The sequence below is a fragment of the Lysobacter sp. KACC 24251 genome (genome assembly GCF_057747755.1).
This window is the reverse complement of the sequence record NZ_CM173222.1, coordinates 3,036,464-3,092,582: the sequence shown is the minus strand read 5'-3', so window position 1 is coordinate 3,092,582 and position 56,119 is coordinate 3,036,464. Positions and strand designations below refer to the sequence as shown.

At 70.6% G+C, this 56,119-nt stretch carries 50 protein-coding genes and 1 tRNA gene (2 of these 51 cut by a window edge); 26 read left to right on the top strand and 25 right to left on the bottom strand.

Annotated features, from left to right (window positions below; translation table 11 throughout):
* Positions 1–8 carry the beginning of a hypothetical protein gene (locus AC3ARF_RS14290; protein WP_498929006.1) on the bottom strand. 919 nt of this gene lie to the left of the window's left edge, so 8 of the gene's 927 nt are visible here — the first part of the coding sequence; its start codon is at positions 6–8; the stop codon falls past the left edge of the window.
* A gap of 243 nt (positions 9–251) precedes the next feature.
* Here AC3ARF_RS14290 and AC3ARF_RS14285 point away from each other — a divergent pair, with 243 nt between their 5' ends.
* The gene (locus AC3ARF_RS14285) at positions 252–1,529 is read left to right on the top strand and encodes an acetyl-CoA C-acetyltransferase (protein ID WP_498929004.1); all 1,278 of its coding nucleotides are present in this window, start codon (positions 252–254) and stop codon (positions 1,527–1,529) included.
* A gap of 249 nt (positions 1,530–1,778) precedes the next feature.
* Here AC3ARF_RS14285 and AC3ARF_RS14280 read toward each other — a convergent pair whose 3' ends face one another.
* Genes AC3ARF_RS14280 through AC3ARF_RS14270 form a run of 3 tightly spaced genes read right to left on the bottom strand, consistent with a single transcriptional unit; the run spans position 1,779 to position 4,829 of the window.
* A complete protein-coding gene (locus AC3ARF_RS14280) occupies positions 1,779–3,032 on the bottom strand; it encodes a heme biosynthesis protein HemY (protein WP_498929003.1) in 1,254 nt (417 codons plus the stop codon).
* Positions 3,033–3,043: 11 nt separating this feature from the next.
* Positions 3,044–4,045 (bottom strand): uroporphyrinogen-III C-methyltransferase, encoded by a 1,002-nt coding sequence (locus tag AC3ARF_RS14275; RefSeq protein WP_498931901.1) that lies wholly within the window; start codon positions 4,043–4,045, stop codon positions 3,044–3,046.
* A 10-nt stretch (positions 4,046–4,055) separates the two neighbouring features.
* Positions 4,056–4,829: a uroporphyrinogen-III synthase gene (locus tag AC3ARF_RS14270; RefSeq protein WP_498929001.1), complete on the bottom strand. Its 774-nt coding sequence runs from the start codon at positions 4,827–4,829 to the stop codon at positions 4,056–4,058.
* Between the two features lie 65 nt (positions 4,830–4,894).
* Here AC3ARF_RS14270 and AC3ARF_RS14265 point away from each other — a divergent pair, with 65 nt between their 5' ends.
* The 5 genes from AC3ARF_RS14265 (at position 4,895) to AC3ARF_RS14245 (ending at position 8,093) form a co-directional block, all read left to right on the top strand.
* Positions 4,895–5,353 carry a YiiD C-terminal domain-containing protein gene (locus AC3ARF_RS14265; RefSeq protein WP_498929000.1) on the top strand — a complete coding sequence of 153 codons (459 nt, stop codon included), beginning with the start codon at positions 4,895–4,897 and terminating at the stop codon, positions 5,351–5,353.
* A gap of 65 nt (positions 5,354–5,418) precedes the next feature.
* Positions 5,419–5,835 (top strand): hypothetical protein, encoded by a 417-nt coding sequence (locus AC3ARF_RS14260; RefSeq protein ID WP_498928998.1) that lies wholly within the window; start codon positions 5,419–5,421, stop codon positions 5,833–5,835.
* Positions 5,836–5,899: 64 nt separating this feature from the next.
* Positions 5,900–6,337 (top strand): rhodanese-like domain-containing protein, encoded by a 438-nt coding sequence (locus AC3ARF_RS14255; RefSeq protein ID WP_498928996.1) that lies wholly within the window; start codon positions 5,900–5,902, stop codon positions 6,335–6,337.
* Between the two features lie 193 nt (positions 6,338–6,530).
* Positions 6,531–7,055, top strand: coding sequence for a protein-export chaperone SecB (gene secB / locus AC3ARF_RS14250; protein WP_498928994.1), 525 nt, complete (start codon positions 6,531–6,533; stop codon positions 7,053–7,055).
* A 12-nt stretch (positions 7,056–7,067) separates the two neighbouring features.
* Entirely contained in the window at positions 7,068–8,093 is a 1,026-nt protein-coding gene (locus AC3ARF_RS14245) for an NAD(P)H-dependent glycerol-3-phosphate dehydrogenase (protein WP_498928992.1), read from the top strand.
* A gap of 157 nt (positions 8,094–8,250) precedes the next feature.
* On the opposite strand, the gene AC3ARF_RS14240 is transcribed toward AC3ARF_RS14245, so the two are convergent.
* From AC3ARF_RS14240 to AC3ARF_RS14185, 12 genes are all read right to left on the bottom strand, one after another.
* Positions 8,251–8,829: an outer membrane beta-barrel protein gene (locus AC3ARF_RS14240; RefSeq protein WP_498928990.1), complete on the bottom strand. Its 579-nt coding sequence runs from the start codon at positions 8,827–8,829 to the stop codon at positions 8,251–8,253.
* A 189-nt stretch (positions 8,830–9,018) separates the two neighbouring features.
* The gene (locus AC3ARF_RS14235) at positions 9,019–9,573 is read right to left on the bottom strand and encodes an OmpO family porin (RefSeq protein WP_498928989.1); all 555 of its coding nucleotides are present in this window, start codon (positions 9,571–9,573) and stop codon (positions 9,019–9,021) included.
* 152 nt (positions 9,574–9,725) lie between these two features.
* Positions 9,726–11,039, bottom strand: coding sequence for a sensor histidine kinase (locus AC3ARF_RS14230; protein WP_498928987.1), 1,314 nt, complete (start codon positions 11,037–11,039; stop codon positions 9,726–9,728).
* A gap of 10 nt (positions 11,040–11,049) precedes the next feature.
* On the bottom strand, positions 11,050–12,426 hold the full coding sequence (locus tag AC3ARF_RS14225) for a sigma-54-dependent transcriptional regulator (protein WP_498928985.1): 1,377 nt from the start codon (positions 12,424–12,426) through the stop codon (positions 11,050–11,052).
* 72 nt (positions 12,427–12,498) lie between these two features.
* Positions 12,499–13,392: a DUF1349 domain-containing protein gene (locus AC3ARF_RS14220; protein ID WP_498928983.1), complete on the bottom strand. Its 894-nt coding sequence runs from the start codon at positions 13,390–13,392 to the stop codon at positions 12,499–12,501.
* A gap of 11 nt (positions 13,393–13,403) precedes the next feature.
* On the bottom strand, positions 13,404–14,627 hold the full coding sequence (locus AC3ARF_RS14215; protein ID WP_498928981.1) for an ABC transporter permease: 1,224 nt from the start codon (positions 14,625–14,627) through the stop codon (positions 13,404–13,406).
* Positions 14,628–14,644: 17 nt separating this feature from the next.
* Complete coding sequence (locus AC3ARF_RS14210) at positions 14,645–15,955, bottom strand: ABC transporter permease (protein WP_498928979.1); 1,311 nt, start codon at positions 15,953–15,955, stop codon at positions 14,645–14,647.
* A 9-nt stretch (positions 15,956–15,964) separates the two neighbouring features.
* Positions 15,965–16,705 carry an ABC transporter ATP-binding protein gene (locus AC3ARF_RS14205; RefSeq protein ID WP_498928977.1) on the bottom strand — a complete coding sequence of 247 codons (741 nt, stop codon included), beginning with the start codon at positions 16,703–16,705 and terminating at the stop codon, positions 15,965–15,967.
* A 22-nt stretch (positions 16,706–16,727) separates the two neighbouring features.
* Positions 16,728–16,940: a hypothetical protein gene (locus AC3ARF_RS14200; protein ID WP_498928975.1), complete on the bottom strand. Its 213-nt coding sequence runs from the start codon at positions 16,938–16,940 to the stop codon at positions 16,728–16,730.
* 1 nt (position 16,941) lies between these two features.
* On the bottom strand, positions 16,942–18,234 hold the full coding sequence (locus tag AC3ARF_RS14195) for an efflux RND transporter periplasmic adaptor subunit (protein WP_498928973.1): 1,293 nt from the start codon (positions 18,232–18,234) through the stop codon (positions 16,942–16,944).
* A 182-nt stretch (positions 18,235–18,416) separates the two neighbouring features.
* On the bottom strand, positions 18,417–18,896 hold the full coding sequence (locus AC3ARF_RS14190; RefSeq protein ID WP_498928971.1) for a tRNA (cytidine(34)-2'-O)-methyltransferase: 480 nt from the start codon (positions 18,894–18,896) through the stop codon (positions 18,417–18,419).
* A gap of 11 nt (positions 18,897–18,907) precedes the next feature.
* A complete protein-coding gene (locus AC3ARF_RS14185) occupies positions 18,908–19,615 on the bottom strand; it encodes an SDR family oxidoreductase (RefSeq protein WP_498928969.1) in 708 nt (235 codons plus the stop codon).
* 269 nt (positions 19,616–19,884) lie between these two features.
* On the opposite strand from AC3ARF_RS14185, the gene AC3ARF_RS14180 reads away from it, so the two are divergent.
* From AC3ARF_RS14180 to AC3ARF_RS14170, 3 genes are all read left to right on the top strand, one after another.
* Positions 19,885–22,767 (top strand): M16 family metallopeptidase, encoded by a 2,883-nt coding sequence (locus tag AC3ARF_RS14180; protein WP_498928967.1) that lies wholly within the window; start codon positions 19,885–19,887, stop codon positions 22,765–22,767.
* 100 nt (positions 22,768–22,867) lie between these two features.
* Positions 22,868–23,191 carry a DUF4156 domain-containing protein gene (locus tag AC3ARF_RS14175; RefSeq protein ID WP_498928965.1) on the top strand — a complete coding sequence of 108 codons (324 nt, stop codon included), beginning with the start codon at positions 22,868–22,870 and terminating at the stop codon, positions 23,189–23,191.
* A gap of 167 nt (positions 23,192–23,358) precedes the next feature.
* The gene (locus AC3ARF_RS14170) at positions 23,359–24,375 is read left to right on the top strand and encodes a 3-oxoacyl-ACP synthase III (protein ID WP_498928963.1); all 1,017 of its coding nucleotides are present in this window, start codon (positions 23,359–23,361) and stop codon (positions 24,373–24,375) included.
* Between the two features lie 112 nt (positions 24,376–24,487).
* Here AC3ARF_RS14170 and AC3ARF_RS14165 read toward each other — a convergent pair whose 3' ends face one another.
* A complete protein-coding gene (locus tag AC3ARF_RS14165; protein WP_498928961.1) occupies positions 24,488–25,423 on the bottom strand; it encodes a hypothetical protein in 936 nt (311 codons plus the stop codon).
* A gap of 175 nt (positions 25,424–25,598) precedes the next feature.
* On the opposite strand from AC3ARF_RS14165, the gene AC3ARF_RS14160 reads away from it, so the two are divergent.
* The 7 genes from AC3ARF_RS14160 (at position 25,599) to AC3ARF_RS14130 (ending at position 35,726) form a co-directional block, all read left to right on the top strand.
* Positions 25,599–26,540, top strand: coding sequence for a M15 family metallopeptidase (locus AC3ARF_RS14160; protein WP_498928959.1), 942 nt, complete (start codon positions 25,599–25,601; stop codon positions 26,538–26,540).
* A 153-nt stretch (positions 26,541–26,693) separates the two neighbouring features.
* The gene (locus tag AC3ARF_RS14155; RefSeq protein WP_498928957.1) at positions 26,694–27,221 is read left to right on the top strand and encodes a PAAR domain-containing protein; all 528 of its coding nucleotides are present in this window, start codon (positions 26,694–26,696) and stop codon (positions 27,219–27,221) included.
* Positions 27,218–27,919: a peptidoglycan recognition protein family protein gene (locus tag AC3ARF_RS14150; RefSeq protein WP_498928955.1), complete on the top strand. Its 702-nt coding sequence runs from the start codon at positions 27,218–27,220 to the stop codon at positions 27,917–27,919. Before AC3ARF_RS14155 ends, AC3ARF_RS14150 begins: the two co-directional genes overlap by 4 nt.
* An 824-nt stretch (positions 27,920–28,743) precedes the next feature.
* On the top strand, positions 28,744–30,000 hold the full coding sequence (locus AC3ARF_RS14145) for a hypothetical protein (protein WP_498928953.1): 1,257 nt from the start codon (positions 28,744–28,746) through the stop codon (positions 29,998–30,000).
* A gap of 25 nt (positions 30,001–30,025) precedes the next feature.
* Complete coding sequence (gene tssM, locus AC3ARF_RS14140; protein ID WP_498928951.1) at positions 30,026–33,883, top strand: type VI secretion system membrane subunit TssM; 3,858 nt, start codon at positions 30,026–30,028, stop codon at positions 33,881–33,883.
* Complete coding sequence (gene tagF / locus AC3ARF_RS14135) at positions 33,883–34,869, top strand: type VI secretion system-associated protein TagF (protein WP_498928949.1); 987 nt, start codon at positions 33,883–33,885, stop codon at positions 34,867–34,869. Before tssM ends, tagF begins: the two co-directional genes overlap by 1 nt.
* A gap of 2 nt (positions 34,870–34,871) precedes the next feature.
* Positions 34,872–35,726 carry an OmpA family protein gene (locus AC3ARF_RS14130; protein WP_498928947.1) on the top strand — a complete coding sequence of 285 codons (855 nt, stop codon included), beginning with the start codon at positions 34,872–34,874 and terminating at the stop codon, positions 35,724–35,726.
* Positions 35,727–35,762: 36 nt separating this feature from the next.
* On the opposite strand, the gene tssA is transcribed toward AC3ARF_RS14130, so the two are convergent.
* On the bottom strand, positions 35,763–36,827 hold the full coding sequence (gene tssA / locus AC3ARF_RS14125) for a type VI secretion system protein TssA (RefSeq protein WP_498928945.1): 1,065 nt from the start codon (positions 36,825–36,827) through the stop codon (positions 35,763–35,765).
* Between the two features lie 115 nt (positions 36,828–36,942).
* Positions 36,943–37,019, bottom strand: a tRNA-Arg gene (locus AC3ARF_RS14120).
* 162 nt (positions 37,020–37,181) lie between these two features.
* Here AC3ARF_RS14120 and ubiA point away from each other — a divergent pair.
* A complete protein-coding gene (ubiA, locus tag AC3ARF_RS14115) occupies positions 37,182–38,087 on the top strand; it encodes a 4-hydroxybenzoate octaprenyltransferase (protein WP_498928943.1) in 906 nt (301 codons plus the stop codon).
* Between the two features lie 2 nt (positions 38,088–38,089).
* Here the strand turns inward: ubiA and AC3ARF_RS14110 are convergent, their stop codons facing one another.
* A complete protein-coding gene (locus AC3ARF_RS14110; RefSeq protein WP_498931899.1) occupies positions 38,090–38,803 on the bottom strand; it encodes a ComF family protein in 714 nt (237 codons plus the stop codon).
* Positions 38,804–38,948: 145 nt separating this feature from the next.
* On the opposite strand from AC3ARF_RS14110, the gene bioB reads away from it, so the two are divergent.
* The 5 genes from bioB (at position 38,949) to AC3ARF_RS14085 (ending at position 44,183) form a co-directional block, all read left to right on the top strand.
* Positions 38,949–40,037: a biotin synthase BioB gene (bioB, locus tag AC3ARF_RS14105; protein ID WP_498928941.1), complete on the top strand. Its 1,089-nt coding sequence runs from the start codon at positions 38,949–38,951 to the stop codon at positions 40,035–40,037.
* A 3-nt stretch (positions 40,038–40,040) separates the two neighbouring features.
* Entirely contained in the window at positions 40,041–41,240 is a 1,200-nt protein-coding gene (gene bioF, locus AC3ARF_RS14100) for an 8-amino-7-oxononanoate synthase (RefSeq protein WP_498928940.1), read from the top strand.
* A gap of 139 nt (positions 41,241–41,379) precedes the next feature.
* Positions 41,380–42,177 carry a pimeloyl-ACP methyl ester esterase BioH gene (gene bioH / locus AC3ARF_RS14095; RefSeq protein ID WP_498931897.1) on the top strand — a complete coding sequence of 266 codons (798 nt, stop codon included), beginning with the start codon at positions 41,380–41,382 and terminating at the stop codon, positions 42,175–42,177.
* An 84-nt stretch (positions 42,178–42,261) separates the two neighbouring features.
* Positions 42,262–43,182 (top strand): malonyl-ACP O-methyltransferase BioC, encoded by a 921-nt coding sequence (gene bioC, locus AC3ARF_RS14090; protein WP_498928939.1) that lies wholly within the window; start codon positions 42,262–42,264, stop codon positions 43,180–43,182.
* Positions 43,179–44,183, top strand: coding sequence for a multidrug resistance efflux transporter family protein (locus AC3ARF_RS14085; RefSeq protein WP_498928937.1), 1,005 nt, complete (start codon positions 43,179–43,181; stop codon positions 44,181–44,183). Before bioC ends, AC3ARF_RS14085 begins: the two co-directional genes overlap by 4 nt.
* A gap of 21 nt (positions 44,184–44,204) precedes the next feature.
* Here the strand turns inward: AC3ARF_RS14085 and AC3ARF_RS14080 are convergent, their stop codons facing one another.
* The 4 genes from AC3ARF_RS14080 to AC3ARF_RS14065 all read right to left on the bottom strand — a co-directional run bounded on the left by AC3ARF_RS14080 (position 44,205) and on the right by AC3ARF_RS14065 (position 47,835).
* Positions 44,205–45,701 carry an ArnT family glycosyltransferase gene (locus AC3ARF_RS14080; protein WP_498928936.1) on the bottom strand — a complete coding sequence of 499 codons (1,497 nt, stop codon included), beginning with the start codon at positions 45,699–45,701 and terminating at the stop codon, positions 44,205–44,207.
* A gap of 75 nt (positions 45,702–45,776) precedes the next feature.
* Entirely contained in the window at positions 45,777–46,316 is a 540-nt protein-coding gene (locus AC3ARF_RS14075) for a cytochrome b (protein ID WP_498928934.1), read from the bottom strand.
* Positions 46,317–46,423: 107 nt separating this feature from the next.
* Positions 46,424–46,849: a ketosteroid isomerase-related protein gene (locus AC3ARF_RS14070; RefSeq protein ID WP_498928932.1), complete on the bottom strand. Its 426-nt coding sequence runs from the start codon at positions 46,847–46,849 to the stop codon at positions 46,424–46,426.
* Positions 46,846–47,835: a pyridoxal-phosphate dependent enzyme gene (locus AC3ARF_RS14065; RefSeq protein WP_498928930.1), complete on the bottom strand. Its 990-nt coding sequence runs from the start codon at positions 47,833–47,835 to the stop codon at positions 46,846–46,848. Before AC3ARF_RS14065 ends, AC3ARF_RS14070 begins: the two co-directional genes overlap by 4 nt.
* A gap of 156 nt (positions 47,836–47,991) precedes the next feature.
* Here AC3ARF_RS14065 and AC3ARF_RS14060 point away from each other — a divergent pair, with 156 nt between their 5' ends.
* The 4 genes from AC3ARF_RS14060 to AC3ARF_RS14045 all read left to right on the top strand — a co-directional run bounded on the left by AC3ARF_RS14060 (position 47,992) and on the right by AC3ARF_RS14045 (position 53,101).
* On the top strand, positions 47,992–48,507 hold the full coding sequence (locus AC3ARF_RS14060; RefSeq protein ID WP_498928928.1) for a hypothetical protein: 516 nt from the start codon (positions 47,992–47,994) through the stop codon (positions 48,505–48,507).
* Positions 48,508–48,976: 469 nt separating this feature from the next.
* Positions 48,977–50,887 (top strand): tRNA uridine-5-carboxymethylaminomethyl(34) synthesis enzyme MnmG, encoded by a 1,911-nt coding sequence (gene mnmG / locus AC3ARF_RS14055; RefSeq protein WP_498928926.1) that lies wholly within the window; start codon positions 48,977–48,979, stop codon positions 50,885–50,887.
* A 91-nt stretch (positions 50,888–50,978) separates the two neighbouring features.
* The gene (locus tag AC3ARF_RS14050; protein WP_498928924.1) at positions 50,979–52,409 is read left to right on the top strand and encodes a sialidase family protein; all 1,431 of its coding nucleotides are present in this window, start codon (positions 50,979–50,981) and stop codon (positions 52,407–52,409) included.
* An 80-nt stretch (positions 52,410–52,489) separates the two neighbouring features.
* Positions 52,490–53,101: a response regulator gene (locus tag AC3ARF_RS14045; RefSeq protein ID WP_498928922.1), complete on the top strand. Its 612-nt coding sequence runs from the start codon at positions 52,490–52,492 to the stop codon at positions 53,099–53,101.
* A 4-nt stretch (positions 53,102–53,105) separates the two neighbouring features.
* Here AC3ARF_RS14045 and AC3ARF_RS14040 read toward each other — a convergent pair whose 3' ends face one another.
* A protein-coding gene (locus AC3ARF_RS14040) for a translocation/assembly module TamB domain-containing protein (RefSeq protein WP_498931895.1) crosses the window boundary here: on the bottom strand, positions 53,106–56,119 show its 3' portion. 775 nt of this gene lie beyond the right edge of the window; 3,014 of the gene's 3,789 nt are visible here — the last part of the coding sequence; the start codon falls outside the window, past its right edge — the gene reads right to left on this strand; the stop codon is at positions 53,106–53,108.

Sequence of the window (56,119 nt, the reverse complement as noted above, 5' to 3'; positions counted from 1 at the left end):
ACGGACATGGGCTTCCTGCGGGACAATACGGGGGCGTTTGGAAAGGCGCCGAGGCGGCGCTACACTGCGGTCATTATGCCCGTCCGGCCCGGCCGCCCTGTTGCGACCGTGCTCGCGGCGTCCGTTCCGAAGGCCTCCCGCCATCGCCCTGCGCCTGCCAACCCGGCCGCGGACGATCACGGACAAGGCACGGGCGCGGGCCCGTGCCGGGCCTTCGACCCCACCGCTTCACCCGCCCGAGGAATTGCCCGATGCGTCCAGTCCGTCCCGTCGCCGTGTTGGGTGGCGTCCGCATTCCCTTCTGCCGCCAGAACACCGCCTACGCGGATGTCGGCAACCTCGGCATGTCGGTGCGCACGCTCGGGGCCCTGGTCGAGAAGTTCGGCCTGCACGGCCAGCAGCTGGGCGAAGTGGCGATGGGCGCGGTGATCAAGCACAGCAGCGACTGGAACCTCGGCCGCGAGGCCGCGCTCTCGTCCGGCCTGTCGCCGCTGACCCCCGGCATCACCCTGCAGCGCGCCTGCGGCACCTCGCTGGACACCATCGTCCACATCGCCAACAAAATTGCCGTCGGCCAGATCGAGGCGGGCATCGGCGGCGGTTCGGACACCACTTCCGACGTGCCGATCGTCTACGGCCAGGCCCTGCGCCGCCGCCTGCTCGCCGCCGCCGCGGCCAAGACGCCGAAGGACAAGCTGGCCACGTTCAAGGGCTTCAAGCTGGCCGACCTCAAGCCCGACTTCCCCGGCGTGGCCGAGCCGCGCACCGGCAAGTCGATGGGCGAGCACTGCGAGGACATGGCCAAGGAATGGAACATTGCCCGCGACTCGCAGGACGAGTGGGCGCTGTCTTCGCACCAGAAGCTGGCGGCGGCCTACGAGCGCGGCTTCTTCAATGATCTGGTGGTGAGCTTCCGCGGCGTGTCGCGCGACAACATCCTGCGCGCCGACAGCACGCTGGAGAAGCTCGCCTCGCTGAAGCCGGCGTTCGACAAGACCTCCGGTCGCGGCACGTTGACTGCGGCCAACTCCACGCCGCTGACCGACGGCGCTGCCGCGTGCCTGCTGGCCAGCGACGAGTGGGCCGCCGCGCGCGGGCATGAAGTGCTGTGCCACCTGCGCGACGCGCACGTGGCCGCCGTCGACTTCGTGCATGGCGAAGGCCTGCTGATGGCGCCGACCGTGGCCGTGGCCGAGATGCTGGCGCGCAACAACCTCACCCTGCAGGACTTCGACTTCTACGAGATCCACGAGGCGTTCGCCGCGCAGGTGCTGTGCACGCTGCGCGCGTGGGAGAGCGAGGAGTACTGCCGCACGCGCCTGGGCCTGCCCGCCGCGATGGGCCGCATCGACCCGGCCAAGATCAATCCGAACGGTTCGTCGCTGGCGGCGGGCCATCCGTTCGCCGCCACCGGTGCGCGCATCGTGGCCGCGGCGGCAAAGGAGTTGAAGCAGCGCGGCGGTGGCCGCTGCCTGATCTCGATCTGCACCGCCGGCGGCATGGGCGTGGTGGCGATCCTGGAACGCTGATGTGGCGTGGGGCGGGAGCGCGATGCCCCCGCAAGTCGCGGCCCGTTATCCGCTTTGTTGCGGGGGCATCGCGCTCCCGCTCCAGACGTTGGCCGGAGTTTTGGGGTGACGCGGCTGAGAGGCAGCTCTTGCTTCCTTACCTAGAAGATCGTGGCGGCGTGTCCCGGCAGGGCACATGGGCGTCGCAACCAAGCGGATAACGGGCCGCGACTTGCGGCGCCCATGTGTCCTGCCGGGACACGCCCCCGGTCACGCCCCCCGCAACCGCGGCACGCCGTGCTCATCGCGCTCCTCCACCGCCGCCTCATCGCCGATCCGCTGGCGCAGGTCACGACCGGGTAGCTCGGCAACCGTTTCGCCCCGTGCGGCCGCCAACGCATTGGCGTAGGCGATGCGCGCGCGCACGTCGTCGCGCGCCTGGGTGAAGCCATGGCCCAGTTCTTCCCAGGCCTCGGCGCCAGCGCCCTGGGCAATGGCGCGGTGCAGGGCGTCTTCCGCGCGGGGCCATTGCCCCAGCGAACGTTGCAGGCGGGCCACCGCCAGCAGCACGCCGGGGCTGGCCGGATGCGCCTGCAGCCAATGCTCGGCGTTGGCCAGGCGGTGCTCCACCCGCCCGATCGGCAGGCGGCCGTAAAGCGATGCCAACGACTCATCCCACTGCGCGTCCAGGGCCTGTTCGATGGCCTTGGCGGCGGCCTCGTCCCAGCGCAGCGCGGCGGCGCGCGTGGCGTAGGCCGTCACCGCGGCGGGCTCGCTGCGCAGCGCCGGCGGCAGCGCGTCCCAGCGGTCGGCCAGCACGTTGGCGTCAGCCGCTTCGCGCAGGCCGTGGGTGGCCCAGTCGGCTTCGCGCCGGGCCAGTTCAGCCGGCGGCAGCGCCTGTTGCTGGCGCAGCGCGCCCAGCAAGCCGTAGGCCTCGCCGGCGCGACCCACGCTGGCCAGCGCTTGCGCGCGCAGGGCCAGTCCGCGCGGCGGCAGCGGTTGCGCCTTCGGCGCGTCCAGTGCGGCCAGTGCATCGGCGGGGCGTGCGTCCGCCAGCGCCAGCTCGGCGGCCAGCACCGCGGCGCTGGTCGGGTGGCCGGCCGCGAGCGCGTCCAGGTGGGCAGCCATCGCGGGCGCGTCGGCACGGGCGTGCGCCGAGCGGGCGGCGGCGGCGAGCGCCAGCACGGCCTGGTCGGGGTCCTCGGCGGCATGCGCGAGCGCCTTTTCCGCACGGCTCCAGTGGCCCTGCAAGACGCCATCCACGCCTTCGGCCAGACGCTGGCGCAGCAGCCGCTCGCGGCGGCGGCGCACGGCCGCGAACGGCAGGCTCGCCAGGGTCCATAGCAACCACAACCCGGCGATGACCGCCGCGGCGATCAGCAGCGCCACCGCCAGCGTGGTGCTGTAGTCGGTGCCGCGGTAGCGCACCAGCACGTAGCCCGGGTCCTGCACCAGCACCTGGGCCACCAGTGCGCCGGCCAGCGCCAGCACGATCCAGAACAGCAGGTTGCGGAACAGGGCCATCGGTCCTCCGGTCAGGGTGCGGCACGCAACTGCCGCAATTGCTGGAGTGTGCTGCCCAGGGTCGGAAGCGAGAGTGAAAGCGGCAGCGCGGCCAGTGCCTGCAGGCGCTGGCGCTGCTGCCGCAGGGTCGGCGAATCGGGCCACAGCCGGGTCAGCCACAGATCGGCGCGGCCGAGGGCGGCGCGGAAGCCGTCCACGTCGCGGCGCTCCGCCGCGGCACGGGCCAGCGACAACTCGATCTGCAGGCCCAGTTCCGCCTGGCGGCGGTCCCCGGCCTGCAGCGCGATGGCACGGTCGCTCGGCTGCACCTGCACCAGTCCACCGAACGCGCGGCGCCACCACGGCGCGTTGGCCTTCACCGCATCGGCTGAGGTCGGCGGCGGCTGCATCCGCAGTTGCTGGGCGAAGGCATCGAGGCGGGCGAGGGCCACGGCGCGCGGCTCGGTGCCCAGCGCATCCAGCGCGGCCCGCTCCTGCACCAGCACCTGGCGCAGGCTGAGGTAGGCGGGATCGTCCACGCCTTCCAGCACACCGCTGGCCAGGGCGTACGCGCGCCGCGCGCCATCCAGGTCGCCGGCGATCAACAACCGTTGCTCGCCCAGCATCAGCAGCAGCTCGGTCTCGTCCAGGCGCAGCGCCTGCGCACCATGGCGGTCGGGGTCGGCGAGGCGGGCGAGACTGCCTTCCAGCAGGGCGGCGCGCTGGCCGATGCCCAGCAGCTCATCGCGTAGCACGCGGTTGGTGGCATCGGCCTGCTGCAACCGCTGCAACTGCGCGCGCTGGTCGCGGCGCAGCGCGTCGACGCGGCCGGTCAGCGCTTCCAGCTGCTCGCTGGTTCCGGCGGCGACCGCGTGGTCGTGCGCCGACTGCGCCTGCCACCACGTCCAGCCGCGCCAGCCCAGCAACGCGGCCAATGCCAGCAGCACGCCCCACAGCCAGGCGTGGGAGCGGCGTGCAGAGGGGGCGACGGGGGGCGAAGGCGTGGACACGGCGGCGGGGTCGCGCGGAGGCATTCCGGTCATGCTACCGGATGCCCAGCCCCTGCCCCGCGGCGGCGACCAGTTGGGCCGCGCTGGGGCCGGCGGCCCGCCGCACGTCGGTGAAACCGTGGCCGTGGGCGAGGGCCACCAGCCGGTCGCTGGCGGCCACCACCGGGCAGGCCCGCAGCCGCGCGAGGGCATCGGCCGGCCAGGTGGCGAGCAGGTGCGCCAGCGCCTCGCCGCTGCTCAGCGCGACCACCGCCGGCGCCTCCAGCGCCCGCAGCGCGGCCAGCGCGCGGGCATTCGGCGGCAGCGGCACCCGGTCGTAGACGTCGGCGCGCAGCACCGTGGCCCCCCGGGCTTCCAGCGCCGGCGCCAGCTCGCCGCGGCCGCCGGGCGCGGTGACCAGGGCGATCCGGTCGCCCGCCACCGCGGCAAGCTCCGGCAGGTCGAGCAGGCCTTCGGTGTCCATGCGCGCGGGGACGGTCACTTCGGCCACCCCGGCCCGCCGCAATGCCGCGGCGGTGCCCGCGCCGACGGCGAACCACCGTTGGCGGGCCAGTGCGCGCAGCGGCTGCAGCCTCGCGGCTGCCCGCGCCGCCGCAGGGCTGGTGACAATCACCTTGGGCAGCGCCAGCGCCTCGCGCAGGCGCCGGCGCGAGGCCTCGTCCTCCCGCGGTTGCAGCGCCCACGGCGACAGCGCGATGCAACCGCCTCCGAGGCGGCGCGCCGCCCTACGCATTTGGTCGTGCTGTCCGCGGGGCCGCAGCGAGATCACGTACCATCGCGGCGGCTGGCGGGGTGTGCGTGCATGCATCCGGTCAGCTTGGCACAGCCGCGGCGCCCGCCGCACCCCACGCCTCCCCCGAGCGTCCTCTCCCAATGTCCAAAGCCGAACTGCTGCACCAGTTGCAACACCATTACCAATCCATGCCGCCGGTGGCGGCGATGAACCTCACCATTGGCGGCTACGACGGCGCCCGCCTGCGACTGCATGCCGCATTGGCCGACCACGTCAACGACAAGGGTTGCGCCTTCGGCGGCAGCCTGGCCTCGATGATGACGCTGGCCTCCTGGGGCCTTGTGTCGCTGAAACTGCACGAAGCCGGCCTCGACGCCGATGTGTACGTGGCCGACAGCCAACTGCGCTACCTGGCGCCGCTGTTCGCCGACCTCGACGTCACCGCGGAATTCGGCCCCGAGGCCGACCTCGACACATTCCTGTCCACCCTGCGCGAGCGCGGCCGCGCCCGCACCCAGCTGGTGGCGCGCGTGCTGACCCCCGAAGGCGTGGTCGCCACCGACTTCACCGCGCGATACGTGGCCATCGCCCGGACCTGAGCCCGCGCGACCGGCTACCATCCGGGCTGACGCGGGCCTGGCCCGCCCTGGCAGAAGGAATGAGGATGCGCCTGTTTCGGCTCGCGATGGTGTGGTGTGTGTTGGTCGTGGCCGGCTGCGCCTCGGTCAACCAGCAGGGCGACAAGCTCGACCGCCAGCAGTACGCCTGGTCCGGCGCGATCCGCTGGGGCGAGGTCGAAGGCGCGACGAACCTGATCGACCCCAAGCTGCGCGAAGCCAAGCCGGTCAGCGACGTGGAGCTGGAGCGCTGGAAGCACATCCAGGTGTCGGCCTACCGCGACATCGGCTCCGACCGCGACCTGGAGGCCGGCACCGCCGCGCGCGACATCGAGATCGGCGTGATCAACCGCCACACCATGGCCGAGCGCACGGTGCGCTACCGCGAGACCTGGCGCTGGGACGCCGAGGCCGGAGTATGGTGGCTGACCAGCGGCCTGCCGGATCTGTGGGCGGGGCAGTAAGGCTTTTTGCGCCCGCGGCGGGGGTAGGCGACAATCGCCGGCCCTGCCTGACCGTACTGATGCCGTGACCATCGAAGAACTGCTGGCCTTTGCCGGCCGCCACCCCTACCTGTCGATGGGCCTTGCCGGCCTGACGGTCGCGCTCATCTACACCGAAGTCGCCGGCCTGTTCCGCGGCTACAAGACGCTGCGCCCGGCCGAGCTGACCGCCCTGATCAACCGCGACGAGGCGCTGGTCATCGACCTCTCGCCCATCGGCGACTTCGAAAAGGGCCACATCGCCGGCAGCAAGTCGGTGCAGATGAGCCAGTTCGACCCGGAAAGCAAGCTGCTGGCCAACGCCAAGTCGCATCCGGTGGTGGTGGTGTGCCGCACCGGCGTGACCGCCGCGGGCGCCGCCAGCCGGCTGAAGAAGGCCGGCTTCGAGCAGGTTTACCTGCTGGACGGCGGGATCGCCGCGTGGCGCCAGGCCGACCTGCCGCTGGTCAAGGGCCGCGCCTGAGCCCAACGCCCAGGGCGCAGGTGGGACCTCACGCCTGACGCGGCGGCACGTGCCGGAAGCGCGTGCCGCACGTCGTGAATGTCATGCAGCGGACCTTGCGCCGCCACCATTCGCCCCCAGACTGAACCCCGAGGCCGCGCCGGAAGCGCGTGCCATAATCGAACCCTTACGCTTACAAGCTGGAGTTGCTCCGATGTCCGACGAAACCCTGAACGGCGCCGCCGCCGCTGACGAAACCGCCACCGGTCCGGCGTTCACGGTCGAGAAGATCTACGTGAAGGATGTTTCCTTCGAGGTTCCCGGCGCTCCGGCCGTGTTCAACGAGCAGACCCAACCGCAGCTGCAGATGAACCTGCAGCAGAGCGTGCAACGCCTCAACGACAACGCCTTCGAAGTGGTGCTCGGCGTGACCCTGACCTGCAACGCCGGCGACAAGCCGATGTACCTGGCCGAAGTGAAGCAGGCCGGCGTGTTCGGCCTGGCCGGCTTCGATCCGCAGACCCTGGACGCCATGCTCGGCGTGCATTGCCCGAACGTGCTGTACCCGTACGCCCGCGAGACGATCAGCAGCCTGATCCAGGCCGGCGGCTTCCCGCCGTTCTTCCTGCAGCCGATCAACTTCGAAGCGCTGTATGCCGAAGGCCTGCGCCAGCGTGCGTCGCAGCAGCAGGCCGGTGACAACGGTCTGGCCGACGCCGAGACCGCCGGCAACGCCTGATCCGGCGGCGCGATGGAAGCGAAAGCTCCCAGCGTCGCGGTTCTGGGCGCCGGCTCCTGGGGTACGGCGCTCGCGGCCCTGATTGCCCGGCACGGTCATCCGACCGTGCTGTGGGGCCGTGATGCGGCCACCATCGAGGCGATCGGCGGCCGCCACGAGAACCCGCGCTACCTGCCGGGCATCGCCCTGCCCGACAGCCTGCGCGCCACCACGGACTTGGCCACCGCGCTGCACGGCGCGGACCTGGTGCTGGTGGTGGTGCCCTCGCATGCCTTTGCCGAAACCCTGCGCGCGTTGGCCCCGTACCGCCCGGCGCACGCCGGCGTGGCCTGGGCGACCAAGGGCTTCGAGCCGGGCAGTGGCCGCTTCCTGCACGAGGTCGCCGGCGAAGTGCTGGGCGACGGCGTGCCGCTGGCGGTGGTCACTGGTCCGTCCTTCGCCAAGGAAGTGGCGCAGGGGCTGCCCACCGCGTTGACCGTGCATTCGGATGACGCGGACTTCGCCCAGCAGGTGGCCGACGTCCTGCACGGGCCGTCGTTCCGGGCCTACACCGGCGATGACATGCTCGGCGCCGAGCTGGGCGGGGCGATGAAGAACGTGCTGGCGGTGGCCACCGGCGTGGCCGATGGCATGCAGCTGGGCCTCAACGCCCGCGCCGGCCTGATCACCCGCGGCCTCAACGAGATGCTGCGCCTCAATCAGGCCATCGGCGGCAAGGCGGAGACCCTGATGGGCCTGGCCGGCTTGGGCGACCTGGTGCTGACCTGCACCGGCGACCTGTCGCGCAACCGTCGGTTGGGCCTGGCCCTCGGTCGGGGGCAGAGCATCGCGGATGCCGTGCGCGAGATCGGCCAGGTGGTCGAGTCGGTGCAGACCGCCGACGAGGTGATGCGCCAGGCCGACAGGCACGGCATCGAACTGCCCATCTCCAGCGGCGTGCGCGACGTGCTGCATGGGGTCACGACCCCCGTGGCGGGCCTGCAGAAGCTGCTGGCGCGCGAGCAGAAGCCCGAGTACCCGGACAGCCTGTTCGAGTAAGGGGCCGCGCGGCGCAAGTCGCCCGGCCCAGGTGATCGGTGACGCGCTGCGGCCGTACGGCGGGCCCCGCCGAGCGCGGAGGTCCCTCTCCCCTGCCGTGTTCCGGCCCAAAAAGAAACCCGGCCTGAGCCGGGTTTCCTTCTTCCAAGCCGTGTTCTTAGAAGCTGGCGCGGACGCCGACCAGGTACTTGGTCACGTCGTCACCGGCCTCGAGCTCGCCCACCACGCCCCAGGTCTGGGTCAACTTGAACTGGGCGCCGGCGGTGAACGAGAAGTCACCGTCGAACTCGCCGCCATCGGTGTAGCTGGCCTTGACCAGGCCTTCGAAGTTGTCGGCCAGCAGGCCGCGGAAACCGCCGCTCAGGCGCGCGCCGTTGGAATCCTCCGAGAAGCCCTGGGTGCTGACTTCCTGGGCGATGTAGCCCAGTTCACCGATGAAGTCGGCGCGGGGGCTCAGGGCATGGCGGAAACCCACGCCCAGCTGCAGTTCGTCGAAATCGATGTCGGCGCCAAACTCGTCGTTGGTGACCGAACCGTATCCACCGAACAGGTAAACGTTCTCGGCGACGGCGGCGGATCCACGCAGCTGGAAGCCGTCGAAATCAATGTCGGTACCCTCGACGTCGACATCCACGTTGGCGTAGCCGAGTTCGACGTAGTTGTAGCTGAGCTCGCCGGCGGTGGCGGCGAACGGGGCGGCGGCCAGCAGGGCGGCCAGGACCAGGGACTTCTTCATTGTTGTTTATTCCATCAAAGTGAAAGAATGCATCCGTGCCGCGGAGCGGCGGAGCACTGTAACAAAATTTTCACATTTGATTGCGTAATGGTACGCAAAAGAAGAAGCCCGGCCGGAGCCGGGCTTCGAATCGCGACGTTTCGGGGGAGAGAGAGATCGCGATTGGTGCAGCGTTTCGTGGGGCGCGGCTTAGAAGCTGACGCGCGGACCGACGAAGTACTGGGTGTCGCCGTCGATGAACTTCACGTCGCCCGACACGCCCCAGCTCTGGTTGAACTTCACCTGGCCACCAAGGCGGCCGTAGAACTCGCCGTCGTACTCGTCGCCGTCCTCGTAACCGGCCAGGGCATAGCCTTCGAAGTTGGGGGCGAGTGCCGAGCGCACGCCGGCTTCAACACTGTAGCCGTCGAAGTCCAGACCCTGGCCTGCGTCGTACTTCTCGTACGCCACGCGGGTCAGCAGGTCGGTGTTGGCGGTGATGTCTCGGTTGTAGCCCAAGCCGACGCGGTAGTGGTCGACGTCGATGTTGGTGTTCTCGATCTCTTGCTTGTCGAACTCACCGAACAGGTGGAAGTTCGGGGCGATGGCGCCCGAGCCCTTCAGGGCCCAGCCGTCAGCGTCGCCGGCGTCGGTGTTGGTCGCGGTGTAGCCACCTTCGACGTAGGTGTAGGACACGCCATCGGCGGCCGAAGCGGCGAACGGCAGGGCGGCAAGCAGGGTCAGGGCAAGCAGGGTACGCTTCATAAAGGTCTAAGCCTCATTATTGTTAGGGGCCGGTCGGGGGACGCCCGTCGGGGGAATCGGACGGACCGGTTGAGGGCCAGTATCCGCAGTCAGTTTCAATGCCCCCTGAATTGTTAACCTTTCAGTTCAGGAACTATCCAGACTCCGCATGGTCACGCCGGCACGGTCAGGCTGACGCAAAGACCGCCGCCGTCACGGTTGAGCAGGGCGATGCGTCCGCCGTGCGCTTCGGCGATCTCGCGGGCCAGGGCCAGGCCCAGCCCGGTGCCATTGCGCTTGGTGGAATAGAACGGCAGCAGCGCGTTGGAAAGCACGGCTTCGTTCATGCCTTGGCCGCGGTCGAGCACGTCGATGCGCCAGTCCTCGGGCAGTCGACGGATCGCCACCTGTACCTCGCCGGCGGGCGAACCGGACTCGTGCGCATTCTTGATCAGGTTGAGCAGCGCCTGTTCGAACTGCGCCGCGTCCACGCGCACGCTGCCCGCCGGCACCGGACCATCCACCGCGAACACCACCTGGTCGCGCAGCTGGGCGACGAAGCGTGGCCAGTCCACGGGCTCGGTGCGCGGCGCCGGCAGCTTGGCGAAACGCGCATAGCCACGGATGAAGCCTTCCAGATGGCGCGCGCGCTCCTCGATCGTGGCCAGCGCCGCGGGAACGCGCTCCGGTTGACCGCGGCGCAGCAGCTCGGCGCCCGAGTGCGCCAGCGAGGCGATCGGCGCCAGCGAGTTGTTCAGCTCGTGGCTGATCACCCGGATCACCTTCTTCCAGGTGTGCACTTCCTGGCGGCGCAGCTCGGCGGTGAGCTGGCGCAGCAGCACCAACTCGTGCTCGCGGCCGTTGAGGCGGAAGCGGCGGCGCGAGAGGTGGTAGATGTCCTCGTCGTCTTCGTCGCCGATGCTGAACATGCCGTCGCCGCCACGCTCGAAGGCGTCGCGCATGGCCGGTGGCGCCGCGGCCAGCAACACGTCGAAACCATGGCCTTCCAGCCGCCGGCCTTCCCCCAGGAGCTTGCGTGCCGCGAGGTTGGCGACCACGACGTGCCGGGCCGGGTCGAGCAGCAGCATCGCCACCGGTGTGTTCTGCACGATGGTGTCCAGCAGCAGTTCGCGTTGCACCAGGGCCAGGCGCTGTTCGCGCAACGCATCGCCAAGTGCGTTGTGGCTGGCGACGAGGTCGCCCAGTTCGCCGCCGCCGGCCCAGGACAGGCTGAAACCGTAGTCGCCGTCGCGGTAGCTGCCGACGGTGCCGGCCAGCGCGCGGAACAGCGAGCGCATCGGCGCGAACGCGCGGCGCACGTGGTAGGCCAGCAGCGGCGCCAGCGCCAGCACGGCCAACGCGGCGGCGAGCAGCGGCGAGGCGATCCAACGCGCCAACCACGTTGCCAGCGCCACCGCGGCGGCCATGTAGCCCAGTGCGATCCCGCTGAAGACCAGGCTCAGGGGCAGGCGTTGGCGCAGGCGCATGCGGCGGTCCTCAGGCGCGCGGTGCGTCGTCGCGGCGCAGGCCCAACCGCTCCAGCCGCCGGTACAGCGCCTGCCGCGACAGGCCCAGGTCCTGCGCGGCCTGCGCGAGCACGCCGCCGTGGCGCTGCAACGCGGCCTCGATCGCGGCGCGGTCGGGTTCCTCGACGTTGCCGTGGCCATTGCCGGCGGCGATCGGGGTGGAGAAGGCGGCGATGGTGGGCAGGCCCAGGTCACCGGCACCGATCACCGCGCTGGACGCGAGCAGTGCCGCACGCTGGATGGTGTTGCGCAGTTCGCGTACGTTGCCCGGCCAGCGGTGGGCGAGCAGTGCGCGCTCGGCGGTCGCATCCAGGCGTTTGCCGTCGGGCAGGAAATGCCGCGCCAGCGGCAGGATGTCATCGGGGCGTTCGGCCAGGGATGGCAGGGCCAGTTCGATGGCGTTGAGCCGGTAGTACAGGTCCTCGCGGAACTGGCCCGCGCGGATCAGCGCCGGCAGGTCGGCGTTGGTGGCGCTGACCACGCGCACCTTGACCTGGCGCTCGCGGTTGCCGCCGAGGCGCTCGAAGCGCCCGGTCTCGAGCACGCGCAGCAGCTTCACCTGTCCGGCCGGCGGCAGGGTGCCGACCTCGTCGAGGAACAGCGTGCCGCCGTCCGCCGCCTCGAACTTGCCTTCGCGCGCTCGCTGCGCGCCGGTGTAGGCGCCGGCTTCCGCGCCGAACAGTTCGGCTTCGATCAGCTCGGCCGGCAACGCGCCGCAGTTGAGCGCGACGAACGGCCCCGCCTTCATCGCCGAGTTGGCATGCACGATCTCGGCAATCTTCTCCTTGCCCGCGCCGTTGGGCCCGGTGACCAGCACCGGCAGTTCGGAGCGCGCCACCTGGCAGGCCAGCGCGAGCACGCGCTCGGTGGCGGCATCGGCGAACACGTAGCCGCGCAGGTCGTGATCGCGCTCAAGCGCGGTGCGCCGGCGCTGATCGCCGTCGCGGCGGCGCGCCAGCTCGCGCCGCGCCTGCGACAGCTCCAGCAGGTTGTTGACCGTGGCCAGCAGCTTGCGGTCGTCCCACGGCTTGGCAAGGTAATCGGCGGCACCGGCCCTGACCAGGTCCACCGCGCTTTCCAGATGGGTCCACGCGGTGAGCAGGATCACGGGCAGGTCCGGATGGCGTGCGCGGATCTGCTCGAACAGCGCCACGCCCTCCTCCCCCGAGGTGGTGTCGGCCTGGAAGTTCATGTCCTGCACCACCAGGTCGACCGGCTCGCGCCCCAGCCGCGCGAGTCCGTCTTCTGGCGAAGCGGCCACCCGCGTGTCGATGTCGTGCAGCGAGAACAGTGTCTCCAGCGCTGTAGCGACAGCCGGGTTGTCGTCAATGACGAGGATCGTGGGCATGCGCTTTTATACCTGCTTGGCCGCTGGAGCTGCAGTAGGGGCCCACCGCGCGCGGTTGGTCGGTGCGTGCGGTCACGGCCGGATCAACGCCAACAACGCCTGATCAGTCACTGCATGGTCGCTCAACGTGCGCGGATCGACGCCGGTGGGACGCGGCAGCGGCCGGTACCGCAGCCAGTCGACCCGCGCGACCAGGTCCGGTTTGCCATCGCGCATCACCGTGGTGTTGAAGCGCTGCGGATCGTTCTGCAGTGGACCGGCACTGTCCCAGTCGGTGTATGCCACCAGGCCGACCTGCACCGTGCGTGGCAGGTCCATGCGGTAAAAGCGTTCGTGGACGCGCCAGGGCTCATCGCCTTGCCGCACCAGCAACACGAACGTCGGACCGATGCGGGCAATGCCCAGTTCCGCCCAGCCGGCACGCGCCGGGCGCAGCTTCAGGTTGGAACGCGAGTTGACCGTGGTCTTGGACTCGAACACCGGCGTGTCGACGCGGTCGGCGACGCCGGTGGTGATGAACAGCCAGTTCTCCGCGCGCGGCTCCCAGGACTGAGGCGTGACCGTACGCGGTTCGCGCACCATCAGCCCGGCCAGCGACCACGCGGACGTCGGCACTTCACCATTCACCCCGTTGGCGGCGATGCGCGTGGTCACCAGGAAATCACCGCTGACTTCGCGATGCAGGAACGGGGCGTGGAACTCGGCGTACCAGCCGCTGGTCCACGGGACCAACTCGAGCACGCCGTCCTTCACCTCGGCCCGCCTGAGGTGATCCGGCCAGCCGTGGGCGGCTTCGAAACTGGTCCAGTGTCGCAGCGAGGCGGACGTGTCGAACTCGTCGGCGAAGGTCGCCGTGGCCACCGGTGCGCGTGCGGGCGTGGGCGCAGCCGCGGCCAAGGCAGCCCCAAGCGTCGACAGTGTCGCCAGCAGCGCGACGGTAGAACGGCGGCGGGTGTGATCGAGCATGTCGGGCCTCCTCACGCCGTCCGCGTCGCCACCGCCGGCGGCACCGCCGCCGCGCGCAACGCCGGGCCCAGTACCGACAGCTGCCCCAGACCCCACAGCACCACCGCACCCGCGGGCAGGTACAGCAGCGGCAGCCGCGGCAACTCGTAATGCTGCATCAACAGCTGGTTGAGGCCGAAGGCGCCGAGCATGCCCAGCGCAATGCCAATCGTGGCCAGCAGGAAGTTCTCGGTCTGGAAGTAGCGCAGCACCTGCGAGCGGGTGGCGCCCAGGGCGCGGCGCACGCCGATCTGCTTGGTGCGCTGCTGCACCCAGAAGCTGGCCAGGCCGACGATGCCCAGCGCGGTCACCACCAGCAGCAGCACGCACACCGCCACCAGCAGCCACGCCATCGAACGGTCCTGGCGGTAGTACTTGGCGATCACATCGGTGAACGGGTCCTGGCGCAGGATGATGCGACGCGCGCTGTTGCGCTCCAGCGCCGCCACCGCCGCGGCCTGCACTTCCGCGCGGCGCCCGGGCTCGGTGCGCAGCGCGAAGCGGCCGAAGCTCACGTTGCGCACCGGCAGGATGATCGAGAAACCGCTCTCGGCCGCACCGCCGTTGTCATTGGGTCGGATCAGCGTCTCCACCACGCCGACCACGCGGTGCGGGATGTCGTCGCGGTTCCAGCTGTACACCAGCTTGCCGACGGCGCTTTCGCCAGGAAACAGCTTCTGCGCGACGGCGCGGCTCACGATCACCGAGGGCAGCGTGAGCTTGGAATCCGGCGCACTCAGCGCCTCCCAGTCGACGTACTCCTCGGCGGCGAAGTCGCGACCTTCGACCAGGGTCAGGCCCAGGGTGTCGATCAGGTTTTCGCCCAGGTAGACGGCGGTGTTGAGGTTGGGCATCGGCTGCGCCGGCTTGAGGCTCACCGAGCTGTTCCACGACGAGTTGTCGAACGGCACGTGGTTGAGCGCGGTCGCGGCCTTCACCCCTGGCAGGCCGCGCAGCGCGGCGACGTCGCGCTGCGCGAGCTCGCCCGCCTTTTCATCATCGCCGATGCCGGCGAGGTTGATGCGCACCAGTTCGCTGTCGGCCATGCCGGTGGGGCGGTCCATGCGCTGCAGGCGGGTGCTGATCAGGAACACCGCGTTGCAGATGATCGCGCACGACAGCGCGACTTCCAGCACGATCAGCGCCGCCGCGGTCTTGTGGCGGCGCAGGGTGGAGAGGATGGGGCGGATGTCCATGGTGGTCCTCGACAGGGTCACTGGCTCTTGAGCTGGATGGCGGGCGCGACCTGGCAGGCGCGCCAGGCGGGCAGGAGTCCGGCGAGCAGGCTGGCCAGCAGCGCGAGCGCGAAGGTGGCCAGCAGCATCGTGCCGTCCATCCGCGCCAGCGCTGCGTAGTCGGCCGGTTGCTGCCGCACGGCCCACAGGCCGACCCACGCGAGGCCAAGGCCGAGCAAGCCGCCGGCCATGCCGACGGTGCCGGCTTCCACCAGGCATTGGGCAAAGATCGCGCGGCGGGTGGCGCCCAATGCGCGGCGCACGCCGATCTGCGAGGCGCGGCCGAGGAACTTGGCCAGCAGCAGCCCCACGGTGTTGAGCAGGCACACCGCCAGGAAGCCGAGCGCGAGCCAAAGCTGCAGGCGCACGTCACCGGGCACTGCATCCTGGTCGTCCAGCCACTCCATCACGCTGTGCAGGCGTACGTTGCGCGGGCGCTCGAAGCGGCCGGCGGCGCGCTGCTGGTCGGCGTAGTTGCCCAGGTACTGGCGGTAGGCATCAACCTTCTCCCGCGTGCCAAGTTCCACCCAGTACTGCAGCCAGGCGCACGGCGCGTTGATGCCCTGCGCGCCCTCCGGGTCGCTGCCGGTGTCGCCCCAGCAGTTCATGTTGCCTTGGGTGGGGAACTTCAACGCGCGCGACGTCCAGAACGGCACGAACACCTGCTCCACTTCGCTGAAGAGGTCGTTGGTCACGTCGTAGAAGCGCGGCGTCGGCCGCCACTCGTCCAGCACGCCGATGATGCGCAGTCGCTGGTTGCCGGCAAGCAGGGTCTGGCCCACGCTGTTGGCGCCGCCGAACAGCTTGTCGTTCAGCGCGCGGGAAATCACCGCGACCTGCGCGCGCGACTCGTCATCGGCGCTGCTCCAGCCGCTGCCGTGGCGGAACGGCACGTCGAACATCGGGAAGAAGTCCGCGGTGGTGTAACGCGAATCCACGCGGAACGGCTCGATCCGCCCGTCCGGCGCCTCGATCGCCAGCGTGCCACCCGTCATCAGCGCCTGGCGGTCGCCCCGCTTGTCGCGCAGCAGCGCCTCGGCGTCGAAGCGGGTCATCTGCGCTTCCGGCTCGTCGCCCGGGGTGAAGCCGTTCATCGAACGCGGATCCAGCCGCGGGTAGAACAGCGTGCCGCTCTTGCTCGGGATCGGATCACCCGACAGCACATGGAACACGGTCAGCGTGGTCATGCTGGCGCCGATGCCCAGCGCGATCGCCAGCACCATCAGCGCGGTCAGCACCTTGTTGCGGCGGAAGCTGCGCAGGGCGAGTTCAAGGTAGTAGCCGAACATGGGGCCTCCTCAACCGATCGGGTCTGTGGCGCGGGCTTCGGCCTCGGCCGCCAGTTGCCGCGCGCGCACCAGGCTCGGCTCCACCGACACGTCGGTGGCCATGCCATCGACGATGTGCACGTTGCGCTGCGCGCGCGCGGCGAGTTCGGGGTCGTGCGTCACCATCACGATGGTGGTGCCGGCGGCGTTGATCTCTTCCAGCAGCTCCATCACCCCGCGCGCCATCTGCGAGTCCAGGTTGCCGGTGGGTTCGTCGGCTAGCAGCAGGCGCGGTTGGCCGGCCAGCGCGCGGGCGATCGCCGCGCGCTGCTGCTGCCCGCCGGAAAGCTCGGCCGGGTAGTGCTTCATCCGCGAGCCCAGACCGACCTGCGCCAACGCGTGTTCGATGCGCTGGCGACGGTCGGCGGCGGGTAGGCCGCGGTAGCGCAGCGGCACGTCGACGTTGTCGAACAGGTTGAGGTCGGGGATCAGGTTGAAGCCCTGGAAGATGAAGCCGATCTTGCGGTTGCGCAGGCGCGAGCGCGCATCGTCCGACAGGCCGCTCACGTCCTCGCCGTCGAGCTGGTAGCGGCCGCCGGTGAAGTCCTCCAGCAGGCCGGCGATGTTGAGGAAGGTAGTCTTGCCGGAGCCGGAGGGGCCGGTGACCGCGACGAACTCGCCTTCGCGCACGTGCAGGTCGAGCGAGCGCAGCGCGTGCGTCTCCACCAGTTCGGTGCGGAAAACCTTGGTGACACCTTGCATGTGCAACATGGACGAGCTCCTGGGGGCAGGTTCAGCGGTAAACGTGGAAGTGGGCGGGCAACGGGGCGTTGCGCACGTAGCCTTGGCGCAGCGCGCGGCGTGGGGTGGCCGCGGTGTTGGCGGCGCGGGCGTCGGCGCGGGGCGCGTCGAAATCCAGCAGTTCGAACAGGCGCAGCGGGACGGCAGCGGCCAGTTCCTGCGCCGACCAGTGCAGCGATGCGGGGAAGGGGGACGAAGCGTTCATGTCACTCTCCTGAGACGCGGATGCGTTCGGCGTCGCCGAACAGGTCGGTGCCGGCCACCACGATGTGATCACCGGCACGGGCGCCATCGACGATCTCGACGGCGTTGAGGCTGCTGGCGCCGGTGCGCACGGCGCGCTTGACCGCGCTGCCACCGTCCATGACGAAGGCGCTGTGGCCGCCGCCCTGCTCCAGGAACGGACCGCGGTCGACCATCAGCACGTTGCGGCGGGTGTCGAGCACGATGCGGGCGCCCAGCCGCTGGTTCTGGCGCAGGCCCGGCGGGGTCTTGCCGGTGAAGCGCAGTCGCCCGGTGACTTCGCCGTTGACCACTTCCGGCGACACCGCCGAGACCGCCGCCGCGTAGCTGCCGCCCGGACCGCTGAGCTGCGCCGGCATGCCGATGGCCAGGTCGCGTGCGAAGCTCTCGGGAACCTGGATCTCGACCTCGAACACGGTCAGGTCGACCACGCTCAGCACCGGCGCGTTGAGCGCCACGTTGCTGCGCTGTGCGACCAGCACCTGGCCCACCTGGCCGTCGAACGGCGCGCGCAGGGTCAGCGCATCGACCTGGCGTTGCACCTCGGCCACCACCGCGCGCTGGCGGTTGGCCAGCAGGTGCTTGTTGCGCGTGTCCAACCCGGCGCCCTGGCCCTGCAGTGCCAGGTCCTGGCGCGCGTGGGCCAGGCCGATCTCGGCCTTCTTCAGTTCATCGCGCGCGCGCAGCACCTCCACCTGCGGCACCGCGCCGCCGTCGAAGCCGCGCTGGTTGCGCTCCAGCGCGCGCTCGGCGGCCTGGCGGTCGACCATGGCCTGGTCGAAGAGCTTGCGCGCGGTCGAGCGGGAAATGGCGGCGTCCAGGGCGGCGCGGCTAGCCTCGGCCTCCAGGCTGGCCAGCGTGGCCTGCTCCTGTGCCAGCTGGCTGCGCAGCTCGGGGCTGTCGATCTCCGCCAGCGCCTGGCCGCGCTTCACCGCGTCGCCGGCGACCACGTGCAGGGTGACCGTGCCGCCCGCAATGGCGTACAGGGTGGGGTTGTTGGCGGCGATCACCCGGCCATCGGCGGCGATGTCGCGGACCAGGTCGCCGCGACGCACCTCGGCGATGCGCAGGCGGCTGGCGTCGACCGAGCGCGCACCGGCGCTCCAGCCCTGCGCCAGCCAGACGGTGGCCAGCAGCAACGCGCCGCCACCGGTGGCGAGCAGCAGGTTGCGGCGGCGGCGCGACCGGTTGGCCAGCGCGGTCGCCGCGGTGGCGCCAATGGTCTGGTCCTGCGCGGAGGTGTCACGGATGCTCATGGGGTCCTGTGTGTTGGGGCCGGATCGGTGGCCCGCGTTCACAGGAGTCAAAGCAATCTCCGTGCCAACTCTTAACTATTTGTTTTGTTTTATATTGTCGCGGAGTTCAGAGTGTCCGCCCGCCCGCGGACACGTCCGCCGGACGCCCGCCATTGCGCTCCACGTGTCCGCGGCGCGAAGGCTCACGCGCCGCCGGCGAAGCCCTGCTGCCGCCATGCCTCGAACACCACCACCGCGACCGCGTTGGACAGGTTGAGGCTGCGGTTGTCCGGCCGCATCGGCAGCCGGATGCGTTGCCCACTGGGCACCTGTGCCAGCACGTCCTCGGGCAGCCCCCGCGTCTCCGGTCCGAACAGGAACGCATCGCCTGGCCGGTACTCCACCGTGTCGTGGCGCACGCTGCCGCGCGTGCTCAGCGCGAACAGCCGCGGTGGGGCGCCGTGCGCCGCGGCGATCGCCGCCAGCGCCGCATCCAGCCCCTCGTGCACCTGCAGCGTGGCGTACTCGTGGTAGTCCAGCCCGGCGCGCTTGAGCTGCTTGTCCTCCAGGGTGAAGCCCAGCGGCGCGACCAGGTGCAGCCGCGCCCCGGTGTTGGCGCACAGGCGGATGACGTTGCCGGTGTTGGGCGGAATTTCGGGCTGGAACAGGATGACGTCGAACATCGGCGCACTGCTCACCACGGCATCGGCTCGCCGCGACGGTTGAGGAAGCGGCCACTGTCAGCCGGCGTCGCCGCATCGGACACGCGCAGCATCGCCGCCACCGCCTCCGTGGCGGGCAGCTGGGCGCCATCGCCGCCCATGTCGGTCATCACCCAGCCCGGGTGGAAGGCGAGCACGGTGGCCCCGCGTTCGGCGAGCGCCTGCGCCAGCAGCGCGGTGACCATGTTCAGCGCCGCCTTCGACACCGCGTAGGACGGCGTGTGGAAGCCGTCCACCGAGCCCACCGAACCCAGCACCGAGGACAGGTTGACCACCTTGGCGCCAGGCGCCAGGTGCGGCGCCAGCGCCTGGGTGAGCAACAGCGGACCGAGGGCGTTGGTGCGGAAGCTGTCCTCGAAGTTGCCCGCGGTCAGGTGGCCGAAGCGCTCGCCCGAATGCAGCACGCCGGCATTGTTGATCAGCAGGTCGACGTCGCCGCCGACCAGCGGCAGCTCGCGCACCAGCTCGGCATGCGACTTGGCATCGGTGATGTCCAGCGGCAGCACGTGCAGTCGCCCGGGGTGCTCGCCGGCCAGCGCGTTGAGCGCGGTGGCGCGCCCCGGATGGCGGCAGGTGGCCGTGACCCGATCGCCGCGCTGCAGCAACTGGCGGGTGAACTCCAGGCCGATGCCGCGGTTGGCGCCAGTGACCAGGCAGTGGAGGGAAGGGCGGTTGGACATGGCGTCGCCTCCGGAAGCTGGGTGCATTGTCCCCGAATCCGCCAAGGCCGGGGCGGCCTCGGCGCCGCCCCCCGTGGAAGTGCCCGCTGGCGCCCTCCCGCGGCCTGATCGAACCCTCGTCCCCCACCTTTGCGCAGACGCACCTGCCGCCCCACGCACGCGAACCGCCGCCTCCCTACCGGGACTTGTGGCCTAGTGCCCGCCCCGCCCCCCGCCGCTACCATCAGCGGTCGCCCGTTCCGGGCGCTTCCGTTACAAGGAGTGTCGTAATGACCGTGTTTGCCCGGCCGCGTGCCGCCGCCCTCGCCCTTGCCCTCGCCACCGCGATGGGCGGGCTGACCTTTACCCCGGCGCCCGCGCTGGCCAAGGCTCCGGCCAAGGTCGACATCGCCTATGACCAGTTCACCCTGCCCAACGGCCTGCGGGTGATCGTGCACACCGACCGCAAGGCGCCGATCGTCGCGGTCAACCTCTGGTACCACGTCGGCAGCAAGGACGAGCCCAGCGGCCGCAGCGGCTTCGCCCACCTGTTCGAGCACCTGATGTTCAACGGCTCGGAGAACCACCCGGGCGAGTATTTCGAACCGTTCGAGCTGATCGGTGCCACCGACATGAACGGCACCACCAACCAGGACCGCACCAACTACTTCCAGAACGTGCCGACCACCGCGCTCGACACCGCGCTGTGGATGGAGTCCGACCGCATGGGCCACCTGCTGGGCGCGATCGACCAGAAGACCCTGGACGAGCAGCGCGGCGTGGTGCAGAACGAGAAGCGCCAGGGCGAGAACCAGCCCTATGGCCAGGTGTGGACCAAGCTCGGCCAGGCGCTGTACCCGAAGAGCCACCCGTACGGCCACACCGTCATCGGCTCGATGAACGACCTCAACGCCGCGTCGCTGGATGACGTGAAGCAGTGGTTCCGCACCTGGTACGGCCCCAACAATGCGGTGCTGGTGCTGGCCGGCGACATCGACGTCAAGACCGCCAGGGAAAAGGTGGCCAAGTACTTCGGCCACATCCCGGCGTCGCCGACCATGGCCCAGCCCAAGGTCGACGTCGCGGTGCGCAGCCAGTCCACCCGCGAGGTGATGCAGGACAAGGTGCCGGCGGTGCGCGTGTACCGCGCCTGGAACGTCGCCCAGGTCGGCACCACCGACATCGACCAGCTGCAGGTGCTGGGCTTCGTGCTCGGCGGTAGCAAGAGCTCGCGGCTTGACACGCGCCTGCTGCACGGCGACAAGCTGGTCGACAGCATCAGCGCCGGCGCCCACGCCTCGCAGCTGGGGTCCAACTTCATGGTGACCGCCACCATCAAGGACGGCGTCGACCCGGCCAAGGTCGAGGCGATCATCGAGGAGGAACTGCGCAGGCTGATCGCCGAAGGCCCGACCGCCGCCGAGCTGGAGCAGGCCAAGGTCGCGACCCGCGCCAGCTTCATCCGCGGCATCGAGCGCATCGGCGGTTTCGGCGGCAAGGCCGACGCGCTGGCCGAGTGCGCCATCTACACCGGCAACCCGGGTTGCTTCCGCGACTCGCTCAAGACCATCGAGACCGTCACCGCCGCCGACCTCAAGGCCGTGGGCGCGAAGTGGCTGGGCAAGGGCGACCACACCCTGGTCGTGCAGAAGGGTGAGCGCACCCCGCTGCCGGAAGACCCGGCAGGCACCCCGGCGCCCTTCCAGCTGCCGACCGTGGACAAGAAGTACAAGACCACCGCCAGCGCCGTCGACCGCAAGGCCGGCGTGCCCATGCCGGGCGAGTTCCCGCAGCTGACGTTCCCGGCCCTGCAGCGCGCCACGCTGTCCAACGGCACGCAGGTGATCCTGGCCGAGCGCCATGACATCCCGGTGGTGCAGATGAGCTACCAGTTCAACGGCGGCTTCACCGCCGACCAGGGCGCAAAGCTTGGCACCTCGAGCTTCGCCATGGGCATGCTGGACGAGGGCGCCGGCGCGCTGGGCACGCTGGCCTTCGCCAACCGTGCCGAAGCGCTGGGCGCCAACCTCGGCGCCAGTGCCTCGCTGGACGGCAGCAGCGCCTACCTGTCGGCGCTGAAGGAGAACCTGGACCCGTCGCTGGACCTGTTTGCCGACATGCTGCGCGCGCCGCGCTTCGACCAGGCCGAAGTGGACCGGATCAAGGCCAGCTGGATCGCCGGGATCAAGCAGGAGAAGGCGCGTCCCACCTCGGCCGCGCTGCGCGTGCTGCCGCCGCTGCTGTATGGCGCCGACCACGCCTACGCCATTCCGTTCAGCGGCACCGGCACCGAGGCGTCGATCGCCAGCCTGACCCGCGACGACCTGGTCGCCTTCCACAAGGCGTGGGTGCGTCCGGAAGGCGCCACCCTGATCGTCGTCGGCGACACCACGCTCAAGGCCATCGTCCCGCTGCTGGAGAAGCACCTGGGCGACTGGAAGGGCGAAGGTGCCGCGCCGGCCGTGGCCCTGCCCAGCGCCGTGCAGCGCCCGGCCCAGCCGCGCGTGTTCCTGATCGACCAGCCGGGCGCGGTGCAGGCCAACCTGTTCGTCGGCCAGCTGATGCCCTCGTCCACGGACCCGGGCGCGGTCAAGCTGGACGTGGCCAACGACGTCATCGGCGGCTCGTTCACCGCGCGCCTGAACATGAACCTGCGCGAGGACAAGCACTGGTCCTACGGCGCGCGCACGCAGTTGGTGAGCGCGCTGGGCCCCCGTCCGTGGCTGGCGGTGGCGCCGGTGCAGATCGACAAGACCGCGGAGTCGATGAAGGAAGTGCAGCGCGAGGTCGCCGACTACGTCAGCGGCAAGGCGCCACCGACCGCCGCCGAAGTCGCCAAGATCCAGGCCAACGAAAGCCGCAGCCTTCCCGGTGCGTACGAGACTGCCGGCGCGGTGATGGGCACCATCGGCGGCATCGTCCGCTACGGTCGTCCGGACGACTACGTCACCCGCCGCAACGCCGAGATCGCGGCGCTGACCCCGGCGCAGGTGGCGGAGGCAGCCAAGGCCATCGACGCCAACGCCCTGACCTGGGTGGTGGTCGGTGACCTGAAGCAGATCGAGGCCCCGGTGCGCGCGCTCAACCTGGGCCCGGTGCAGGTGCTGGACGCCGACGGCAAGCCGGTGGCAGCGGCCACCGCCCCCGCCGCCGGCGGCGCCAAGGCGAAGTAAGCGCGGGCGAAGTCATCCGCGATTCATCGCCGCGGTTCGCAATCGACACCGCCCCGGGCGACAATCCGGGGCGGTTTCGTTTCCCATTCTGGAGTTTTCCATGCGCCGTCTGCTGCCCCTTGCCATCGCCACCGCCGTGCTTGCCAGCGGATGCACCTGGGTGCACATGGCCCCCGGCGCCAGCAGCGTGCGGGTGGTCGCCGCGGGCGCCGCGCCTGCCGGCTGCGAGAAGCGCGGCGAGGTGGTGGTCTCGGTCAAGGACCGCCTGGGGCCCTACGAGCGCAACACCCTGCGCGTGCGCGAGGAGTTGGAGACCCTGGCCCGCAACGAAGCCCCCGGCCTGAACGCCGATACCGTGCAGCCGCTGGACGAGCCGCGCGACGGCGAACAGCGCTTCGCCGCCTGGCGCTGCGCGGGCCGCTGATCCCGCCTGCGCAGCCCTCAGCCTGAATGGCGGGGGGCTGAACCGGCAGGCAACGTGCCGACAACGTCCGACTTTCGATATTCGGTGAACGGACCCGGGGCGGTCGGATGCGCCGCGGCCACGAAGGCGTTAATCTTTCGTGTTCTACGCCTTCTGGTTCCACGCCCATGCTGTTCCAACACGTCGCCATTGCCGGCCTGGCCCACATCGACGCGCCGCGCCGCCTGAGCTCGGCGGAGATCAACGCCCGGCTCAAGCCGACCCTGGACCGCCTCGGGATCAAGACCGACGTGCTCGGCGACATCGCCGGCATCCATGCGCGGCGCCTGTGGGACGGTGACGTGCAGGCCTCCGACGCCGCCACGCTGGCGGCGGTGAAGGCGTTGGCCGACGCCGGCATCGAGCCCGATCGCGTGGGCCTGCTCGTCAACACCTCGGTCAGCCGCGACTACCTCGAGCCGTCCACCGCCTCGATCGTCTCCGGCAACCTCGGCCTGCCCGACACCTGCCAGAACTTCGACGTGGCCAATGCGTGCCTGGCCTTCATCAACGGCATGGACATCGCTGCGCGCATGATCGAGCGCGGCGAGATCGAGTACGCGCTGGTGGTCGACGGCGAGACCGCCGACCTCGCCTACGAGAAGACGCTGGAGCGCATGACCCGCGCCGACGTCACCGACCAGGACTTCCGCAACGAGTTGGCCACCCTGACCCTGGGCTCCGGTGCCGCCGCGATGGTGCTGGCGCGCAGCGAGCTGGCCCCGGGCGCGCCGCGCTACCGGGGCGGCGTCACGCGCGCCGCGACCGAGTGGAACAAGCTGTGCCGCGGCAACCTCGACGGCATGGTCACCGACACCCGCATGCTGCTGATCGAAGGCATCAAGCTGGCGACCAAGACCTTCCAGGTGGCCAAGCAGAAGCTGGGCTGGGTGGCCGAGGAACTGGACGAGTTCGTCATCCACCAGGTCAGCAAGGTGCACACCGCCGCCTTCACCAAGGCGATGGGCATCGACCCGAAGAAGGTCATGACCATCTTCAACGAGCACGGCAACATCGGCCCGGCGTCGGTGCCGATCGTGCTCAGCAAGCTGCGCGAGATGGGCCGCCTGAAGAAGGGCGACCGCGTGGCGCTGCTGGGCATCGGCTCGGGCTTGAACTGCTCGATGGCCGAGGTGGTCTGGTAAGCGCTTCGCGCCCCCGACCTTCCCGGTCTGGTCCCCAGGCCAGGCACGATTGACAAAAACCCGGCCGCGCTCACGGCCGGGTTTCTGCATTCTGGAGGCTTGTGCCCGCGGCTCAGTGCCGGGCGCAGCGACGCGGATTCACGCCGGCGCGCTCGCACATCTGTCGTCGGCAGCGTTGGCCCTGCACGCTGCTGGACGTGGGGCACTGCTCCAGCATCGCGGCCAGCGACTGCTTCTGCGGCGCCGCGGCGGGTGCGGTGCCCGCAGCCGTCGAGCGTGCAGCCGTCGACCGCGCAGGCGACCCCGGTGAAGCGGCGGGATCTGCGCCGCCATTGGGCGCCGCCAGGCCGGGCGCGCGCGCCGGCTTTGCCGCCGCTGCAGGCGCCGTCGCCACGATCGTTCCCGTCGCTGGCGCCGATTCGGGCATGGGAGCCCGATCCAATCGCCGCGCCAACCGGTCCATCGCCTTGGTGTCGCGCTCCGGTGCCGACGGTTGCTGGATGTTGTCCATCAGCGTCTGCAGCAGGCCGGCTTCGCTGGCTCCGGAACGCGACGGTGCGACGCGAGCGCCAGGGGCGCTTGCCGGCACGGGCGCCGCGCTGGCCACGGTTGCCGGTCGCGAGGCGCGCGCGGGTGCACCCGCAGGTGTCGCCTTGGGCGAAGCCCGCTGCGGCGTCGCCTCCATCGCGCTGAACGGGTTGCCGGTGGCCGTCGCGCCGGTGGGGGCCGGGGGCAGGACGGCAACGGCGGCCGCGTCGACCGCCGGGACCTCCACTGACGCGTCGTCGGAGCCGGCGTCGCCCGCAAACGGATTGGCCACCGGTGCGCTGGCGGGAGCAGCCTCCACCAGCGTGGCCGTGGAAGGCGCCTCGGGCACGTCGACCTGCGCGACGGGGTCGGCGACCGCGTCCGTCGTCTCGGGTTCGCCATCGCGATGCACCAGCGCCCAACCCAGCGCGGTCGCCGCCAGCAGGCCCAGGCCGCCAACCAGCGCCGCGCGCAGGTGCTTCGACCGCCGCGCGCGCCGCCGAACGGGCGCCGGTTCCATGTCTGCTAGGATTCGCGCCGGCGGTTGGCCGGGCGCGGAACGTTGCGGTTCGGCACCCGCCATCAGGCTGGGGCGCCGTGGTTTGGCATCGTGCCGATCCACGTGGACTCCTTTCCGATCCGGACCCCGCCGGACCATGCGCCCGCATTCTGGGATGCGGCGCCATCACCGTCAAATGCCGTCGCCAGGGAAGGTGCACGTGATCGCTGTCTGGATGTTGATCCTGTTCGTCGCGTTGTCGCTGGTCGCCTGGCTGCTGCTGTTCGACGACGCGCGCGCGCGCCTGGCCGCGCATCTCACTCGCTGGCAACGCGCGGCGGATGCACGCGCCACGCAAAGCTGGGACCGGACCACCGCCGCGGCCGGTGCGTCCACGCGCCAGGTGTCGGCCGGCGCGGGCCGCCTGGGACGCAGCCTGTATCGCTACCGCCTGTGGCTGCTGGGCGCGGCGCTGCTGACCCTGGCACCGCCGCTGCTGATCCTGGGATTGCGCCAGCGCGTGCAGCTCGACAGCTACGACACCAGCCAGGCACCCGCCGAAGACGACCGCATCCTCGCACTGCTGCGCGGCGAGCGTCTCGCGCCGCCGCCGCCGCTGCCGCCCGACGTGTTCCTCGCCGCCGAGGCCGAGTTGATCCCGGGCGCGCCGACGGCCGTCGACGGCACCTCCGCCGAGCGCATCGCCCCCGAGCGCATCGTCACCGCCGACCGTCGCTGGGAGCGCATCCACCCCGACTTCCAGCAACGCGTGCTGGCGCTGTACCGGGTGATGGAGGAGCAACACGGCTACCGCATGGTGCTGGTGGAAGGCTTCCGCAGCGCGCAGCGCCAGGCCGAGCTGGCAGCGAAGGGCGCCGGCGTCACGCGTGCCGGCGCGGGCCAGAGTTGCCACCAGTACGGAATGGCCGTCGACAGCGCGCTGTACCGCGACGGCAAGCTGCAGTGGGACATGCGCGACCCATGGGTGCGCCGCGGCTACTTCCTGTACGGCGAACTCGCGCAGCAGGTCGGGCTGGAGTGGGGCGGGAGTTGGCGCTCGATCAAGGACTACGTGCACCTGGAGTGGAAGGCGCCGTGCCGCGAGGCGCGCCGCGCGGCGCGTGCTGCGGCCGGGTGAAGCGCTGGGCGAATCGCGGGCTGGAAAGGAGACGGGGCGAACGGTCGCCAAGGAGTCGCTCCGGATGAATCGCCCCCCGGTTGCTGCTATCGTTCGTCCCCGACGCATGGATTGCGTCCGGCCGCCACGGCCGCCACCACGGAGCACGGTGCCATGTCCAAACCCTTTATCGTCCTCGGCGACAAGACCGACCACGGCGGCACGGTGGTGGCGGTGTCGTCGCAGACCTTCATCGACGGCAAGCCCGTCGCGCGGCTCGGCGACAAGGTGGTGTGCCCGCAGTGCAAGGGCACGTTCCCGATTGCCGCCGGCGACCCGACGGTGGTGATCGACGGCCAGCCGGTGGCGCGCCATGGCGACAAGACCGCGTGCGGGGCGACGTTGTTGTCGGGGCAGGTGCGGGTGTTTGTCGATACCGCTGGGTGCAGCAATGGCGGGCCTGGATTGACCGCTTTTTCTGTGGCGGAAAGTGTGGCCCGACGGAATCTCGGTGCTTTCGACGAGGCGTTTATCCTCAAGTCCGAGCTGACCGGCAAGCCCTTGGCGAATCGGGGATATCGGATCACCCGCCAAGGCGGTGCGACAGAGAGCGGTGTAACAGATAGCAGCGGAACGACCCATCTCGTAAGAACAGACGCAATCGAAACCATCAAGATTGAGCTTGAGGAGGAAGTTGCGTGAGCAGGAAAATGATCGCGGTCGCTGAGTCCAGAACAACACCCGTTTCGAATACGCAGCGAACGGAGGTGAAGGTCAGGGCGTATGTTGATGACAACGGCTGGGTGCAGAACGCCGGATTCGTTTTCAAACGCATTCCAGTCCTGGAGAAGGGCGCCATCAATGGCCCCGCCGCTCTGGTTCTTCATCGGACCGTTTCAAGCACGGCCGCGTCCGCGCTATCCGCGTTCAGCAGCGGAATCGGCACTCATTTTGTCGTGGACAAGGATGGAACTACCTACCAGTGCGCCAGTCTTCTCAAGAAGACTGCCCATGTCGGACCCATCCGATCGCGCTGCCACGCTGATGGCACCTGTTCCGCCGAGGAGTTGGCATCCTTCAAGCAATGGAGCAGCAGGATGCCCTGCTATAACCATGAAAAGAAGAAATGGTACCCCGCCCGATATCCGATGAATGAGGATAGCGTGGGGATCGAAACCGTTGCCATGTACCACGAGCGCACACGAACATGGGATGCGCCTACGCCAGCGCAGAAGTCGGCCATCAGAAATCTGGTGGGAATCCTCAAGGAAGAATATGGGCTGGACGACGCAGATATATATGAGCACGACAAGATCGCGTGGAAGACTGAGGGTGAAGGCGCTGGCTTGTATCACGTGCTTGACGTGCCTCGGGTGCAGTCAGGGCTTCCGGACGGATGATGCACGCGCAGATATGGGTGCTCATGTAATTCAAATTTCAGCAGCCGAGGTAGACCTTACGGCCTCAGCGCAAGAAAGTGCCGCCGAAGCCTGCCCAAGTTGGAGATTGACTGCTGCGCAGGCCGAGCTGTTCTTCATGCTCAGCAAGGAGATTGATTCGAGGACCTACCATCACACGTATGACACGATGCCATGCAAAATCAGTGGCGTAGTGGAGGCCGATGGCAAAGTCTGGAAGTTCACGATCAATGGTGCGGCGAAGGCTCAGTGGTGGACCGAAACGAGCATTCGGTACTTGGGATGCGAAGCCAAGGAATGTGAGCCGCTAGTGATCGATCCATATGTTGACCCATCAGGGCTGTAGCAGCATGGTTGTTCGCTCTGGACGTTGGCCCAAGAACGAGCGCAAAGCGCGGGATGCTTTCCGGCTAGCTTCATGCTGAAGTAGCTTGGGTGGTGCGGAAACGCGCATCTCGCCGTGAGGGATGGCGCCAGTAGTTCACGGACAGAAAGGTAGTCAGGGAAGACCGAATGTGAGTGATATGTCGTACATGCGCCCGTTATTTGCGGGTGGTGGAATTTATCTCCTGTCAGGGTTGGGGGCGGTCTCCGTGTGGCGCATCACCGGAGCGAGTCCCGGTGCCGGCGATCTGCTGGCCTGGTTAATTGTGGTGCCGACAGCTCTCGTTGCGACCGGCTGGTTGGGTCGACGCTGGGTTCTTGCGCACCGCGCAACAGCGGCGGTCCACACGGTCACGGGCTCCCCGGTCGCAGACGATAAAGCCATTTCTGGGCTGTCCAGCCCTAATGGAGCGACACTGGCGGTGATTGCCTCCGCCCTGTGGCTGCCCGCCGGCCGCGAATCATTCGACGTGATCGACGCGCTGCGTCGCCATCAACGCCCGCGCCTGCATGCCACCCTGCGCGATCTGCATGGTTTCCCGACCATTGTGGCCGACGTCGAAGGTCTGGATGAAGCAGACGCCGACTGGGGTGTCGCGCCCGAGACCGCGGTCGACGACTCCCAGCGTCGCGCGCTAGCGCTGCTGCGGCCGGTGGCCGAAGACCTGCTGCTGGCGGCGCTCCCACCCGACGCCGAGGACGTCGGCGACGAGCCGGTCGTCGCTCATGCGGGCCCGGCGATGCACCCGTACGCGATGCATCATTCGCAGTCCGCGCGCGCACCGGCCGCGCAGCAGCGGGCCACGCTGCGCGTCGTGCTGCTGGTGTCCACCGCGTGGCCTGAAACCGCGCGCGACTACGCCACGATGCGGTTGCGGACGCTGGCTGAGGCGCTTGGCCATGACGCCGACGGCATCGAGTCCCTTTGTCTCGCCGTGCACCGCGAGGGCGATGCGTGGCAGTGGTTGGCGGAGCAGGCCAGCCTGTTGCACGAAAGCAGCGTCGCCGGTGATCGCCTGTTGTTGCTGGCCACGGATTCGCGCGTGTCGGAATCGCACGTCGAGCGCCTGCACAGCGAAGCGCGGCTCCTGCGCGCCGGCGTCCCCGAGGGCGAAGTGCCCGGCGAAGGCGCTGCCGGACTGCTGCTGGCCGCAGCGCGCCGGCCACCCATGGGGGGCAACGCTGCACGCAACGACACCCCCGCGCCGTTGCCGCACGCCGATCCCTTCAGCTCGGACGAAGCCACTGCCGTCCACCTGTACCTGCCGCGGGTCGCACGCGTGAACGCCAACGACCGCCCACGCGCCGCAGCGCGCACCAGCGGTGACCTGATCGCCCGCGCACTGGAGCTGGCCGGGTGCGACCTGACGTCGCCGCTGCAGGTGATCACCGGCGCCGACCACCGCCCCAGCCGCATGACCGAGGCCGCCACCGCACTGGTCGCGCAACGCCCCGACCTGGATCCGGTGGACGACGCCCTGCACGTGGGCGTGGCTTGCGGCGCGCTGGGTGTGGCTGCGCCGGTGGCGCTGCTGGCGCTGGCGGCTGCGCAGGCGCGGGACACCGCCACGCCGACGCTCGCCTACTCGCTGGCCGACGACACCACGCGCGCCGTCGCTGTGTTGGCACCCGCCGGCTTTGAACCCCACCCGTCCGCTGACGTTGCGTCGGCGGCATGAACCGTGTTGATGGATTGATGCCGTGATGAGCACCCTCAGGTACTGGTTGAGCGATTACCGCGTGCTGGCCGCGCTGGCCTTGGCCGCCACCGCGGCGGTCGCGTATTTCGGCATGGACAAGCTGGGGCGCTTCGGCCTGCTGCTGGTCCTGCTGTGCTGTGTGCTGGGAGTGGCCTGGCTGGTCGTGTGGGCGTTCCGGCGCATGCGCGCGCGCCGTGCGGCGGCGTCGCTCGAAGCCGTGGTGCAGACGCAGGGTGACGAAGCGGTGGCCAACGCGACGCCAGCCGCACGCGCCGACACCGAGCAACTGCGCGAGCGCATGGGCGAGGCGGTAAGGGCGATAAAGTCGTCCAAGCTCGGCCAGTTCAAGGGCAACGCGGCGCTGTACGAGCTGCCGTGGTACGTGATCATCGGCAACCCGGCCGCAGGCAAGAGCACGGCGATCCTCAACTCCGGCCTGCGCTTCCCGTTCGAAGACAACCGCAGCAATGTCATCCGTGGCCTCGGCGGCACCCGCAACTGCGACTGGTACTTCACCACCGAAGGCATCGTGCTCGATACCGCCGGCCGCTATTCGGTGAGCAGCGAGGACCGGCTGGAATGGCTGACCTTCCTCGACCTGCTCAAGCAAAATCGCCCGCGCGCGCCGATCAACGGCATCCTCATCGCCGCCTCCATCGGCGAGCTCTCAGGCAGCAAACCGGAGTTCGCGATCGAGCTCGCCAAGAACCTGCGCCAGCGGGTGCAGGAACTGACCGAGCGGCTGGAAGTTTTCGCCCCCGTGTACGTGGTGTTCACCAAGGCAGACCTGATCGCCGGCTTCAACGACTTCTTCCGCGGCCTGGACCCGGCCGAGCGCGAGAATGCCTGGGGCGCGACGCTGCCGTACGCGATGGAGCGACCCGGCGAGCCGCGCGCGGACACCGATGCGCTGGCCGCCTTCGACCAGCACTTCGACCTGCTGGCCGAGGGCCTGCGCGAGATGGGCGTGGCGCAGATGGCGATGCTCCGCGGGCGCGACGTGCCGCCGGGCCTGCTCACGCTGCCGATGGAGTTCGCCGGGATCAAACCGGCGCTGCGGACGTTCATCGCGACGTTGTTCGAGGACAACCCGTACCAGTTCAAGCCGGTGTTCCGTGGCTTCTACTTCACCAGCGCGCTGCAGGAAGGCGTCGCCGTGCAGCCCGCCTCCGATCGCGTGGCCCGACAGTTCGCGTTGGGGCCGGGCCAGGGCCACGGCGAGCGCCTGCCAGTGCTGGAGAGCAGCCACTTCCTGCTCGGGTTGTTCCGCCGGGTGATCTTCGCCGACCGCGACCTGGTGCGGCAGTACGCCAGCCCCAAGCGCAATCGCCTGCGCTATGCCGCGTTCGCCGCGGGTGCCGGCGTGCTCGCGCTGGCGCTGGCGGGCTGGACGTGGTCGTACACCGGCAACCGCCAGCTGGTGGCCAATGTCACCGCCGATTTCGACAAGGCGGTCGCGCTGCAGCGGGAGCGCGTGGACCTGCAGTCGCGGATCGAGGCGCTGCAGATCCTGCATGACCGATTGGCGCAGCTGGACCAGTATCGCAAGGACAACCCGCTCGCGCTCGGCCTGGGCCTGTACCAGGGCGATCGCATTGAAGCCAAGCTCCGGGCGGAGTTCTTCCACGGCATGCGCCAGCTGATGCTGCAGCCGGTGACCGCACGGCTGGAGGGCTACCTTGGCGAGGTGGTCGCGCATCGCGACCACGTGCGCACGCCGGTGCCCGGCGCCGACGCGCAGGGCGCGGCCGCAGGCCTGGTGTCAGCATCGGGGCCGGTGAATGCATCCGCCATCGGGGTGGGCAACGACGCGCTGTATCGCGAGGCTTCGCCCACCGACGCCGAAGACGCCTACAACGCGCTGAAGACCTACCTGATGCTCGGCGATCGCAGCCGGGTGGAGGCCAGCCACCTCGACGACCAGCTCACCCGTTTCTGGCGGGGCTGGCTGGAAGCCAACCGCGGCAGCATGTCGCGCGAGGAGCTGTTGCGCTCGGCCGGCCGCTTGATGACGACGTACGTGGCGCTGTCGGCGGACCCGCAGTGGCCCCTGATCGAGCCGAAGTTCGGACTGGTCGACGACAGCCGCGAGACCCTGCGCCTGGTGATGAAGGGGACGCCGGCGCGCGACCGCGTTTACGCCCAGATCAAGGCGCGCGCCGCCACCCGTTTCACCCCCGTGACCGTCGCCAGCCTGCTCGGCGAGGACGGCGCGCGCGGCGCGGTGCAGGGCAGCCACTCCGTGCCCGGCACTTTCACCCGAGCGGCGTGGGAGGAGTACGTCCACGACGCCATCCGCGAGGCCGCCAACGCCGAACTCAGCAGCACCGATTGGGTGCTGGAGGCCACGGTGCAGGACGACCTGACCCTGGCAGGCAGCCCCGAACACGTGGCCAAGGAGCTGACCGCGCTGTACAAGGCCGACTATGCGCGTGAGTGGAGCCGCTTCCTGCAGGGCGTGAGCGTGCCCGAGTTCGGCAGCTTCGAACAGGCCGCGGCGCAGATGGACCGCATCGGCGATCCGCGCAACTCGCCACTGCGCAGGCTGCTGGAAGCGGTGAACCGCGAAACCGTGTGGGACAACCCGGGAGCGCAGCGCGCCGCCGAAGGCGGCGGGCTCGTAGCCTGGTTCAACCGCGTGGTGCTCGGCCGCACGTCGCAGGCCAGTGGCGAAGACGGCAAGCCCACGGCGGTGGCAATGGGCCCGATCGGTCGTGAATTCCAGGGCCTGGCGCGGTTGATGCAGCCGCGCGACGGACAACCGGCCCTGGCCGACGCCTACTTCGAGGCGCTGGGCAAGCTGCGCAGCCGCCTCAACGCGATCAAGGGCCAGGGGGATCCGGGCCCGGGCGCGCGCAAGCTGATGCAGGAGACGCTGGACGGCAACAGCGGCGAAATCGGCGAGGCACAGCGCCTGGTCGACGAGCAGATGCTCAACGGCCTCACCGACTCGCAGCGGCAAGCGCTGCGGCCGCTGCTGATCCGTCCGGTGGTGCAGGCCTTCGCCGCGCTGGTGCGCCCAGCCGAGGGCGAACTCAACCGCACGTGGACGGCGCAGGTGTACCAGCCGTTCGAGCAGGGCATTGGTCGCAAGTACCCCTACGACCCGGCGGCCAGCGTGGAGGCGGCTACCGCCGACGAGGCGCAGATCTTCGGGCCCGACGGCGCCGTTGCCCGCTTCAGCGCGGAGGCGCTGGGCGCGCTGGTGATCCGCCGCGGCAACACCATGACCCCGCAGCGCTGGGCCGACATCGGCATCAACCTGCGCCCTGAGTTGATGGACGGCTACGCCGGCTGGGTGGCACCGCTCGGCGGTGCCGGCGCGGCGGCCGGCGGCGGCGGCGCGCCGAGCATGGTCTTCGAGATCCGCCCGGGCCCGGCGCTCGGCCGCGAGTACACCATCACCGTCGATGGCCAGCTGTTGCGCTACCGCAACACGCCGGCCACGTGGACCACCTTCTCCCTGCCCAATCCGCAGGGCACGCCGGGCGTACGTATCGAGGCCGTGACCGCAGACGGCCGCAGCGTGGAAGTGTTCAACGCGCCGGGGGCCAAGGGCATGTCGCGCCTGTTCGAGACCGCGCGCACCACGCCGCTGGGCGAGCAGCACTACCGGATGGCGATTGGCGACGGCGACGCGACGGTGACGATGGAATTGCGCATCGTCAGCGTCAGCCAGGCGCAGGAACGGCAGACCACCGGCGGCAAGCGCGGTGGGCGCCTGCCGGCGGCGGTCGCGGGGCTGGCGGCATCCGTGCCGGCGACGGCCGCTACAACGCCGGCGCAAGGCGCGGCACCCGCCGGCGGCGTGGCCGGCACGGCCGGCAGCGGCCACACCGCCAGCCCGGCGGGAGCGCGCTGATGGTGGCGGTGATCGATACGGCGTGGCCGCTGGGCTACTTCGGCAAGCTGCCGGCCCGCGGCGACTTCGTCCGCGCCGGCGAGCACACGCCCCTGATGGCGCAACTGGACCGGTGGGCCGAGCAGGCCGCCGAGCTGCTCGCCCGCGACCCCGACTGGAAGCGTACCTATGACGCGGCGCCGCCCATGCATTTCGCCTTCCTCGGTTCGCGCAGCCGCGGCGTCGTTGCTGGACACATCCTTGCCAGCCGCGACTCGTCCGAACGGCGCTTTCCGTTCATGGTCGCCAGCCGCTTCGAAGTGGCGCAGCCGCTGCCATTCCTGGCCCGCAGTCCCCTGGCACTGAGTCGGCCGTGGGTGGGCATGGCCCGCCAGGCGCGCCAGGCGGTGACCGCCGGGGACCCGTCGCCGGTGCTGCGCGAACTGGCCGAGACACGCGTGTCTCTGAGCGTGGAGCCCACGCATTACGAGGCGCCGTTCCTCGACTTCCTCGACCTGCAGGACATCGGCGCGATGCAGGCGCTGCTGGACGAGGCCGGCCATCCGGGACGGCTGGCGTGGACGTTGCCCGCGCTTGGCCTGCTGCTGCAGCCGGTGCTGACCGGCGGCGGCGCGCAGATCGACAAGGGCCTGTCGCTGCCGCTGCCGCGTGACCCGCTGTACCGGCCGCTGGTCGCCGCGTTCTGGCTGGACCTGCTGGCGGGCTTCCTCGCGCGCGCGGCTTTCGAACTGGCGGTGCTGCTCCCGGACGGGCCGAGTCCCCGGCTGGTGGTGGGCTTCAACGGCGCCGACGGCCGGACCCTGCACGCGGCGATGGACCCGCGTGCGGCGGACGCACAGCTGATCCGCGTGGATGACGCCGAGTGGGTGGAAGAGCAGGTGGTGGAGGATTACGCGCTCAACCGCCTGGTCAGCTTCCTCGACCGCGACGATCTGTCGTTGCGGATGGCGCGCAAGGTCTTTGGCGAAACGTTTCTCGGGACATGAGCATGGCGAAGGGCACGATCGGAAGGACGGGTGCGGGGTGGATTACGCTGCTGGTGGTGATGGCTGCGGCGTCCGGTGCTTCGGTGTGGGCGCAGGCGGGCGCGGGCGGCACTGCCGCGTCGCTCGCACCCGCGAGTCCCGCAGGCGACACGGCGGCCGGCGCAGAGGGCAAACCGGTCATCGTCACCGGCACCGTGCCGGATGAGGCTACCCGCGCCGCCGTGCTGGCGCGACTGCGCGCGCTGTACGGCGACGCGCGCGTGGTTGACCGGATCGAAGTGGACGACGTGGTCGCGCCGCCCAACTGGCAGTCGCACGTGGTCAACCTGCTGGGTGACGACCTTCGCCAGGTCTCGGCGGGACAGCTGGAGGTCAATGGCAACGTCGTGCGCCTGCAAGGCGAGGTCGGCAACGAGGCGCAGCGCCAACAGCTGGCCAGCCGCCTGTCGACCTCGCTCAACCGCACGTGGACGGTGCACAACGGCCTGCGCGTCGGAGGCTCCAAGCAGGCGGTGCTCGACCAGGCGCTCGCCAACCGCACCATCGAGTTCCAGAGCGGCAGCGCCAACCTGACCGCGCAGGGCATCGCGGTGCTGGAGCAGATGGCCGCGGCCATGCGCAGCATCGGCGGTGCCCGGGTCCGGGTCAGCGGCCACACCGACAATGTCGGCGCACGCTCGGCCAACATCGCGCTCAGCCAGTCACGCGCGGAAGCCGTGCGTCGCTATCTGGAGAGCGCCGGCATCGACGCCTCGCGCATGACCGTGCAGGGCCTTGGGCCCGATCGCCCGCTGGCCGACAACAGCAGCGCTGACGGCCGCGCACGCAACCGCCGCATCGAGTTCACCGTGCTCTGAGCGCGTTCACGGGCAGCAGCCGAGCAAAGGCGCCGGTTACTCCCGCGCCTCTCCCGGCTCGTCGATGTCCAGCAGCTCCTGCATCTGCGCGAGCGTGCTGTCGTCCTTGATCACCCGCTTGAGCCAGACGTGCAGGGGCATCTCACCCCAGCGTGCGGCCTTGTCGGCAAGGTAGGCCACCGGACTGTGTGGCTCGGTGCGGCGGAAGAACTCGGCCACCCGCCGCAGTTGGGCGATCGCCTCCTTGCGCGTGGTGATTGCGCCATTGGGCACCGGCGCAACGGCCGTCGCCGGCGCGCCCGCACCGTCATTCGCCAGCGTCGTGTCACCGAAGGGATCGGCCATTGCTGCGGCGGAATCGGGGCTCTCGCCATCCAGCAACACCCCCGCCTCGCGCGCGAACCGCCGGACCACGTCCTCCAGGTGCGCCAGTTGGTCGCGCACGGCGGTGAAGCTCGGCCCATCCAAGCCCAGGCGCGCATCCACCGCCTGCTCCAAGGTCTGCAAGGCGATGCGGCACGCAGGCAGGGTCTCCACCAGTTGTGCATAGAAGCCGTGCGCAGTCGCCCGTCGCGCCGCCTCCAACGTGGCCAGTGAGGCGCCCTCGTGGTCGTCGCCACGTCGTGCGCGCGCCGACTCGAAGTCGGCCAGGCCAAAGCGGCCCTGTGGCGCCTGGGTCAGCGGCAGTTCGCGCATCCACGTCATCGATTGCGCCAGCAGCCAGGTCAGCGTGCCGATGCGCTGCTCGAAGTCGCCATCGTCCGCCTGCGGGTGCAGGGTGTCCCAGAACCCGTCGCACAGGCCTGCCACCAGCCGGTAACCATCGGCCAGGCCGGCGAAGCCGCGCTGCCGGGTCTGCGCTTCGGCCCACCACACCGCCAGCTGCAGGTCCTTGCTTCGCGCGCCCAGCAGCTCGCCGCAGCGGCGAGCCACTTGCGGCCAGTCGGCGGTCTTGAGCTCGGTGACCCACTCGCCCTGCGCCAGGGTCGGGTCGTCGGCGCGCCGCGCGTCGCGGATCGCGTCGTAATCGAGGGAAAACGAAAGGTCTGCGCCAGCAGGCGCGTCCCCGGCGAGCGGGGCGAGGAGAACGTCCAGTTCCACGAGTGCAGGTCCGTTGCGTCGTTATGCGGTCATGCTACCACTGCGCAACGGGGTGCCAAGACAGGCAGGCGCCAAGTCGGCTGGGCTGCGGCGGACTGATCGTGGCGATGGGGAATGGCGCGCCCGGAGGGATTCGAACCCCCGACCAATGGCTTCGGAAGCCACTACTCTATCCGGCTGAGCTACGGGCGCGTGGTACTGCGTCGCCGCCGGCTTCGCGCCGTGCGGGATGGGCATTCTAGCGGGAAAAGTCCGCGGCTGTCCGCCCGGGCCCGCGGGACGCCACCCCGGGGTGCGACAATGCCGGCCTCCGTCGCGCGGTCGGCGACGTCGTCTCCCGTGATTCCCCCCGCCATGTCCTACGAACGCTTCGAATCCCCCAGCACGGCCGTGGTCCCGCAATGGCGGCGAAAACTGGCGCTGTACTGGCAGCTGGTGCGCGGCGACCGGCCCATCGGGTGGCTGCTGCTGCTGTGGCCGACGTGGTGGGCGCTGTGGCTCGCTGCCGATGGCGTGCCGCCGATGTGGACGCTGTTCGTGTTCAGCGCCGGCGTATGGCTGACGCGGTCGGCTGGCTGCGTGATCAACGACTACGCCGACCGCTGGCTTGACCCGCACGTGGAGCGCACCCAGGGACGTCCGCTGGCCACCGGCGCGGTGGGCGGCCGCGAGGCGCTGGCGGTGTTCGCGGTGCTGATGCTGGTGGCGTTCGCGCTGGTGCTGACCATGAACCGGCTGACGGTGTGGCTGAGCGTGGTGGGCGTGTTCCTCGCCGCCAGCTACCCGTACCTCAAGCGCTACACCTACCTGCCTCAGGTCTACCTCGGCCTCGCGTTCGGCTGGAGCATCCCGATGGCCTTCGCCGCGGTGCAGGGCACGGTGCCGCCGGTGGCGTGGCTGCTGTACGTGGCCAACATCTTCTGGACCACCGCGTACGACACCTGGTACGCGATGGTCGACCGCGACGACGACCTGAAGGTGGGCAGCAAGTCCACCGCGATCCTGTTCGGCGAACTGGACCTGGTGGCGCAGGGCGTGCTGTACGCGCTTGCGTTCGCGGCGTTCGCGCTGGTCGGGCAGCGTGCCGGGCTGGGCCAGTACTGGTGGCTGGGCCTGGCCGTGGGCGCGCTGCTGGTGGTGTACGAATTCGCCATCGCCCGCGGCCGCGCGCGCGAGGCCTGCTTCAGGGCTTTCCTGCACAACCACTGGGTGGGCGCGGCGATCTTTGTGGGGTTGGCACTGGATCGCGGGCTGGGCTGAGCTCAAAGCGCCCGCGCGACCACCCACGCGTCCACCCGCCGCACGCCGGCCTCGCGCAGCGCCCAAGCGGCCGCGTGCAGGGTGGCGCCGGTGGTCATCACGTCATCGACCAGCACCACGTGCGCCGGCAGCGGACCGCGAGTGCCCACCGCGAAGGCATCGTCGAGGTTGCCCTGGCGCGCATCGGCATCCAGCGTGGACTGCGGCCGGGTGTGGCGGATGCGTTGCAGCAGGTCGTCGCGCAGCCGCAAGCCGAGGCCCCGTGCCAGCGGCGCCGCGATCTCGCGTGCCTGGTTGTAGCCGCGCTCGCGCAGGCGCCGGCGGTGCAGTGGTACCGGGACCAGCGCATCGGGGGCAGGCAGGTCGGCGAAGGCCTCGGCCATCAGTCGGGCGAGCAGGCGCGCCACGGCGAGGTTGCCGTGGAATTTCAACTGCGGCAGCAGCCGGTCCAAGGGGGCGGCGTAGGCGAACGCGGCGCGGGTGCGGGCGACGGGCGGGGGCTCGTGTTCGCATAGGGTGCAGGTGGCCTGGTTGGCGGCGGTGCCTGGCACCGGCAGGGCGCAGCGGTGACAGGCCGCACCGCTCCAGGGCAACTGGCGGTCGCAGTGGGCACACAGGTCGCGGCCATCCTGCCCGGGGTCGCCGCAGATCAGGCAGCGGGATGGCCACAGCGCGCCGACCAGGGGTCGCAGAGCGGCATCCCAGGCGGCGCGCAGGCCGCCCGTCGCGGGCAGGAACGCGACCCGCTCCAGATGGGCGCCGTGCCCGCTGTCAACTTCCAAGCGGGTGTTTTGGTTGACAGGGTCCGTCATGCTTTCCAGACTGCCCGCCTTCCCTCGTGCTGTCTGTCAGGCGCCGCCCATGCAAGTTGTCAGTGAAATCCCCGCCGTGCCGTCGCCGCCGCCGCGCCACGACTGGTCCCGCTCCGAGGTCCGCGCGCTCATGGACCTGCCGTTCCCCGAGCTGCTGCACCGCGCCGCCAGCGTGCACCGCCAACACTTCGACCCGGCCGAGGTGCAGGTCAGCACCCTCCTGTCGGTCAAAACCGGCGGCTGCCCCGAGGACTGCGCCTACTGCCCGCAGGCCCAGCGCTACGACACCGGCGTCGATGCCAGCAAGCTGATGAGCACCGAGGCGGTGCTGGAGAAGGCCAAGGCCGCCAAGGCCGCCGGCGCAAGCCGCTTCTGCATGGGCGCGGCGTGGCGCTCGCCGGCCGACCGCGACATCCCCAAGGTCGCGGCCATGATCAGCGAGGTGAAGGCGCTGGGGCTGGAGACCTGCGCCACGCTGGGCATGCTCAGCGGCCCGCAGGCGCAGGCGCTGCGCGAGGCCGGACTGGACTACTACAACCACAACCTCGACACCGCGCCCGACTTCTACAACCAGATCATCCACACCCGCGAGTTCCAGGACCGCCTGGACACGCTGGCGCACGTGCGCGACGCGGGCATGAAGACCTGCTGCGGCGGCATCGTCGGCATGGGCGAGAGCCGCGACCAGCGCGCCGGCCTGCTGCAGACCCTGGCCAACCTGCCGGCGCACCCGGACTCGGTGCCGATCAACCGGCTGGTGCAGGTGGAAGGGACACCGCTGGCCGGCACCACGGAGCTGGACCCCTTCGAATTTGTGCGTACCATCGCAGTTGCCCGGTTGTTGATGCCGCAGTCTATGGTGCGGTTGTCGGCCGGACGCGAGGCCATGAGCGATGAGTTGCAGGCGCTCTGTTTCCTCGCTGGCGCCAACTCGATCTTCTATGGGGAGAAGCTCTTGACTACCGGTAACCCGGATACCGAACGGGATCTGGCCCTGTTCGCCCGCCTTGGCCTGCGCCCGATGCAGGTCGCGGTGGAGGCGAAGGCCGGCACCGTGCACGCCGACATCATCGAAGGATCGAATCAGTACGGCGCGGAAGCCGGCGGCTGCGGCGCCCATTGTTCCTGCGCGGCCTGAGCCATGGCCCGCGCAGTCTGGCGTGACCGCATCCAGGCCGCCCGCGCCCAGCGCGCGGCCCAGCACAGGGTGCGCGAACGCCGCACCGTGACCCACCGCGATGGCGCGCGCTGCGAGGTGGACGGCCGCTGGCTGACCAACTTCTGCGGCAACGATTACCTGGGCCTGTCGCAGCATTTCAAGGTGACCGCGACGCTCGGCGACGTGGCCGCGCGCGAAGGCGCCGGTGGCGTGGCCTCGCACCTCGTGTGCGGTCACCATGCCGCGCACGAAGCGCTGGAGCGCGAGCTGGCCGACTGGCTCGGCGCTCCGCGCGCACTGCTCTTCGGCAGCGGCTACCTGGCCAATTTGGCCGTGGTCCAGGCGCTGCTCGGCGACGAGGACGTGTGCGTGCAGGACCGGCTCAACCACGCCAGCCTGATCGATGCCGCGCGCCTGGCCGGCTGTCGCCTGCGCCGTTATCCGCATGCCGATGCCGAAGGCGCCATCCGCCAGTTGCGCAGCGTGCCGGACGGCATGGCGATGCTGGCCACCGATGGCGTGTTCAGCATGGACGGCGACATCGCGCCGCTGCGCGAACTCTCGCTGGCCGCACGCGTGCAGAAGGCGCTGATGTACGTCGACGACGCGCACGGCGTGGGCGTCATCGGCCCCGACGGCCGCGGTTCGGTCGCCGCGGCGCGGATGGGCGTGGAGCAGGTGCCGCTGCAGCTGGCCACGCTCGGCAAGGCGCTGGGTGGCTACGGCGCGGCGGTGGTCGGCGATGCCGACCTGATCAACCACCTCGCCGAAACCGCGCGGCCGTACATCTACACCACCGCGCTGCCGCCGGCGCAGGCCGCGGCGTCGCTGGCGGCGGTGAAGCTGGCGCGCAGCGAGCATTGGCGTCGCGAGCGCCTGCATGAGCTGGCCGTTCGCCTGCGCGAGCGCTCCAAGGGGCACGGCTTCAAGCTGCTGCCCTCGGACACGCCCATCCAGCCGCTGGTCTGCGGCGACGAGCGCGTGGCGATGGCGATGGCGCACGCACTGGAAATGCAGGGCTTCTGGGTGGCGGCGATCCGTCCGCCGACGGTGCCGGAGGGCAGTGCGCGCCTGCGCATCACCCTGTCGGCGCTGCACACCCCGGCCGACGTGGATGCGCTGGTCGAGGCCTTGGCGTGGGCGCGCGACGCTGTCGAACACGGCTACGACGCGGTCGCCTGAGCACGGCGGCCGCTTTGACGCGCTGATCGGGTCCGCAACTGCACGTTGTCGCGGGACACGGGCCGGCGCGCACCCCATTTCGTGAGGCGTTGCGGCGCTGTTTCGTCCCCGCTTCCTGTAGTCAGATCCACTGATGAACTTGCATATCGAATCCCACGGCCGCGGGCCGTCGCTGGCCCTCGTCCATGGCTGGGCCATGCACGGCGGCCTGTTCATGCCGCTGGTCGAGCGCTTGGCTGACCGTTACACCCTGCACCTGGTCGACCTGCCGGGCCACGGCCATTCGCGCGAATCGACCTGGCCGCTCTCGCCCGAGGCGCTGTCGGCCGAACTGGTCGCGCGCGTGCCCGATGCGGTGTGGCTGGGCTGGTCGCTGGGCGGGCAGTTCGCGCTTCGCGCCGCGCTCGACCATCCGGAGGCCGTGCGTGGGGTGGTGCTGATCGCTTCCTCACCGCGCTTCGTGACTGGCGAGGACTGGCCGCACGGAGTCGGCCCCGACCTGTTCCGCGATTTCGGCGCCGCATTGCGGCGCGATTTCCGCGGTACGCTGGAGGGCTTCCTCGCGCTGGAGTCGCTGGGCTCGGCCACCGCGCAGGAAGACCTGCGCAACCTCAAGGGGCACGCCTTCGAACGCGGCGAGCCGGCGGAGCGCGCGTTGCAGGAAGGCCTGGCCCTGCTCGATCGGGCCGACTTGCGTGAGGACCTCACCCGGCTGAAGGTGCCCAGCCTGTGGATCTCCGGCCGACGCGACCGCCTGGTGCCGGCGGGTGCGATGCCGGCCGCAGCCAAGCTGGCGCATGCCGCCCGCAGCGTGGTGATCGCCAACGCCGGCCACGCGCCGTTCCTCAGTGCCACGGCGCAGGTGGCCGACGAACTCGACCAATTCATGCAGGCGCTGCCCGGGCTTCCGGGCCACAATAGCGCCCAGGCCGGCTAGGCGCCGGCATCCCCCGCCAAGGACGACGGCGCGCGGTGTCCCCGACCCGCCCGCCCGCGCGATGGAACGCGCGCCAGGAACGCCATGACCGAACTGTTCGACCATCGCCAGGTGCGCCGCAGCTTCTCGCGTGCCGCGCAGCATTACGACTCCGCCGCCGCCCTGCAGCGCGAAGTGGGCGCCCGCCTGTCCGAATCGCTGGACTACTACCTCGACGCCTCGCGCAACGCGCCGGTACCGCAGGTCATCGTGGACCTGGGCTGCGGCCCCGGTCATGCCGCCGCGGCCATGCAGAAGCGCTGGCCGAAGGCACAGGTGATCGCGCTGGACCTGGCGATGGGCATGCTGCGGCAGACCCGCGTCAACACCGCGGGCCGCCTGCCCGCGTTCCTGGATTTCGCGCGCCGCCCCGAGCCGGTGTGTGCCGACGTGGCGCGGTTGCCGCTGCGCGACGCCAGCGTCGACATCCTGTATTCCAACCTGTGCCTGCAGTGGCTGGACGACCTGCCGGCGGTGTTCGCCGGGTTCCGCCGCGTCCTCAAGCCCGGCGGCATGCTGCTGGTGTCGACCTTCGGCCCGGACACGTTGTTCGAACTGCGCGGTGCCTTTTCAGAAGCCGATGCCGCGCCGCACGTCAGCCTGTTCCCTTCGATCGCGCAGTTTGGCGACGCGCTGATCGCCGCCGGTTTCAAGGACCCGGTGCTCGACCGCGACGAGTTCACCGCGCGCCACGACGACATGGCGCTGCTGATGCGCGAGCTGCGCACCCTGGGCGCAACCAACGCCATGCAGGACCGCCGCCGCGCGCTCACCGGCCGCGCGCGCTTCGCCCGCGCCGCGCAGGCCTACGAGCAGCTGCGGGGTGAGGACGGCAAGCTGCCGGCGACGTGGGAAGTGATCTACGCCCACGCGTGGGGCCCGCCGCCCGGCGCGCCGATCCGGGTCGGGGGCGTGGACGAGGTGCAGGTGCCGGTGTCGAGCATCAAGGTCAGGAAGCGCGGATGACCGGCCCTGCCCACAGGGCCAGTCGAATCGCGTTGTGGGCGGTGGCCATCGCCCTGCTGTCGGCCCTGTTCTTCACCTGCACCTACGTGCTCAACCGCGCCGCTGCGACCGACGGGGGCCATTGGGCGTGGACCGCGAGCCTGCGCTACCTGATCACGCTGCCGCTGATGCTGCTGGTGATGCCGTGGCAGGGCGGGGTTCGTCCCGTGTGGCGGGCGATGCGCGCGCATCCGTGGCCGTGGCTGGGCTGGAGCGGGGTGGGGTTCGTCGGTTTCTACCTGCTGCTCAGTTACGCCGCCGCCAGCGGGCCGTCGTGGCTGGTGGCGGGCACCTTCCAGCTCACCGTCATCGCCGGGATGCTGTGCGCACCGTTCCTGTACCGCGATGCCCGGGCGAAGGTGCCGCTGCCGGCGCTGGCGGTGGGTGCGCTGATCGTGGCGGGCGTGCTGATGATGCAGGTCGGCCACGGCGGCGGACTCGATCTGCACGGTTGGATCGCGCTCGCGTGCGTGGCGGTCTCGGCCTTCGCCTACCCGCTGGGCAATCGTGGCCTGCTGCTGCACCTGGAGCGCGTGGGCATCGAACTCAACGCCACCCAGCGGGTGTTCGGCATGACCCTGGCCAGCCAGCCGTTGTGGCTGCTGGTCGCCGCGTTCGCCTGGCAGCAGGCGGGCCCGCCGCCGATGGGCCAGGTGTGGCTGGCGGCTGGCGTCGCGCTGGGGGCGGGGATCATCGCCACGGTGCTGTTCTTCCAGGCCACCGGCATGGTGCGCAACGACCCGACCGCGCTGGCGGCCGCCGAGGCGATGCAGGCGGCGGAGTTGCTGTTCGCCACGGTGATCGGCGTGATGTGGCTGGACGAAGCATGGCCGCAGGGCCGCGCGCTGTGGGGCGCGGTGGTGGTCATCGTCGGCATCATCGCTTTCAGCGTGGTCGCCGCCCGCGCGGCGGCCGGCAATCGCAAGGCCACCGAGGCCCTGCAGGGCGACCACGGCGCGTAGTCCGGCACGGCGTGCCGCGGCTCAGCGCGTGGCCGGTTCCACCTTGAAGATGATCCGCCCGTGGTACGGCGCGCCCAGCGCGGTGGCGCGGTATCCGAGCGCCTCGATGCGCGCCCGCAGCTCGTCCCAGCGCGCCTGCTTGCACACCCACACCACGTGCGGTTCGTGCTCGCCCAGTTCGCGCGCCAGATCGGTGTCGTTGACCGGGTTGAAGCGCGCCTGCGGCTGCGGCTCCAGCGCAATCTTCTCCACCTCCGCGTCCAGGTGCAGGTGCAGGCCGTAACGCGCCATGTCCTCGAGGAACGCCACCTCGCGCACCGGCATGTCGGTACGCGCGCGGATCGCCTCGGCCCAGTCGGCCGCATTCTTGTGCGTGGGCCAGTGCGCGGCAGCAAACTTCAACGCCAGCAGCACCCCGGCCCACGCGGCAAGCCACGACCAGCGCGGCAGGCCGTGACCCTCCGCCTGGCGCTGGGCCGCGATGGCCAGCGCCATCGGCACGAACAGTGGCAACAGGTACAGCGGCATGCGCGACTGCGCGAAGCAGAACACCAGCAGCGGCAGGAAGATCCACAGCGCCAGCAGCAGGCTCGGCGCATCCTGCGCGCGCGCCGCATCGTCGCGGTACCAGCGCCGCACCCGCGTCGGCAATGCCCGCATCCATCGCCACAGCGGCGCACTCCAGGGCAGCGTGCCGATCAGCAGGGTGGGCGCGTACACCTGCAACCAGCCGTACCACTCGCCGTGGCGGCCGAACTCATTGGTGGTGACACGGCTCACCACCTCGTCGCCGATGAAGTACTCGAACAACCCGGGGTGGTTGAGCACTACCGCCACGTACCACGGCAGCGCCAGCAGCACGAACAGCGCCAACCCCCACCAGTGCAGGGTGCGCCGGCGCCGCTCGCGTGGCAGTAGCAGGTTGAAGGCGAACACCACCAGCAGCGGCAGCAGCGCGGGTGGGCCCTTGGTCAGGAAGCCCAGCGCGAACGCCACCCACATCAGCGCGATCCAGCCCAGCGTGGCGCGATCGCGGGCCGTCGCGCCCACGCGCCACTGCGCCTCGACGAAGGCGTACAGGGCGAGCGTCTCGAACGCCGCCAGCAGGTAGTCGGTGGTGATCAGCTGCGACGCACCCAGCGGCAACAGCATGGTCGCGTAGACCACGGCGGCCTGGTGCTGCGTGCCTGGCAGCAGCCGTCGCGCCAGCCGCCACGCCAACCACGCCGACAGCAGGTAGGCGAGCGCGGCGGGCAACCGTGCTGCCCACGGGTTGTGCCCGAATACCGCGACGCTGGCCGCGATGGCCCAGTAGGTCAGCGGCGGCTTGGTCCAGTGCCCGACTTCGTGGTGGCGGCGCGGGTTGAGCCAGTCGCCGCTGTCCAGCATGTTCAGCGCGACGTTGGTGTAGCGGCCTTCGTCCGGGTCCCAGATGCCGCGGCTGCCGAGGAAACCGAAAGCCAGCGCCAGCACCAGCGCGCAGATCCAGAATCCCGGTGAACGCAACAGTCGGGGCATGGCAGGCCCAGGCAGCGGAATCCGCGGACTCTACCCCAACTGCGGCGGCGGTTTATTGACCGCCGCGCCCGCCGGTCAGAGCATGCGGCGCAGGGTGTCGTCGCGGCGCACGAGATGGTGATAGAGCGCCGCCACCACGTGCAGGCCAATCACCCAGTAGAAGATCTCGCCGATCTGCCCATGCAGGTCCTCGAGCTGGTGCGCGAGATCCTCGTTGGGCGCGATCAGCGACGGCAGCGCCACCTGCGTGAGCGGGATGTACAGCGCCTTGTCATCGGCCCACGCGGTCGCCAGGCCCAGCAGCGGCATCACCAGGATGAAGGCATACAGCGCCAGGTGCAGCAACTTGGACGGCACCGCCTGCCACGCCGGGATGGCCGGGGTGATCGGGGGCACCGTGGCGCGGACGCGCAAGGCGACGCGCCACAGCGCCAGCGCCAGGATCGTCAGGCCGGTCCAGAAATGCGCCTGCACCATCGCCGCGCGCTCCGCGGTGCCGCGCTCGAACAGACCGCGCTGTTCGATGAAGAGATAGGCGGCCAACACCAGCAGCGCGACCAGCCAGTGCAGGTGGCGCAGGCCAGCGCCGTAACGGGGGCGGGACAGGGCATTCATCAGTGGCTCCGGGTCTGGCCAGCGTGGGTCGGGTCGGGAGGATGGTGCAGCAGGCAGACAGTGGCACGTTTGACCAGCGTCAAAGTGGTCACCGACCGGCCATGCGCTCAGCGGACCTGGGCGATCCAGTCCTCGAGGTTGTAGTAGTTGGTCACGCGATGGATGCGCCCGTCGTGGATCTCGAAGAACGCCCCGCCCGGCAACACGTAGGTCTGGCCGCGCGCCTCGGGCAGGCCCGGGTCGCTGGCCAGGTAGGTGCCGTGGACCACGTACTCGGCCGCGGCGCGGTTGCCGTCGGGCGAGGTCATCACCACGATGTCGTGCAGCTGTTCGCGGTAGCTGGCTTCCATCCGCGCCAGGAACCGGGCGAAGGCGGCCTTGCCGGTCTCGCGCGCGCCCTGGTTGAGGTCGTGGACCACGCCCTCGTCGAGCAGCGCCAGCATCGCTTCCCAGTCGCCGCGGTTGAACGCCGCGTAGTAGTCCAGCACCACCTCGGTGGCGCGGTCGTTGCTGCGGGTGCCGTCGATCTTCATGGAACCTCCTCGGCGCACGGGGCGAACAGGGCGGGCAGCGCGTCGAGGTCGACGTTGCCGCCCGACAGGATGATACCCACCCGCTTGCCGGCGAATTCGGCAGGATGCGCCAGCACGATCGCCAGGGCCACCGCCGACGAGGGCTCCACCAGCAGCTTGCCGCGCTGCCATAGCAGGCGCATCGCGGCCACCACCTGGGTGTCGGTGGCGGTCAGCACCCGCACGCCGTGCCGTTGCAGCAGGGCGAAGTTGGGTGCGCCCAGCGTGCCGCGCAGGCCGTCGCACACGGTGTCGGGGGTGAACTCGGTGACGCGCTCGCCGCGTTGCAGTGAGGCGAAGGTCTCGGCGGCGCCGGCGGGCTCGGCGCCGATCACCTGGCAGCCAGGCGCCCGCGCCGTAGCCGCGATGGCGGTGCCGCCAATCAGGCCGCCACCGCCCACCGGCGCCACCAGCCGGTCCAGGGTCGGCACCGCGGCCAGCAGCTCCAGCGCCGCGGTGCCCTGTCCGGCGATCACCCGCGGGTCGGTGTAGGGATGGACCAGGGTCGCGCCGGTCTCGGACTGGACCTGTGCGCAGCGCGCCTCGCGGGCGGCAATCGTCGGCGCGCAGGGATGCAGCGTGGCGCCATAGGCGCGGATGGCGGCGAGCTTGGCCGCCACCGCGCCTTCGGGCACGACCACGTGGCAGGCGATGCCGCGGGTGCGGGCCGCCAGGGCCAACGCCGCGCCGTGGTTGCCGGAGGAGTGGGTGACCACGCCCGCGCGGGCGGTGGCATCGTCCAGCGCCCAGACGGCGTTGCAGGCACCGCGGAACTTGAAGGCACCCGTACGTTGCAGCGGTTCGGCCTTGAAATGCAGTTCGCAGCCCGCCAGGGCATCGAGGCTGCGCGAGCGCAGGACGGGCGTGGCGTGGGCGTGCGGGGCGATGCGGGCGGCGGCCTCGAGCAGATCCTCGAAGCGGGGGAGGGCGGGGGTCGGATCGGTCATCGGCAAAAGCCTAGCGCACCCGACCGCTACGGCGGTGGCCAGCGGAACTGAAGGCCCGGCAACGCCCGCCGCACGGGTGACGACGGGCCGGCTGGATTAAGCGATAGTTCAATGGCTTGGCCGCAGATTGCGGGCAAGACCCCGGGGGATCCGACCATGTTGCGTAAACTGCTCCTGCCTGCCGTCGCCGCGACCCTGGTCGCCGGCTGCGTGACCACCGACTACGGCTACCGCGGTGGTCGTGGCGACTACTACTACGGCCAGCCGTACTCCGAATACCGCTACCACGGCGGCTATTACCCGTACGGTGCGTACCCCAACGGCTACTACGGGCGCTATCCGTACGGCGCCTACGGCTACCCGTACTACGGCTATCCCTACGGCGGCCACTACCGCTACCCGTACTACTACCGGCCCGGCTACCCGACCTATCCGCGTCCGCCGCAGGGCGACTCGGACCGCGACCGGCCGGCGCCGTGGCGCAATTACGACGAGATCATCCGCCGCCGGCAGGGCCAGACCCCGATGTCGTCGGGTGACACCCTGCGTCCGGCTACGGTGACACCGCGCCCGGCGGCGACCGAGCGACGCCGCTCCGGGTCGCGAATGGAGCAGATGATCCGTCAGGCCCAGCAGCGCGAGGGCGAGCGCCGCCGGACCGAGGAACCGTGACGCCTGAACCGACCCTGGCGGCCGGGTATTGACAGATTGCGTCGCAATGCGACGTAATCTGCCTGCACGAGCCTAGGTCGGCACCCGTCGAGGAACCACGGATCCCCCCTGTTCCGCCCTCGACGGGTGCCGGCGCCCGGCCCGGCCCGGGGCAAGCCTGGTGTCCGCCGCCCGGTCATGATGGCCGTGTTTCCCGCTCGATTCCGTTATGCGACCGCCGCGCGGTACGCGTTGCGCCCTGTCGGCGTGCGGGCAAAAAGAAAGGGGGCCGATGTCCCCCGACATTCGGCCCCCTGGGCTTCCCCTGCAAGTACGTGGCGGGCCCCTGTTCCAATGCCTGCCGGCGCATCGCGCCTGTCCTACCGGGTGCAGGGTAAGGATAAGCAGGAACCGTGCCAACAGCTGACGCAGAACTGTGGCGACGGTCTTCCGTGCCACGCAAGCGATTGATCGGCGTAGACTTTCACCGATGAGCGACTTTTTCCAATACGACGTGATCGTGGTCGGTGGCGGCCACGCCGGCACCGAGGCCGCACTGGCGGCGGCGCGCGCGGGTGCGCGCACCCTGCTGCTCACCCACAACGTCGAGACCGTGGGCGCGATGAGCTGCAACCCGGCGATCGGCGGCATCGGCAAGGGCCATCTGGTCAAGGAGATCGACGCGCTCGGCGGAATCATGGCGCGGGCCGCGGACGCCGCCGGGATCCAGTGGCGCCGGCTCAACGCCAGCAAGGGCCCGGCCGTGCGCGCCACGCGCTGCCAGGCCGACCGCGCGCTGTATCGCGCCTTCATCCGTCGCGCGGTGGAGGGTCAGGCCAACCTGACCCTATTCCAGGCCGCGGTGGACGACATCCTGTTCGGCGATGGCCCGCGTGGCGATGCGGGTCACGGCCGGGTGCGCGGCGTGGTCACCCAGACCGGGCTGGCCTTCCACGCACCGGCGGTGGTGCTGACCGCGGGCACGTTCCTCGCGGGCAAGGTGCACATCGGTCCCACCACCTACGCCGCCGGGCGCGCGGGTGATCCGCCGTCGGTGGCCTTGGCGGCCAGACTGCGCGAAGGCCCGTTCGTGGTCGACCGGCTCAAGACCGGCACCCCGCCGCGCATCGATGGCCGCTCCCTGGACTACACCGTGATGGAGGAGCAGCCGGGCGACGATCCGCGACCGGTGATGTCCTTCCTGGGCAGTGCGGCTGACCACCCGCGTCAGGTGTCGTGCTGGATCACCCACACCTCCGAGCGCACCCACGACATCATTCGCGGCGCGCTGGACCGCAGTCCGCTGTACACCGGCCAGATCGAGGGCATCGGCCCGCGCTACTGCCCCTCGATCGAGGACAAGGTGGTGCGCTTCGCCGAGAAGGACAGCCACCAGATCTTCGTCGAGCCCGAAGGCCTGGACGTCGCCGAGATCTACCCCAACGGCATTTCCACCTCGCTGCCGTTTGACGTGCAGCTGGCCCTGGTGCGCAGCATTCGCGGCTTCGAGCACGCGCACATCACCCGTGCCGGCTACGCCATCGAATACGACTTCTTCGACCCGCGCGGGCTGAAAAGCACGCTGGAGACCAAGGCCGTGGCCGGGCTGTTCTTCGCCGGCCAGATCAACGGCACCACCGGCTACGAAGAGGCCGCCGCGCAGGGCCTGCTGGCCGGCGTCAACGCCGCGCGCTTCGTGCGCGGGCACGAGGGCTGGAGCCCGCGCCGCGACGAGGCCTACCTCGGTGTGCTCGTTGATGACCTCATCACCCACGGCACCAGCGAGCCGTACCGCATGTTCACCAGCCGCGCCGAGTACCGGCTGCAGCTGCGCGAGGACAATGCCGACCTGCGCCTGACGCCGATCGGGCGCGAACTGGGCCTGGTCGACGACGCGCGCTTTGCCGCCTTCGACGCCAAGCGCGAGGCGATCGAGCGCGAACATGCGCGGCTGGGCGCGATCTGGGCCGCGCCCAACAACGCGCTCGGCCGCGAGGTGGGTGCGGTGCTGGGGGTGGAGGTCAGCCGCGAGACCAGTGCGCGCGATCTGCTCAAGCGCCCTGAACTGGACTACGCGAAGCTGATGTCGGTGCCCTCGCTGGGACCGGCGGTCGCCGACGTCGCGGTGGCCGAACAGGTCGAGATTGGCGTGAAGTACGCCGGCTACCTGGATCGCCAGCGCGAGGAGATCGAGCGCCAGCGCCGCCACGAAGACACCGTGATCCCCGCCGGCTTCGACTATGCCGGCGTACGTGGGCTGTCGGCCGAGGTGAAGCAGAAGCTGCAGCGCGTGCAGCCGCAGACCTTGGGCCAGGCGCAGCGCATCCCGGGCATGACCCCCGCGGCGATCTCGCTGTTGCTGGTGCACCTGACCCGACAGCGGCGCAGCCGCGTGGCCTGAAACCCCGACGAGGCATTCGTCACGCCACGCAGGATGGACGTCCGCGACCGACTGGCATGACGCGGCACGCGGGTCGGGATACCCTCGGGCAATGCGCCCACTACTCGTTCCCCTCGTCATCACCGCTGCCTTGGCCGTGTCGGCCTGCCAGCCGTCCTCCACTGACGCCGCCGGCCCGCCCCGCGCCGCGGCGCCCACAGCCGCATCCCTGGCCACCGCGCCCCCGGGCCCGGCCCCGCTGGTGCAAAGCGAATGGCCGTTGCCGACGCCGGAGCGCGCCGCGCAACCGGACCTGATCGTGGCCCCGGACGGCACGCTCGTGCTGTCGTGGATCGAATCGGCGGGTAAGCGCCACACGCTGCGCCTGGCCACGCGCGCGCCCGGCGCCAGCGACTGGAGCACGCCGATCACCGTGGCCAGTGGCGACGACTGGTTCGTCAACTGGGCCGACACCCCCCATGTGGCGATGACCGCCGACGGTGCACTGTGGTCGCACTGGCTGCAGAAGTCGGCGGCCGCGACCTATGCCTATGACGTGGCGCTGGTGCGCTCGGCCGACGGCGGCCGCACGTGGACCAAGCCGGTGCTGGTCAACACCGATGGCACGCCGACCGAGCATGGCTTCGTCTCGTTGTGGGTCGCCGGGCCCGAGCGGGTGGGCGTGGCCTGGCTGGACGGCCGCCACACCGCCGAGGGTACGGACGAGGCACAGGGGTCCAGCGACGCCCATGCAGGCCATGGCGGTCACGGCGATGGCACGGCGGAGGCCGGCACCACGCCCGCGGAGGGCGATGTCCGGGCTTCTGGCGGCGCAGCGCAAGCCGTGGCTTTGCCCGCTCCGGCCACGCCGATGATGACCCTGCGCACCGCGCATTTCGATGCCCGCCTGCAGCGCCATGACGAGCAGCCGCTGGACCTGTCCACCTGCGACTGCTGCCAGACCGACGCCACCGTCCTCGACGGCCGCACCCTGCTCGCCTACCGCGACCGTACCGAAGGCGAGATCCGCGACATCTTCGTCGCCCGCCACGACGGCCAGCGCTGGCTGGCGCCGGTGCGCGTGCACGCCGACGAGTGGCGCATGCCGGCGTGCCCGGTCAATGGCCCGGCGCTGGCCGCGCGCGGCGCCGAGGTCGTGGTCGGCTGGTACACCGCCGCCGGCGACGTGCCCGCACTGAAACTGGCGCGCAGCGGCAATGCCGCCGATGCCTTCGCCGCGCCGGTGGTGGTCGACCGCGGGGAAGCCGTGCAGGGCCGTGTCGACGTCGCCCTCGACGAGGACGCGGCGTGGGTGCTGTGGGTGCGCGAAACGCCGCAGGGCCAGTCACTGCACCTGGCACGCTACACGCCCGACCTGTCGCGCGAGCTGCAGCGGCTGGAGGTCGCCCGCCTGCAGGGCCGCGGCCGCGCCACCGGCTTCCCGCAACTGGTGCTGGCCGACGGCGGCGCCTACGTGGTGTGGACCGATGTGGTCGAGGGTCGCCCGCTGCTCAGGGGCGCCCGCTTTGCCGAACGTGGCTGACCGCCAGCCATGCCTTGACCCGCGTTGTCATTGGGAAACATTCTCGGGGGTCTCACGGGGGCCGCTGGCACACTGACGCGATGATCCGGATCCTGCTGGTCGACGACCACGCCATCGTGCGCGAGGGTTTCAAGCGCCTGTGCGAGGCCGCGCCCGACCTGCAGGTGGTTGCCGAGGCCGGCAGCGTGGACGAGGCGCTGGCCGCGGTACGCCTGCATCCGCTGGACGTGGCGCTGGTGGACATCTCGCTGGGCCAGCAGAGCGGCCTGCAACTGCTGCCCGGACTGCTCGCGATCGCGCCCACGCTCAAGCCGATCGTCGTCAGCATGCACGAGGACCCGGCACTGGTGGTGCGTGCCATGGACAACGGCGCGCACGGCTACATCACCAAGGGCGCCGCCGCGCAGGAACTGTTGTCCGCGCTGCGCCGGGTGCACGCGGGCGAACGCGTGCTCAGCAGCGACATCGCGCCGATGCGGCCGAATGCGGACGCCACCCGGCTGAGCCAGCGCGAGCGCGAAACGTTGCGCGGCCTGCTGTCGCAGCAGCCGCCCAAGGCGTTGGCCATCGACCTGGGCATCAGCGTCAAGACCCTCTACCGGCACCGCGCCAACCTGATGGAGAAGCTGGGCGCGCGCAATGCCGCCGACCTGGCGCGCATCGCGCAGGAACGTGGACTGCTGATCGGCTGATCGGCTACTTCTCGGTACGCCAGTTGACCGAGGCGCGGTTCTCCACCGTGCTCGATTCGATCTCGATGTCGAAGCCTTTGCGCAGCAGGTATTTCAGCGTCAGCACCTGGCCGGTGCCGAGCAGTGACACGCCGTAGCTGACGTACAGCTTGGGCGACAGGTACTTGCCCACGCCAAAGACGCTGCCGCCCAACGCGCGGCTTTCCATCACCCCAGCATCGTCCAGGCCGATGCGCGCGCCCAGCTGCGACGCCAGCAGGCTGCCACCGGCGGTGAGCGCGGCGCTGGCCGCGTTGAGCTGGCGGCTCTCGTCGCGGCTGGCGCTGGACAACGGCCGGCCGAGGGCCAGGTAGGCCAGCGCCTCGGACTGCGAGCTGGCCGGGTCCGACCACACCGTGGCTTCCGGCGCGTTGGCGCGGCCGCGGATATCGACCCCGGCGGTGACCTGGCCCACTTCGCGTTCGGCGCGGATGTTGAGGATCGGATTGCCGACCGGACCCCCGGACCAGACCAGCTCGCCCCGGGTGATGGTGAGCTTCTGCCCGTAGGCGGTGTAGCGGCCGTCGACGTCGAGCTGGCCGCTGGCGGTCATCTCGCGGCCGGGGCGGGCGCGCACGCGCAGGCGGCCGCCAAGCGTGCCGTCCAGGCCGAAGCCCTTGAGCTGCACGTCGTCGCCCAGCGCGAGGGTGAGGTCCAGGTCCAGCGGCAGGGCGCCGGTGTCCTCCGGATCGGCCGGATCGAGCACGACCACGTCGTCGGAGGCGGAGACGCCTTCGTCCAGGCGTTCCAGGTCCATCCGTGCCGATGGCACGGTCACGGTGCCAGTGACCTGGAGCGGCTGACCCGCGGCGTAGCGCACCACCACGTCGGGGCTGGCGACCGCGCGCAGGTCGCGGGTGTCGGAGACCAGCACGTTGTCGCCGCGCACGTTGAGCACCAGCGGCGTGTCGTCGCCCTGCCAGCCGAGGGTGCCGTCCAGGGTGAGGGTGCCTTCGCCCGAGCGCACCCGGCCGCTGATCCGCGCGCTGCCGTCGGGCTGCGCGTCCAGGCGCACGTCGCCGTCGCGCAACTGGATCGCCAGCGCCGGCAGTTCGGTGGCGAAGTTGCTGAGCTGCGCATTGCCGCCCAGCAGCGGCTGCGCGCGCGTGCCCGAGAGCTGGATGCGGCCGGCGAGACGGCCGGTGGGCTCGACGATGTCCGGCGAGAACAGCTCCATCCACGTCAGCTCGTCGGTGTCGACGGCGACTTCGCCGAGCAGCGGGGCGTAGGCGTCCCAACCGGTGGCGACGCGCGCGTCCACGCGGCCATCGTCGTTGAGGGTGGCGTCGAGTTCGGCGGTCAGGCGTTGCGGGTCGAAGGTGGTGCGCAGGGTGAGGCCGGTGTAGCGCACGGGCTCCGAGCGCGCGCGTTCGCTGAACTTCAGCCCGCCACCCGCGGAGGTGAGGGTGGCAGTGCCGCGCCAAGCGTTGCCCAACGGACGCACCTGCGCCTCGATCGCGACATCGCCGCGCAGCAACCAAGGGCGGCGGTCGCGGCGCTCTGGCAGGTACGGCTGCAGCAGCGCGAGCGGCAGCCCGCGGCCGTCGACGTCCACGCCGCGCCGCGGCCAGTCGGCGCTGGCGCACAGCGTACCGCCGCCACTGGACGCCAGGCACGCCTGGCTCAGCGCGCCGTTGCGGCCGTCCCAGCGGAAGCGTGCGGGCTGTTGCAGGCGCCACTGCGCGCCCTTGGCGGGGTCGAAGGCCAGGGCGGACAGCTCGCCCTGCCAGATCGAGCCGTTGCGCGCGGCGTTGCCTTCCAGCTGCAGCGCGCCGACGTCGCCGCGCGCACGCGCGTCCAGTTGCAGCGCTTCCACCGCACCGCGCGCGGTGAGGTTCAGGGTGTCGAACGGCAGGCCCGCCTGCAGGCCGGTCGCCTGCACGTCCAACGTGCCGTTGCGGCCGCGCCACGGCAGTCGGCCGCGCGCGCGCAGGGTGTCGGCGCGGTAGTCGCCGTAGCGCAGACCGCGGCCATCGAGGTCCACGTCGACGTCCGGCGCGTTGCGCGGTCCGCGCAGCTGCAGTTGGCCCTGCAGGGTGCCTTGTCCCTCGGGGAGCAGATCGGCCAGATGCAGGGGGGTGAAACGGGCGTCCACGTCGAGCGCGTTGCCCACCGTGCCCTTGGCCTGGACCCGGCTGGCGCCGAGGCTCAGCGCGACCTCGCCTTCGTAGCGGTCCTCGCCGCGGCCGGGCGCGGCGCCGTGCAGTGCGAAGCGGCCCCCGCCCGCCAGCGCGCGATCGCGCAGCCGGCCGCCCAGGCGCCGCACGTCGAGCGTGGCCTCCAGCCCGCCATCGCCGCGGGTGTGGCCCTCGCTGGCGAGCACGCCGTTAACCGCGCCCTTCCACGCCGGGGCGAAATAGCCGGGATCGAAGCCGGCGAGGTCGGCGTTCAAGGCCCAGCGCAAGGACGGCGCCCATGCCACGTCGCCGCGCGCGTCCAGCGTGCCGGTGGGCATGCGAGCCTGCAGCGACTTCAAGCGGGCACGCTCGGTGTTGCCGCGCGCGTCGAAGCGCAGGTCGGCCGCCTGGCCGTCGCGCTCCAGGCGCGCGGTGCCGATTGCCGCCCACGCCTGCAGCGCGCCGGCGAGGCCGAAGTCGCCGTTGGCGATGATCGCCGGCGTGCCCTTGCCGCCCCCCCACTTCAGCTGGCGGGCGTTGACCGCGAAGCGCAGCGTGCCGTGCTCGGGGTCGCGCAGGTCGGCGCGCCCGCGCAGGGTGAGGGTGCCATCGAGCAGTGCCAGGGCCAGCGGCTGCACGTCCAGCACCTGTTCGTTCAAGCGCAGCTTCGAAGGCAGCACGGTCAGCGTCTGGCCATCGCGGGTGACCCGGCCGCGCAGGTCGGCCGCGCCTTCGACGCCGTCCGCCTGTAGCGACCAGGCCAGCGGCACGCCCGGCTCACCGCCAGCGAGCAGCGCCGGGTCAAAGGCCTCCGCGGTGCTGCGTAGCTGCCAGCGCGGATGCTCGCGGCCGCGCAGGGTCA

Coding starts and splice junctions, on each gene's coding strand:
- AC3ARF_RS14205 (WP_498928977.1), bottom strand. CDS start 16,705: ATGTTGCACATGCAAGGTGTCACCAAGGTTTTCCGCACCGAACTGGTG.
- AC3ARF_RS14280 (WP_498929003.1), bottom strand. CDS start 3,032: ATGGCCCTGTTCCGCAACCTGCTGTTCTGGATCGTGCTGGCGCTGGCC.
- AC3ARF_RS14260 (WP_498928998.1), top strand. CDS start 5,419: ATGCGCCTGTTTCGGCTCGCGATGGTGTGGTGTGTGTTGGTCGTGGCC.
- AC3ARF_RS14215 (WP_498928981.1), bottom strand. CDS start 14,627: ATGGACATCCGCCCCATCCTCTCCACCCTGCGCCGCCACAAGACCGCG.
- AC3ARF_RS14185 (WP_498928969.1), bottom strand. CDS start 19,615: ATGTCCAACCGCCCTTCCCTCCACTGCCTGGTCACTGGCGCCAACCGC.
- AC3ARF_RS14160 (WP_498928959.1), top strand. CDS start 25,599: ATGCCGTCGCCAGGGAAGGTGCACGTGATCGCTGTCTGGATGTTGATC.
- secB (WP_498928994.1), top strand. CDS start 6,531: ATGTCCGACGAAACCCTGAACGGCGCCGCCGCCGCTGACGAAACCGCC.
- AC3ARF_RS14065 (WP_498928930.1), bottom strand. CDS start 47,835: ATGACCGATCCGACCCCCGCCCTCCCCCGCTTCGAGGATCTGCTCGAG.
- AC3ARF_RS14230 (WP_498928987.1), bottom strand. CDS start 11,039: ATGCGCCTGCGCCAACGCCTGCCCCTGAGCCTGGTCTTCAGCGGGATC.
- AC3ARF_RS14165 (WP_498928961.1), bottom strand. CDS start 25,423: ATGGAACCGGCGCCCGTTCGGCGGCGCGCGCGGCGGTCGAAGCACCTG.
- bioF (WP_498928940.1), top strand. CDS start 40,041: ATGGCCCGCGCAGTCTGGCGTGACCGCATCCAGGCCGCCCGCGCCCAG.
- AC3ARF_RS14180 (WP_498928967.1), top strand. CDS start 19,885: ATGACCGTGTTTGCCCGGCCGCGTGCCGCCGCCCTCGCCCTTGCCCTC.
- mnmG (WP_498928926.1), top strand. CDS start 48,977: ATGAGCGACTTTTTCCAATACGACGTGATCGTGGTCGGTGGCGGCCAC.
- ubiA (WP_498928943.1), top strand. CDS start 37,182: ATGTCCTACGAACGCTTCGAATCCCCCAGCACGGCCGTGGTCCCGCAA.
- AC3ARF_RS14060 (WP_498928928.1), top strand. CDS start 47,992: ATGTTGCGTAAACTGCTCCTGCCTGCCGTCGCCGCGACCCTGGTCGCC.
- AC3ARF_RS14240 (WP_498928990.1), bottom strand. CDS start 8,829: ATGAAGAAGTCCCTGGTCCTGGCCGCCCTGCTGGCCGCCGCCCCGTTC.
- AC3ARF_RS14070 (WP_498928932.1), bottom strand. CDS start 46,849: ATGAAGATCGACGGCACCCGCAGCAACGACCGCGCCACCGAGGTGGTG.
- AC3ARF_RS14245 (WP_498928992.1), top strand. CDS start 7,068: ATGGAAGCGAAAGCTCCCAGCGTCGCGGTTCTGGGCGCCGGCTCCTGG.
- tagF (WP_498928949.1), top strand. CDS start 33,883: ATGGTGGCGGTGATCGATACGGCGTGGCCGCTGGGCTACTTCGGCAAG.
- AC3ARF_RS14220 (WP_498928983.1), bottom strand. CDS start 13,392: ATGCTCGATCACACCCGCCGCCGTTCTACCGTCGCGCTGCTGGCGACA.
- AC3ARF_RS14200 (WP_498928975.1), bottom strand. CDS start 16,940: ATGAACGCTTCGTCCCCCTTCCCCGCATCGCTGCACTGGTCGGCGCAG.
- AC3ARF_RS14080 (WP_498928936.1), bottom strand. CDS start 45,701: ATGCCCCGACTGTTGCGTTCACCGGGATTCTGGATCTGCGCGCTGGTG.
- AC3ARF_RS14155 (WP_498928957.1), top strand. CDS start 26,694: ATGTCCAAACCCTTTATCGTCCTCGGCGACAAGACCGACCACGGCGGC.
- AC3ARF_RS14190 (WP_498928971.1), bottom strand. CDS start 18,896: ATGTTCGACGTCATCCTGTTCCAGCCCGAAATTCCGCCCAACACCGGC.
- AC3ARF_RS14085 (WP_498928937.1), top strand. CDS start 43,179: ATGACCGGCCCTGCCCACAGGGCCAGTCGAATCGCGTTGTGGGCGGTG.
- bioB (WP_498928941.1), top strand. CDS start 38,949: ATGCAAGTTGTCAGTGAAATCCCCGCCGTGCCGTCGCCGCCGCCGCGC.
- AC3ARF_RS14275 (WP_498931901.1), bottom strand. CDS start 4,045: ATGCCTCCGCGCGACCCCGCCGCCGTGTCCACGCCTTCGCCCCCCGTC.
- AC3ARF_RS14075 (WP_498928934.1), bottom strand. CDS start 46,316: ATGAATGCCCTGTCCCGCCCCCGTTACGGCGCTGGCCTGCGCCACCTG.
- AC3ARF_RS14285 (WP_498929004.1), top strand. CDS start 252: ATGCGTCCAGTCCGTCCCGTCGCCGTGTTGGGTGGCGTCCGCATTCCC.
- AC3ARF_RS14050 (WP_498928924.1), top strand. CDS start 50,979: ATGCGCCCACTACTCGTTCCCCTCGTCATCACCGCTGCCTTGGCCGTG.
- AC3ARF_RS14235 (WP_498928989.1), bottom strand. CDS start 9,573: ATGAAGCGTACCCTGCTTGCCCTGACCCTGCTTGCCGCCCTGCCGTTC.
- AC3ARF_RS14270 (WP_498929001.1), bottom strand. CDS start 4,829: ATGCATGCACGCACACCCCGCCAGCCGCCGCGATGGTACGTGATCTCG.
- AC3ARF_RS14130 (WP_498928947.1), top strand. CDS start 34,872: ATGGCGAAGGGCACGATCGGAAGGACGGGTGCGGGGTGGATTACGCTG.
- AC3ARF_RS14045 (WP_498928922.1), top strand. CDS start 52,490: ATGATCCGGATCCTGCTGGTCGACGACCACGCCATCGTGCGCGAGGGT.
- AC3ARF_RS14170 (WP_498928963.1), top strand. CDS start 23,359: ATGCTGTTCCAACACGTCGCCATTGCCGGCCTGGCCCACATCGACGCG.
- AC3ARF_RS14210 (WP_498928979.1), bottom strand. CDS start 15,955: ATGTTCGGCTACTACCTTGAACTCGCCCTGCGCAGCTTCCGCCGCAAC.
- AC3ARF_RS14225 (WP_498928985.1), bottom strand. CDS start 12,426: ATGCCCACGATCCTCGTCATTGACGACAACCCGGCTGTCGCTACAGCG.
- AC3ARF_RS14175 (WP_498928965.1), top strand. CDS start 22,868: ATGCGCCGTCTGCTGCCCCTTGCCATCGCCACCGCCGTGCTTGCCAGC.
- bioC (WP_498928939.1), top strand. CDS start 42,262: ATGACCGAACTGTTCGACCATCGCCAGGTGCGCCGCAGCTTCTCGCGT.
- AC3ARF_RS14265 (WP_498929000.1), top strand. CDS start 4,895: ATGTCCAAAGCCGAACTGCTGCACCAGTTGCAACACCATTACCAATCC.
- tssM (WP_498928951.1), top strand. CDS start 30,026: ATGAGCACCCTCAGGTACTGGTTGAGCGATTACCGCGTGCTGGCCGCG.
- AC3ARF_RS14195 (WP_498928973.1), bottom strand. CDS start 18,234: ATGAGCATCCGTGACACCTCCGCGCAGGACCAGACCATTGGCGCCACC.